The 56,863-nt window shown below is 62.1% G+C and carries 52 protein-coding genes, 1 tRNA gene, 1 pseudogene and 1 riboswitch (2 of these 55 running past the window's edge); of the genes and pseudogenes, 24 read left to right on the top strand and 30 right to left on the bottom strand.

Annotated features, from left to right (window positions below):
- The 7 genes and pseudogenes from R3C98_RS14305 to R3C98_RS14275 form a co-directional block, all read right to left on the bottom strand.
- Positions 1-837 carry the 5' portion of an acetyl-CoA C-acetyltransferase gene (locus tag R3C98_RS14305; protein ID WP_371314742.1) on the bottom strand. 369 nt of this gene lie to the left of the window's left edge, so the window shows 837 of its 1,206 coding nt (coding positions 1-837); its start codon is at positions 835-837; its stop codon lies off the left edge, out of view.
- A 30-nt stretch (positions 838-867) separates the two neighbouring features.
- The gene (locus tag R3C98_RS14300; protein WP_371314741.1) at positions 868-1,515 is read right to left on the bottom strand and encodes a pyridoxamine 5'-phosphate oxidase family protein; all 648 of its coding nucleotides are present in this window, start codon (positions 1,513-1,515) and stop codon (positions 868-870) included.
- Between the two features lies 1 nt (position 1,516).
- Positions 1,517-1,951, bottom strand: a complete 435-nt coding sequence (locus R3C98_RS14295; protein WP_371314740.1) for a PaaI family thioesterase — start codon at positions 1,949-1,951, stop codon at positions 1,517-1,519.
- Complete coding sequence (locus R3C98_RS14290; RefSeq protein WP_371314739.1) at positions 1,944-2,378, bottom strand: PaaI family thioesterase; 435 nt, start codon at positions 2,376-2,378, stop codon at positions 1,944-1,946. The genes R3C98_RS14295 and R3C98_RS14290 overlap by 8 nt, the downstream gene beginning before the upstream one ends.
- 3 nt (positions 2,379-2,381) lie before the next feature.
- A pseudogene (locus tag R3C98_RS14285) lies at positions 2,382-3,546 on the bottom strand (acyl-CoA dehydrogenase family protein).
- A 216-nt stretch (positions 3,547-3,762) separates the two neighbouring features.
- The gene (locus R3C98_RS14280) at positions 3,763-5,544 is read right to left on the bottom strand and encodes an acyl-CoA dehydrogenase C-terminal domain-containing protein (protein ID WP_371314738.1); all 1,782 of its coding nucleotides are present in this window, start codon (positions 5,542-5,544) and stop codon (positions 3,763-3,765) included.
- 99 nt (positions 5,545-5,643) lie between these two features.
- Positions 5,644-6,123: a MerR family DNA-binding transcriptional regulator gene (locus R3C98_RS14275; RefSeq protein WP_051596365.1), complete on the bottom strand. Its 480-nt coding sequence runs from the start codon at positions 6,121-6,123 to the stop codon at positions 5,644-5,646.
- A gap of 237 nt (positions 6,124-6,360) precedes the next feature.
- Here R3C98_RS14275 and R3C98_RS14270 point away from each other — a divergent pair, with 237 nt between their 5' ends.
- Positions 6,361-9,963, top strand: a complete 3,603-nt coding sequence (locus R3C98_RS14270) for a peptidoglycan-binding protein (RefSeq protein ID WP_371314737.1) — start codon at positions 6,361-6,363, stop codon at positions 9,961-9,963.
- 13 nt (positions 9,964-9,976) lie between these two features.
- Here the strand turns inward: R3C98_RS14270 and R3C98_RS14265 are convergent, their stop codons facing one another.
- The 3 genes from R3C98_RS14265 to R3C98_RS14255 all read right to left on the bottom strand — a co-directional run bounded on the left by R3C98_RS14265 (position 9,977) and on the right by R3C98_RS14255 (position 13,081).
- On the bottom strand, positions 9,977-11,248 hold the full coding sequence (locus R3C98_RS14265) for an amidohydrolase family protein (RefSeq protein ID WP_371314736.1): 1,272 nt from the start codon (positions 11,246-11,248) through the stop codon (positions 9,977-9,979).
- The gene (locus tag R3C98_RS14260; RefSeq protein WP_371314735.1) at positions 11,245-12,666 is read right to left on the bottom strand and encodes an amidohydrolase; all 1,422 of its coding nucleotides are present in this window, start codon (positions 12,664-12,666) and stop codon (positions 11,245-11,247) included. The genes R3C98_RS14265 and R3C98_RS14260 overlap by 4 nt, the downstream gene beginning before the upstream one ends.
- An 82-nt stretch (positions 12,667-12,748) precedes the next feature.
- Positions 12,749-13,081: a hypothetical protein gene (locus R3C98_RS14255; RefSeq protein WP_371314734.1), complete on the bottom strand. Its 333-nt coding sequence runs from the start codon at positions 13,079-13,081 to the stop codon at positions 12,749-12,751.
- 160 nt (positions 13,082-13,241) lie between these two features.
- On the opposite strand from R3C98_RS14255, the gene R3C98_RS14250 reads away from it, so the two are divergent.
- Positions 13,242-14,612 (top strand): acyltransferase family protein, encoded by a 1,371-nt coding sequence (locus tag R3C98_RS14250; protein ID WP_371314733.1) that lies wholly within the window; start codon positions 13,242-13,244, stop codon positions 14,610-14,612.
- A 9-nt stretch (positions 14,613-14,621) separates the two neighbouring features.
- Here R3C98_RS14250 and gcvPB read toward each other — a convergent pair whose 3' ends face one another.
- From gcvPB to R3C98_RS14210, 8 genes are all read right to left on the bottom strand, one after another.
- Complete coding sequence (gene gcvPB, locus R3C98_RS14245; RefSeq protein WP_371314732.1) at positions 14,622-16,196, bottom strand: aminomethyl-transferring glycine dehydrogenase subunit GcvPB; 1,575 nt, start codon at positions 16,194-16,196, stop codon at positions 14,622-14,624.
- On the bottom strand, positions 16,196-17,539 hold the full coding sequence (gene gcvPA, locus R3C98_RS14240) for an aminomethyl-transferring glycine dehydrogenase subunit GcvPA (protein WP_371314731.1): 1,344 nt from the start codon (positions 17,537-17,539) through the stop codon (positions 16,196-16,198). The genes gcvPB and gcvPA overlap by 1 nt, the downstream gene beginning before the upstream one ends.
- Before the next feature lie 27 nt (positions 17,540-17,566).
- Entirely contained in the window at positions 17,567-17,956 is a 390-nt protein-coding gene (gcvH, locus tag R3C98_RS14235; RefSeq protein ID WP_371314730.1) for a glycine cleavage system protein GcvH, read from the bottom strand.
- A 12-nt stretch (positions 17,957-17,968) separates the two neighbouring features.
- Positions 17,969-19,126, bottom strand: coding sequence for a glycine cleavage system aminomethyltransferase GcvT (gene gcvT, locus R3C98_RS14230; protein ID WP_371314729.1), 1,158 nt, complete (start codon positions 19,124-19,126; stop codon positions 17,969-17,971).
- Positions 19,127-19,273: 147 nt separating this feature from the next.
- Positions 19,274-19,365, bottom strand: a riboswitch (glycine riboswitch).
- A gap of 105 nt (positions 19,366-19,470) precedes the next feature.
- Positions 19,471-20,418 carry a hypothetical protein gene (locus tag R3C98_RS14225; protein WP_371314728.1) on the bottom strand — a complete coding sequence of 316 codons (948 nt, stop codon included), beginning with the start codon at positions 20,416-20,418 and terminating at the stop codon, positions 19,471-19,473.
- A 74-nt stretch (positions 20,419-20,492) separates the two neighbouring features.
- Complete coding sequence (locus R3C98_RS14220; protein ID WP_371314727.1) at positions 20,493-21,506, bottom strand: hypothetical protein; 1,014 nt, start codon at positions 21,504-21,506, stop codon at positions 20,493-20,495.
- An 84-nt stretch (positions 21,507-21,590) separates the two neighbouring features.
- Complete coding sequence (locus tag R3C98_RS14215) at positions 21,591-22,745, bottom strand: YcjF family protein (RefSeq protein WP_371314726.1); 1,155 nt, start codon at positions 22,743-22,745, stop codon at positions 21,591-21,593.
- A 148-nt stretch (positions 22,746-22,893) separates the two neighbouring features.
- On the bottom strand, positions 22,894-23,271 hold the full coding sequence (locus tag R3C98_RS14210) for a hypothetical protein (protein ID WP_371314725.1): 378 nt from the start codon (positions 23,269-23,271) through the stop codon (positions 22,894-22,896).
- A gap of 420 nt (positions 23,272-23,691) precedes the next feature.
- On the opposite strand from R3C98_RS14210, the gene R3C98_RS14205 reads away from it, so the two are divergent.
- Positions 23,692-24,159, top strand: coding sequence for a hypothetical protein (locus tag R3C98_RS14205; RefSeq protein WP_371314724.1), 468 nt, complete (start codon positions 23,692-23,694; stop codon positions 24,157-24,159).
- Between the two features lie 182 nt (positions 24,160-24,341).
- Positions 24,342-25,112 carry a class I SAM-dependent methyltransferase gene (locus tag R3C98_RS14200; protein ID WP_371314723.1) on the top strand — a complete coding sequence of 257 codons (771 nt, stop codon included), beginning with the start codon at positions 24,342-24,344 and terminating at the stop codon, positions 25,110-25,112.
- Between the two features lie 2 nt (positions 25,113-25,114).
- Here R3C98_RS14200 and argS read toward each other — a convergent pair whose 3' ends face one another.
- Together argS and R3C98_RS14190 are read right to left on the bottom strand one after the other, a co-directional pair.
- Positions 25,115-26,887, bottom strand: a complete 1,773-nt coding sequence (gene argS, locus R3C98_RS14195) for an arginine--tRNA ligase (RefSeq protein WP_371314722.1) — start codon at positions 26,885-26,887, stop codon at positions 25,115-25,117.
- Between the two features lie 3 nt (positions 26,888-26,890).
- Positions 26,891-27,457 carry a hypothetical protein gene (locus R3C98_RS14190; RefSeq protein ID WP_371314721.1) on the bottom strand — a complete coding sequence of 189 codons (567 nt, stop codon included), beginning with the start codon at positions 27,455-27,457 and terminating at the stop codon, positions 26,891-26,893.
- Positions 27,458-27,619: 162 nt separating this feature from the next.
- Between R3C98_RS14190 and ispH the strand changes: the two genes are divergently transcribed.
- From ispH to R3C98_RS14175, 3 genes are all read left to right on the top strand, one after another.
- Positions 27,620-28,567 (top strand): 4-hydroxy-3-methylbut-2-enyl diphosphate reductase, encoded by a 948-nt coding sequence (gene ispH / locus R3C98_RS14185; RefSeq protein ID WP_371314720.1) that lies wholly within the window; start codon positions 27,620-27,622, stop codon positions 28,565-28,567.
- Positions 28,568-28,579: 12 nt separating this feature from the next.
- Complete coding sequence (locus R3C98_RS14180; RefSeq protein ID WP_371314719.1) at positions 28,580-29,275, top strand: alpha/beta fold hydrolase; 696 nt, start codon at positions 28,580-28,582, stop codon at positions 29,273-29,275.
- 152 nt (positions 29,276-29,427) lie between these two features.
- Positions 29,428-30,543, top strand: coding sequence for a ferritin-like domain-containing protein (locus tag R3C98_RS14175; RefSeq protein ID WP_371314718.1), 1,116 nt, complete (start codon positions 29,428-29,430; stop codon positions 30,541-30,543).
- Positions 30,544-30,599: 56 nt separating this feature from the next.
- On the opposite strand, the gene R3C98_RS14170 is transcribed toward R3C98_RS14175, so the two are convergent.
- Entirely contained in the window at positions 30,600-31,271 is a 672-nt protein-coding gene (locus R3C98_RS14170; protein ID WP_371314717.1) for a cytochrome b/b6 domain-containing protein, read from the bottom strand.
- 6 nt (positions 31,272-31,277) lie between these two features.
- Positions 31,278-31,805, bottom strand: coding sequence for a cytochrome c (locus R3C98_RS14165; RefSeq protein ID WP_371314716.1), 528 nt, complete (start codon positions 31,803-31,805; stop codon positions 31,278-31,280).
- Positions 31,806-31,980: 175 nt separating this feature from the next.
- Between R3C98_RS14165 and R3C98_RS14160 the strand changes: the two genes are divergently transcribed.
- The 3 genes from R3C98_RS14160 (at position 31,981) to R3C98_RS14150 (ending at position 33,856) form a co-directional block, all read left to right on the top strand.
- Complete coding sequence (locus R3C98_RS14160) at positions 31,981-32,991, top strand: rhodanese-related sulfurtransferase (protein ID WP_371314715.1); 1,011 nt, start codon at positions 31,981-31,983, stop codon at positions 32,989-32,991.
- A 57-nt stretch (positions 32,992-33,048) separates the two neighbouring features.
- The gene (locus R3C98_RS14155) at positions 33,049-33,711 is read left to right on the top strand and encodes a glutathione S-transferase (protein ID WP_371314714.1); all 663 of its coding nucleotides are present in this window, start codon (positions 33,049-33,051) and stop codon (positions 33,709-33,711) included.
- A gap of 68 nt (positions 33,712-33,779) precedes the next feature.
- A tRNA-Pro gene (locus tag R3C98_RS14150) sits at positions 33,780-33,856 on the top strand.
- A gap of 188 nt (positions 33,857-34,044) precedes the next feature.
- Here R3C98_RS14150 and alaS read toward each other — a convergent pair.
- Together alaS and recA are read right to left on the bottom strand one after the other, a co-directional pair.
- The gene (gene alaS / locus R3C98_RS14145) at positions 34,045-36,684 is read right to left on the bottom strand and encodes an alanine--tRNA ligase (protein ID WP_371314713.1); all 2,640 of its coding nucleotides are present in this window, start codon (positions 36,682-36,684) and stop codon (positions 34,045-34,047) included.
- Positions 36,685-36,891: 207 nt separating this feature from the next.
- Entirely contained in the window at positions 36,892-37,986 is a 1,095-nt protein-coding gene (recA, locus tag R3C98_RS14140; protein WP_371314712.1) for a recombinase RecA, read from the bottom strand.
- Between the two features lie 156 nt (positions 37,987-38,142).
- Between recA and R3C98_RS14135 the strand changes: the two genes are divergently transcribed.
- A complete protein-coding gene (locus R3C98_RS14135) occupies positions 38,143-38,355 on the top strand; it encodes a DUF2093 domain-containing protein (protein WP_371314711.1) in 213 nt (70 codons plus the stop codon).
- A 7-nt stretch (positions 38,356-38,362) separates the two neighbouring features.
- Positions 38,363-39,265 (top strand): M23 family metallopeptidase, encoded by a 903-nt coding sequence (locus R3C98_RS14130; RefSeq protein ID WP_371314710.1) that lies wholly within the window; start codon positions 38,363-38,365, stop codon positions 39,263-39,265.
- A gap of 10 nt (positions 39,266-39,275) precedes the next feature.
- Here R3C98_RS14130 and R3C98_RS14125 read toward each other — a convergent pair whose 3' ends face one another.
- A complete protein-coding gene (locus R3C98_RS14125; protein WP_371314709.1) occupies positions 39,276-40,634 on the bottom strand; it encodes an amidase family protein in 1,359 nt (452 codons plus the stop codon).
- Positions 40,635-40,766: 132 nt separating this feature from the next.
- On the opposite strand from R3C98_RS14125, the gene R3C98_RS14120 reads away from it, so the two are divergent.
- Together R3C98_RS14120 and R3C98_RS14115 are read left to right on the top strand one after the other, a co-directional pair.
- Positions 40,767-41,192, top strand: a complete 426-nt coding sequence (locus tag R3C98_RS14120) for a hypothetical protein (RefSeq protein WP_371314708.1) — start codon at positions 40,767-40,769, stop codon at positions 41,190-41,192.
- Positions 41,192-41,572, top strand: a complete 381-nt coding sequence (locus R3C98_RS14115) for a hypothetical protein (RefSeq protein WP_371314707.1) — start codon at positions 41,192-41,194, stop codon at positions 41,570-41,572. The genes R3C98_RS14120 and R3C98_RS14115 overlap by 1 nt, the downstream gene beginning before the upstream one ends.
- On the opposite strand, the gene R3C98_RS14110 is transcribed toward R3C98_RS14115, so the two are convergent.
- Genes R3C98_RS14110 through R3C98_RS14100 form a run of 3 tightly spaced genes read right to left on the bottom strand, consistent with a single transcriptional unit; the run spans position 41,553 to position 43,913 of the window.
- The gene (locus tag R3C98_RS14110; RefSeq protein WP_371314706.1) at positions 41,553-42,167 is read right to left on the bottom strand and encodes a hypothetical protein; all 615 of its coding nucleotides are present in this window, start codon (positions 42,165-42,167) and stop codon (positions 41,553-41,555) included. The genes R3C98_RS14115 and R3C98_RS14110 overlap by 20 nt on opposite strands.
- The gene (locus tag R3C98_RS14105) at positions 42,164-43,135 is read right to left on the bottom strand and encodes a quinone oxidoreductase (protein ID WP_371314705.1); all 972 of its coding nucleotides are present in this window, start codon (positions 43,133-43,135) and stop codon (positions 42,164-42,166) included. Before R3C98_RS14105 ends, R3C98_RS14110 begins: the two co-directional genes overlap by 4 nt.
- 1 nt (position 43,136) lies before the next feature.
- A complete protein-coding gene (locus R3C98_RS14100; RefSeq protein ID WP_371314704.1) occupies positions 43,137-43,913 on the bottom strand; it encodes a TerC family protein in 777 nt (258 codons plus the stop codon).
- An 85-nt stretch (positions 43,914-43,998) separates the two neighbouring features.
- Here R3C98_RS14100 and rnhB point away from each other — a divergent pair, with 85 nt between their 5' ends.
- The 5 genes from rnhB (at position 43,999) to ttcA (ending at position 47,802) form a co-directional block, all read left to right on the top strand.
- Positions 43,999-44,583, top strand: a complete 585-nt coding sequence (gene rnhB / locus R3C98_RS14095; RefSeq protein ID WP_371314883.1) for a ribonuclease HII — start codon at positions 43,999-44,001, stop codon at positions 44,581-44,583.
- A 112-nt stretch (positions 44,584-44,695) separates the two neighbouring features.
- Positions 44,696-45,943, top strand: a complete 1,248-nt coding sequence (locus R3C98_RS14090; RefSeq protein WP_371314703.1) for an FAD-dependent oxidoreductase — start codon at positions 44,696-44,698, stop codon at positions 45,941-45,943.
- Entirely contained in the window at positions 45,940-46,302 is a 363-nt protein-coding gene (locus R3C98_RS14085; RefSeq protein WP_371314702.1) for a nuclear transport factor 2 family protein, read from the top strand. Before R3C98_RS14090 ends, R3C98_RS14085 begins: the two co-directional genes overlap by 4 nt.
- Before the next feature lie 52 nt (positions 46,303-46,354).
- Positions 46,355-46,777, top strand: a complete 423-nt coding sequence (locus tag R3C98_RS14080) for a GIY-YIG nuclease family protein (protein ID WP_371314701.1) — start codon at positions 46,355-46,357, stop codon at positions 46,775-46,777.
- Between the two features lie 131 nt (positions 46,778-46,908).
- Positions 46,909-47,802, top strand: coding sequence for a tRNA 2-thiocytidine(32) synthetase TtcA (gene ttcA, locus R3C98_RS14075; RefSeq protein ID WP_371314700.1), 894 nt, complete (start codon positions 46,909-46,911; stop codon positions 47,800-47,802).
- Between the two features lie 493 nt (positions 47,803-48,295).
- On the opposite strand, the gene R3C98_RS14070 is transcribed toward ttcA, so the two are convergent.
- Entirely contained in the window at positions 48,296-49,231 is a 936-nt protein-coding gene (locus R3C98_RS14070) for a LysR substrate-binding domain-containing protein (RefSeq protein ID WP_371314699.1), read from the bottom strand.
- Between the two features lie 319 nt (positions 49,232-49,550).
- On the opposite strand from R3C98_RS14070, the gene R3C98_RS14065 reads away from it, so the two are divergent.
- The 4 genes from R3C98_RS14065 to R3C98_RS14050 all read left to right on the top strand — a co-directional run bounded on the left by R3C98_RS14065 (position 49,551) and on the right by R3C98_RS14050 (position 54,726).
- Positions 49,551-49,760, top strand: coding sequence for a hypothetical protein (locus R3C98_RS14065; protein WP_371314698.1), 210 nt, complete (start codon positions 49,551-49,553; stop codon positions 49,758-49,760).
- Between the two features lie 201 nt (positions 49,761-49,961).
- Positions 49,962-51,185, top strand: a complete 1,224-nt coding sequence (nhaA, locus tag R3C98_RS14060) for a Na+/H+ antiporter NhaA (RefSeq protein WP_371314697.1) — start codon at positions 49,962-49,964, stop codon at positions 51,183-51,185.
- 280 nt (positions 51,186-51,465) lie between these two features.
- On the top strand, positions 51,466-52,323 hold the full coding sequence (locus tag R3C98_RS14055; RefSeq protein ID WP_371314696.1) for a hypothetical protein: 858 nt from the start codon (positions 51,466-51,468) through the stop codon (positions 52,321-52,323).
- Positions 52,324-52,536: 213 nt separating this feature from the next.
- Positions 52,537-54,726, top strand: a complete 2,190-nt coding sequence (locus R3C98_RS14050) for a sugar-binding protein (RefSeq protein ID WP_371314695.1) — start codon at positions 52,537-52,539, stop codon at positions 54,724-54,726.
- A 66-nt stretch (positions 54,727-54,792) separates the two neighbouring features.
- On the opposite strand, the gene R3C98_RS14045 is transcribed toward R3C98_RS14050, so the two are convergent.
- Complete coding sequence (locus R3C98_RS14045; RefSeq protein ID WP_371314694.1) at positions 54,793-56,094, bottom strand: acyl-CoA dehydrogenase family protein; 1,302 nt, start codon at positions 56,092-56,094, stop codon at positions 54,793-54,795.
- A 148-nt stretch (positions 56,095-56,242) separates the two neighbouring features.
- Here R3C98_RS14045 and R3C98_RS14040 point away from each other — a divergent pair, with 148 nt between their 5' ends.
- Positions 56,243-56,863, top strand: the 5' portion of a protein-coding gene (locus R3C98_RS14040; protein ID WP_371314693.1) for a TSUP family transporter. It continues 126 nt past the right edge of the window; 621 of the gene's 747 nt are visible here — the first part of the coding sequence; it begins with the start codon at positions 56,243-56,245; its stop codon lies off the right edge, out of view.

Raw genomic sequence — 56,863 nt, 5'->3', positions numbered from 1 at the left:
CTTGAGACCCAGGGCTTCGCCCATTTCCTTCGATCCGAACAGAACGGCCGAAGCACCATCCACGATGCCCGACGAGTTGCCGGCGTGATGTACGTGGTTGATGCTTTCCAGTTCTGGATAACGCTGCTTGATGACCTCATCAAAGCCCATCGCACCCATGCCGGCGAAGGACGGGTTCAGCCCAGCGAGCGACTGCATGTCAGCATCCGGACGCATGTGCTCGTCATGGTCGAGGCGGATGCCGCCCATCTGGTCTTTCACCGGGACGATGGATTTGGCAAAGCGGCCTTCAGCCCAGGCGCGTGCTGCGCGCTTCTGGCTTTCGATGGCGAAAGCGTCGACGTCATCGCGAGAGAAGCCGTACTTTGTGGCGATCGTGTCGGCACCGATACCCTGCGGGGTGAAATAAGTTTTGAGGGCAACCTGCGGGTCCGTAGACCAGGCACCGCCGGACGCGCCCATCGGCACGCGGCTCATGGATTCAACGCCGCCACCGATGGCCATGTCGGCCTCGCCAGTCATGACTTTCGAAGCGGCCATGTTGCAGGCTTCCAGGCCTGATGCGCAGAAGCGATCAACCTGAACCCCAGCAGTCGTTTCAGCATAATCTGCGTTCAGCACGGCAACGCGGGCGATATCAGCGCCCTGTTCACCCACCGGCGACACACAGCCGAGCACGACATCATCGACCTTGGACGTATCCAGCTCATTCCGCTCACGGATGGCCTGCAACACTTGCGTGGCGAGGCTAAGCGACGTGATTTCGTGCAACGAACCACTTTTCTTGCCTTTGCCACGCGGCGTACGGACCGCGTCGTAAATATAGGCTTCAGTCATTTGAAGTAACTCCTTTCCTGGGAGTGGTTGTTATTCCGAGATTGTGTCAGGCGATTGCTTGCCTTCCAGCTGAGCGATCCGGGCCTTTAGCAGCTGGTTCTCTTCCACCAACTGGTTGAGCCTTGGGGCGATCAACTGAGCAACTTGTTCCTCTGTATACCGCGGCACGATATATTTGGGGCAATTCCAGTCACGAGCGACGATCTTGATCGTCATCAAGCGCTCCACCGGACCTTGCCCTTCCTGAGCCAGAGCATTCTGCAGTTCAGGATCGGACGCGGCATCGACCATCAGTGCTTCTCCCAGCATCTTCAGGCGAGCGCGGCGGGTGTAGTCCATAAAAAACAGGGAAACGCGGTTTGACCCATCCAGGTTGCCGCGCGTGATGAACTGCCGATTGCCGAGATAGTCCGCAAAGCCAATCGTATCCGGCCCAAGGATTTTAATGAAGCCTGCGGGACCGCCGCGATGCTGGATGTAGGGCCACCCATTGCTACTGGTGGAGGCGATATAGAAGCTGGTCATGCTCGACAGAAACGCAATCGTATCGTCGTCCAACGGGCCACGATGGCGGTCGCTGTAAATGCTTTCGTATTTCTCCCGCATACCAGCTTGTTCCTGATAGGCTTTCACAGCATCCGTGAACAGGAGCTCGGCATAGTTCTGCATCACAGCCATTTTACCCCTCCCTGGCCGGCTTCAGGACCGGGTTCAAGGTGAGACTCGCCGTGGAACGGGCAGCTTCCTTGCCGCGTGAATCGTAAAGTTCCGCTTCGGCGAAAAGCATAGCCCGGCCGACATTGCGCAAGCGCGCCACCACTTCGATGGCGCCTTTGCGAACCGGACGGAGGAAGTGGGTGTGCAGGTCTACCGTCGACGGCAATTTCGTCTTGCCAGCTTTCATGCCGGCCAACATGCCGATTGTGTCATCCATCATGGCGACAAGGTACCCGCCCTGAATGACACCAGCGGGATTGCAGAATTCCGGCCGGCCTTCGAAACGCACCCGTGTCGTCAGTTCCTTCATGTCGAGCGCGAGAAGCTCGAAGCCAAGCGAGGTCGAACTCGGACTTGGAGATGGAAAGACGTCACGGATGAGGTGGCTGTCAGGCATTGGCACCACCTGGCATCGGTCCAACCGAAGCACTGGATGTGGCACGCGCGCACAAGCGGCCCTCGCTATCGAACAACCTGGCTTCCGTGAAAGCAACACTTCTGCCCAACCGGGTCACGGTCGCTTCCGTCGTAATCGGTCCGAGTTTCACCGGCCGCAGAAAATGCGTGTGAAGGTCAATCGTTGTTGTGTACGCTTGCCCATTGGACGCAACGATTACGGCTGGCCCGACGGTGTCATCCAGCATGGCGACAAGCATACCGCCTTGCACCAGGCCAGCCGGATTCAGAAAATCGGGTTTCGGTTCAAAGCCCACTTTGATCCAGCCCTTGTCAGCATCAAACTCCAGCAATTTCCAGCCAAGCAGCGCCGCGATGGGCGGTGCGTTGGCCGGATTGCCAAAGAATGAGACTGGATCAAATGCCATGGCTCAGAGCGTTCTCGCGATCAGCATTTTCATGACTTCGTTGGCGCCGCCATAGATGCGTTGGACACGGGAGTCCGCATACATCTGGGCGATAGGATATTCATCCATGTAACCGAAGCCGCCGTGCAGCTGCAGGCACTCGTCGATGATTTTGCACTGCAGGTCACTGATCCAGTACTTGGACATGGAAGCGGTAGCCGCATCGAGCTCTTCCTTCAGAAGAAGCTCCGTACAGTGATCGGCGAACACTTTTGCAACGGTGCCTTCGGTCTTGGCTTCGGCCAGCTTGAACTGCGTGTTCTGGAAGTCGAAGATCGTGCCGCCGAAGGCTTTGCGGTTCTTGACATACTCAACCGTCTCATGGATCGCGCGCTCGATCATGCCGACGCCTTGAAGGCCGATAATGTGACGCTCCTGCGGGAGTTTCTGCATCAGCTGGATGAAGCCTTTGCCTTCCACTTCGCCCAGGAGGTTGGAAGCCGGCACGCGCGTCATCAAAGAACAGTTCGGACGTATCCGCCGCGTGCTGGCCGACCTTCTCCAGGTTCCGGCCGCGGCGGAAGCCTTCCACCTTGTCCGTTTCGACGCCGATGATGGAAATGCCTTTCGCACCCTGGCTTGGGTCGGTCTTGACGCAAAGCAGGATCAGGTTCGCTGTCTGGCCATTGGAAATGAACGTCTTCGAACCGTTGATGACATACTCATCGCCATCACGCTTGGCGGTCGTCTTCATCCCCTGAAGGTCAGACCCGGCGCCCGGTTCCGTCATCGCGATCGCGGTAACGATGTCGCCAGAGCAGATGCCCGGCAGCCACCGGCGCTTTTGCTCTTCCGTGCCATAGGCCGTGATGTAAGGAGCGATGATGGCGTTGTGCAGCGTGATGCCGAAGCCGTCGATGCCCTTCCACTGCTGCTGTTCGATGATGATCGCTTCGTGACGGAAATCGCCGCCTGCGCCGCCGTATTCTTCCGGAACCGATGCCCCAAGCAGGCCCATTTCGCCTGCCTTCTTCCAGATTTCCTTTGGCACAATGCCGGCCTTGCGCCACTCCGGCACGTGCGGAGCACATTCCTTTTCGAAGAACTGGCCGACCGCATCGGAGAAAATGTCGAGCTCCTCATCCTGCCGCCAGGCGGCCTTGGGTACGTTGAGCGGGCTCTGTTGCATGTTCGGTCTCCGGCTTTGATTTTGTATATAGTGAGCAAGCGGGAAGTTGCCGCTTACGTTCACGTAAACATGTAGCCGCCCACCCTTGTTTTTCCCAGACCTTCCCCGGCGTCAGATATGCGCGAATTCAGGGAAAATTTTGCCGCAGGTAGCCGCAGGGAGTGTAGCACACTCCCGCGACAACCCCGAGACAGTCAAAATCTGGAAAAATTCGCCTCAGAAGGCGTCTGCTTCGAGACTCATCAGCGGCGCGGCACCGGTCTTCACTTTTGCGAGATGAGCAGCGCCATCCGGCAAGAGCCGCTCCACGAAGTAGCGGCCGGTGGCCAGCTTCTGCTCATAGAAGGGCTCCTTGCCCTTGCTGTCCTGCGCAACCTTCGCCATCCGGGCCCACATGTAAGCAAGCGCGGTCAGACCAAACAGGTGCAGGTAGTCGTGGCTGGAGGCGCCAGCATTGTTGAAGTCCGACATGCCGTTCTGCATCAGCCACATCGTACCTTCCTGCAGCTCGGCCTTGATCTTCTGAAGGCCCTCGATGAACAGCACCATCTCTTCATTGCCTTCGTTCGCCGAAATGAATTCATCAATTTCAGAGAAGAAGGAGAACACAGCACGCCCGCCATTGGCGGCCAGCTTGCGGCCAACCAGGTCCAGCGCCTGAACGCCGTTCGTCCCTTCATAGATCGTGGTAATCCGGCAATCGCGGACGATCTGCTCCATGCCCCATTCACGGGTAAAACCGGAACCGCCATGCAGCTGCAGGGCCCAGTTTGCGCACTCATAACCCTTGTGCGTCAGATAGGCTTTCACCACCGGGGTCAGCAGCGCCATATAGTCGGCTGATTTTTCGCGGACGCTGTCTTCCGTTGACTTGTGCTCAAGGTCAGCCTGGAAGGCTGTCCAGTAAGTGAAGCAGCGCGCGCCTTCGATGAACGCTTTCTGGTCCAGCAGCATACGCCGCACATCTGGATGCACGATAATCGGATCAGCTGGCTGGTCGGGCGATTTAGCGCCAGTCAGCGAACGGCCCTGAACACGATCGCGCGCAAAGTCAGCAGCATTCTGATAGGCAAGCTCTGCTTGCGACAGGCCCTGCAGACCGACACCGAGACGCGCTTCGTTCATCATGACAAACATGGTGCGCATACCCTTGTGTTCCTCACCCACTAGGAAGCCGGTCGCACCATCATAGTTCATCACGCAGGTAGCGTTGCCGTGGATGCCCATCTTCTCTTCGAGGCCACCACAGGAGCAGGCATTGCGCTCACCAATCGAGCCATCCTCGCCCACCATGTATTTTGGCACGAGGAACAACGAGATGCCCTTGATGCCTTCCGGGCCACCTTCGATGCGAGCCAGCACAAGGTGGATGATGTTGTCGGTCAGGTCCTGCTCGCCGCCGGAAATCCAGATCTTCTGGCCCGTAATCTTGTAGCTGCCGTCCGGCTGGGGCACGGCTTTTGTCTTGATCATGCCGAGATCCGTACCGCATTGCGGTTCGGTCAGGTTCATCGTGCCGGCCCATTCAGCCGACGCCATTTTCGGACCATATTTGGCTTTGAGTTCATCCGAGCCGCCTGCCATCAGCGCCTGAAATGCGCCATGGGTCAGCCCCGGATACATGCCGAACGCCATGTTCGATGACGAGACCATCTCGGTCCATGCGATGTTCACGACGTGCGGCAGGCCCTGCCCGCCCATTTCCGGATCCACCGAGAGCAGCGGCCAGCCACCTTCGACCAGCTGCTTGTAGGCATCCGGAAACCCGTCCGGCGTCTTTACGCTCGCGTCATCGCTGCGAACACAGCCCTGACGATCACCAACGGCGTTCAGCGGATAAAGCACTTCCTTCGCAAACTTGCCGCCCTCCTCGAGGATTGCGTTGACCAGATCCGGTGTCACTTCCTCGAAGCCGGGCAGGTTCGAATAATTCTGGATCTGAAGCACTTCCTGAAGAATGAAGCGCATATCGCGAACGGGAGCGTCGTAACGAGGCATCTAAGCATGTCCTTTAATGCGTGAAGGGCGACCACCACTTTCGTAGCGCGCCCTTCTGGAAAGGTCTTTCTAAAATGGCGGAAACCCGCGCCTTACAGATCAGACTTCGTCAAGTTGACGACGCGCCACGGCTTCATATGCAGCGGCCTGACGCTTGCCTTCTTCGGTCGGACCGACCTGGTCGACCAGGCCCTCCAGCCAAACGATGCCTTTGCGAAGTTCGCCGAGCGCGGTGTCGATATCTTCACGCTGGATCTCCAGCTCTTTCACCTGCTTGCGGAACTTCTCCAGCATCATGCGCGTCTGCGCCCGCTTGCCATCATTCAGCGCGTAGAGATCAAGGATCTCGCGGATGTCGGCCAGCGGCAAACCGAGACGCTTGAGGCGGACAATGATCGTCAGCCGGGCGCGGTCACGGTTTGAGTAAACCCGCATCATGCCGTCGCGCGCCGGGTGCAGCATGTCTTTGTCTTCATAGAAACGCAGGGCCCGTGGTGTCACTCCGAACTCCCGGGCGAGTTCAGAGATGGTGTAGGTGCGGGAATCTGCAGCGGAAATCGAGGGGTGCTTGTGTGACATAGGGGCAACTTAGATCAAACCTTACGCGAACGTCAACGTAAGCTGAGAATAAATTTTGCGCCATATGGGTCTTCGAGACCAGTTAGCCGGAAATTACCCCACAGTTACCAGTTAAAGCGGAAATCTTTACCTTTAACCTCCCCTTAAGACGGCACCTGCCATCAAACATTGGGAAAATGAATGAATCTGCTCGTTTCGTTAACCGATGCGGGCGGATCGGCTGTCAGGAGTATGGGGATGAGTCAGTCAGGCACAGAGGCGGCGAAAGGCATCGACCAGCGCGCCCGGGAAGCCGCGCGAGAGGCCGCCCGTTCGGAAGGCCTGACCCTTGGCGAATACCTCGACCGGCTTATGAAAACCCCTGCAGAGGGCCGTCAACCGAACGAAGTCGCTACCCCGGCCGGAATGCGCCGCCCCCGTTCCAGCCCCACGGACGAAGCGCTCGAGCGTCTCACCCGACGGATTGAAGCGACCGAGGCGCGCTCCGCCATGGCCATCAGCGGAATGGATGATGCAATCCATGACCTGGTGGGCCGTCTTGACGATACACAGCAAACCACCGCCGCAATTGCTGGCCATGTGGAAGGCGTGATCGACCAGCTACGGGAAACCCATGAAGCCCTGAAACAAAAAGTCCGCCGGCTGGAAGAAGAAGATACCCAGAAAGAAAACCTTGAAGCCCTGAAAGCGCTCGAAAGCGCACTCGGCAAGCTTGCCAGCCACGTGTACGAAGAGAACGAACTCGCTGGACAGGAAACCCAGGCCATCAAGGGTCGGGTTGAATCCGGTTTCATGGACATCATCGAACGCGTCGAGGCCATGGAGACCCGGGTCGAGACCAGCCGGACCGAGGCCGCCGATCAAATCAAGCAAGGCATTGAACAGGCCGCCCTGCGCGCCGCTGGCGTTGCCCGCCAGGTTTCCGAACGCGTCGAGGGCCTGGAAACCGAAGTGCAGGAACGCCTTGCTGCGCTTAACGACCGGGAAGAACGGCTTGAAGCGACCGAGACACGCATGGAGGCCATCGAGACGGATGTCTCTGGTGCACTCGATTCTCTGGACATGCGCTTCGACCAGATCCAGAACCGCCTGACGCTCGCGGAAACCACCACAGAGTCCGCGCTTAAGAATCTCGAAGCAACCGTTTCCAGCCTCGACGAGCGGATCGGCGATGTGGCGAGCAAGATCGATCCCGAGCTTGCCGGTCAACTGCGCTCGGAATTCGAGGCGCGTTTTGAAGACATGATGACATCCGTCCGCGAGACGGTGGATGCCGCACGCCAGGAACTTGCCGAAGAAATCGCACGCACCGCGACGGGTGCCCGTGAAGACGCCATCGCTGAAATGAAAGAAACGCTTGGCAACGTGCAGGAGCGACTGGACGCCAGCGAGGAACACCAGGCCAACGCGATTGAGAAAGTTTCCGAGCAAGTTGGCGCGCTCAACGAAACATTCGACGCGCGCCTGCGCGAAGTCGAGGATCGGAGCGATGCGGCTGCCAGTGAAGCTGTGCGCGAAGAGATTGAACATCTGGGTAAAACTGTCAGTGATCGGATCGAGGAGCTGGCTGAAGACCTCACCCAACGCCTAAACGACAGCGAAGCCCGCAGCGCCGAAGCGATCGAGCAAATCGGCGATCAGGTGGCCGCGGCCAACAACCGGCTGCAACTGCGCCAGAACGAGGCCATCAAAACGCTGGCCGAACAAGTGGACGAAAACCGCAAGAAGGCAGATGCGCGCCTCTCCGACGCACTCGCCGGCGTCACCGAACGGCTGGAGCAGATGCAGTCGCAGGCCAATGAGTCCCTGTCGCCGGTGCAGAAAGCTATCGCAATGCTGGCCGCACGCCTCGAAAATCTGGAAGAAGATACCCCGCCTCCTGGCGCGCCGGTTGACCTGGATAGCGTTCCCGTCAGCCTGTCCGGTATTGACGATAATCCGTTACCTGATGATCAATTTGAAGAATTTGACAACACAATTGACTTCGAAGGCTTTGACGATTTCGACACATTTGAAGCTTTTGCCGATCTCGCCCCGGATGAAACCGATGTGGAAGTTGAACCCGCCGTCGCGCAACCGGAAGCCGAGCTGACGCCCCTCATCGAGGATGAACCGGTTTCGGAAACGGACCAGCCAGAGTTCGAAACCGCTGAGGATGACAGCGGCGTCGCTTTCGAATCCCAGGAAGACTACACAGAAGACCTGACTTTCGAAGCAGATGATGCGGAAGTTTTCGAAGCGGGCATCGAATCCTGGGCACCCGAAGCGGAAGACGAAGTTCCGGCAGACACAACCGAGTGCTTCGAAGATGATTTCGATGCCATCCGCGCCGCGGTCGAAGGCCTGAGCTTCGCGACGATGGAAGCCGAAACGCAAGAAGCGGATGAAGAAAGTGAAAGTGCCGTTGAGGAGCTGCTTGCAGAAGACAGCGAGGAGGATTTCATCGATCCCCTCGAAGCGCTGGACGGCCTGGAGGACCTCGACGAAGCGCACACCGAAGCACGGGACTCCGATATCTTCGATGATGAAGAGTTCGAGGAACTCGACCTGCCCACAGCACCTGCCGCAGACGCAGAGGCCGCTTCCGAGCCGGAGCAGGATATCTCGGAAGAAGCGGACAAAGCGCTGGATGAAGACACCGCAGATTATCTGACCCGTGCCCGCAAGGCCGCCATGGCGGCAAGCTTCGGCAGGGGCGCCACCCAGACGACAACCGTATCGGGGCGCCCGGTCGTCCGGATGACATCCGGCGGCGGATCCAGCCGCCTGCCCCTCATCGCCGCCGCCTCCGCGGTCGCCGTCGCAGGCGTTGCTGCAGGGGGCTACCTCTACATTCGCGGCAAGCAGGAAGCACCGGTCCAGACCACGCCTGCCAGCACATATGTTGATCCGGGTTCGGAGGACGTGGCAGCAGCCTCACTTCCAACTGACGAAGAGACCGCCGCAACGGACGCCTCGTCCGAAGCAGCAATCGAAGAGGACCTCTTCGGTGAACCGGCTGCGCCGCCTGCCCCGACACAATACGCTCCGGTTCCGCCGGTCGTCACCGTTCAGGCCGCGGCTGCATCGGGCAACTATATCGCCCAGTACCAGTTGGCACAGGAAAAGCTGACCTCCGGCGATTATGCCGAGGGAGCGGCACTGATGCGCAAGGCGGCGCAGAAGGGCTTGCCTATTGCGCAATATGCCCTCGCGAAACTGCATGAGCGTGGTACCGGCGTGCCGAAAGACCTCTCCCTCGCCCGGGAATGGACGGAAAAGGCGGCCACGGGCGGCAATGTGAAAGCCATGCACGACCTCGCCGTTTTCATGGCCGAAGGTGAAGGCGGTGAGCAGACCTATGCCGGCGCGGTCGAGTGGTTCCGTAAAGGCGCTGAGTACGGTGTGGTCGACAGCCAGTACAATCTCGGCGTCCTTTACGAGCAAGGCCTCGGCATCAGCCCGAACCTTACAGAATCCTTGTTCTGGTTTGACGTTGCCAACCGCAATGGCGACGGCGGCGCGCCAGCCAAGATCGCTGAGTTGATAGAGCGTGTATCAGCAGAAGCTGCAGCACAGGCCCGCAGTCGCGCCGCCACCTGGCAGCCGGCTGCCGCCAACGCCATTGCCAACGGCCGGTTCGGTGCTCAGCCATGGAACATGGGCAACCCGCTGCAGGTGCAGGCGATCCAGAAGGCACTGAATGCCCTTGGCTATGCGGCGGGAACCTCGGACGGGATCATGGGCGACGGCACAGCCACTGCGATCCGCGAATACCAAAGGGCCAACAACCTACCCGTGACAGGTACGGTGACAGCGGACCTGATCGACGCGCTGAACGCTGGTGCAAGCGCTGGCTGATACCGCCCGCTGCTTACGGCTTCACATATGCGTAAGGACGGTCCGTCTGCTCAAGAGACAGATACCGGTCGCGCAGCTCGGTCTGGCGCGAGGTCATGTCCTGCGGTTCACCATCGATGAAGACAGCATCGGCATTGGTGGTCACCTCCAGAGGGTCACCATCCCATGCCACGACGTCCGCATGTGCACCCGGCGCAAGAATACCGTAACCGGACAGCCCATATATGGATGCCGGCGTGACCGTCAGCGCCTTCATCGCGTCATTCCAGTCCATGCCGTTTGCAACTGCATTCCCTGCGATCTGGGTCATAAGGCGCGCCATGTGTGTTGAGTCGTCAAGATTGACGATCGCCACCTGAACGCCTGCCTCATCCAGACGCGCAGCATTCTCCTGCGTCGCAGCAAGCTGCGCGAAGCTGACCGGGAGGTTCGCGAACCCATAGACTATGACCGGGATCTTCAGCTTCGCGAGGCGGTCGGCTACGCGCCAGCCTTCGTCGGCTCCCAGGATGGCGAACTTCAGATTCCGGTTCGACTCGGCAAGATCCATCACCGCATTCAGATCCGTCGCGCTACGCGCATCGATCAGGATCAACTGACGCCCCCGCGCAGCCGGCGCCAGCGCTTCGGCATCCCGGCGGGAAAGCACATCACCCTCACCGCCCGCGATGTAGCGGGTCGGATAGGCGCGGGCATCGTCCAGCGCCGCCCGCAGCTGGGCCCACGCAGCCGGGCGAGACCCGCCAGCCAGCCCTGCCCCGCCTTCACCGAGCGTGATGAAAGTGAACGCGTCAGGTTTGATATCCGTTTCCTGCGAACCAGTTGTGTCGGCGATGAAGCCCTGACCAGCGAACAAATTCGTTGATGGCTGCGGCGCGACCGCAACCCGCGTCACGCCGCCAAGCCGGCTGACATCTACTGCGGTATCATCAGGATTAAAGCCATCGGAAGCATCCAGCGAGGCCGAGAAACCTGATAGGGCCGCCACGGCGTCATTGGTCGAGTCCTCAGCATCGACTTCGATGATTCCCGTTCGGGAGAACGCCGAAATCAGGCCAGGCGTTACCCACTCGGCACTGATCACTTCGGCGCCTTCAGGTTTCGTCGTCGCCGAAGGGCCGACTGCCATGATCGTGCCGTTACGGATAACCACGACGCCATTGTCGATCGTCCCCGCATCGGTACCCGTCCACACCTTCTTGCCTTCCAGCACATATGTCTGTGCCGAAGCCCCGAAAGCAGCCACAGCCGCAATTGCAGCACTTGCCATCAGCTTGCGGATCATTTCATGTCTCCTTCACCAGGCTGGCCGAGCTCGAAGTCACGCACAGGGCGGACAGAATTATCGGAACGATCATACATCAGGGCACCATCGATGAAGACCTGATCGGCCTTGGTGTAGACGCTGAACGGGTTGCCGGACCAGATCACCACATCAGCCATCTTGCCGGGCTTCAGCGAACCCGTGCGGGAATCGATTCCAAGCGATTTGGCCGGATTCAGTGACAACCACTCCCAGGCCTCTTCTATGGGCACGTCTATGCCGACACGTTTGCCATCGGCCCATGCCTTGGCGGCTTCCTGGTTCAGTCGTTGGATGCCGATGTCACTGTCAGAGTGGACGATGGCGCAGGCACCGGCATTGTGAACCATTGGAATGTTCTCCGGGATGCCGTCATAGGCTTCCATCTTGAAGCCCCACCAGTCGGCCCACATGGACGAGCATGCGCCATAGTCGGCCAGCTTGTCGGCAATCTTGTAGCTCTCCACGGCATGGTGGAAGGCGGTGACCTTGTAGCCAAACTCCTTCGACATATCCATGATCTGCGCCATCTCATCGGCGCGGTAGCAGTGCATGTGGACGAGGATTTCGCCCGCCAGAACGCCTGCCAACGTATCGAGTTCCAGATCGCGCGACGGCATCTCACCGCCTTCAGCGGAATACTTGTCCCACTTTCGCTTGTACTCGGCTGCCTTGATCCAGGCCGCGCGGTAGCCTGCCATGTTCCCCATTCGGGAATAGGGAGCACCGCCGGGGAACCCGCCATTGCCATAGCCATAGACGCGTTTCGGATTTTCACCGCAGGCCATTTTCAGCGTGTAGGGTGCGCCCGGAAACTTCATTCCCTGAACGGTGCGTGAGGCCACGTTCTTCAACGTGATGCCCCGGCCACCGAACAGGTTCGCACTGCCGGGCAAGACCTGAAGCGACGTCACCCCACCTGCCAGCGCCCGGTCGAATCCCGGATCCTGTGGCCAGATACCATGCTCAACCCAGACTTCCGCCGTAACCGGGCCGGAAACCTCGTTGCCGTCCTGGTGGGCGGAAACGGACGGGGAAGGATAGGCCCCCAGATGGCTGTGATTGTCGATGATACCGGGCGTGACCCAACGACCTTCAGCGTCGATCACGGTCGCACCTTCCGGAACCTCGAGGTCTGCGCCAATCGCTGCGACCTTGCCGTCCTGCAAAAGCAGACTGCCGTCTTCGATCCGTGCGCCTTCTCCATCCAGGATCGTTGCATTCGTGATCAGGACGGGAGCGTTGGGATAGGCTGAATAAGTAGACGGATATGGATCCGGATCGAATGGTTCGTTCGGTGTGAACGGCTTGATCGCAGGTCCATCGCCCTCGCCGCTGCCGCCGCATGCCGCAAGAAATATGGCCCCTGCGGCGAGCGCCACCCAGTTCCGTCTTTTCATGATCGTTCGCCCCGGTTTTTCCCGTTTCGTGCCTGCCCCATAGAACGCGGTTCAGGAAATACTGCAAGGCATGCAGAGAGAATCAGTCAGCGCGGGCCTGCAGGCTGTCCCGCTTGTCCCTGCCGAACACAAGCCGCATCAGCCAATTGGGCGCAAACCGCTCCACGCGGGGATGGCGTGTCATGATGCTTTCCATCCAACGGCGACCCCAGACAGAATTACGCCCAAGCAGGATGACGCCGATGATCGCAATGGGCAGTCCGATAGGAAGGAATGGCGTCGCCATGCCGACCGGGATCGCCACCGCAATATGCATCAGGCCCACAACAGCCAGCATCTGCCGCAAGAAGCCCCCTACATGCTTGCGAGCCGAATCGATCGGTTTTCGAAAAGAGCCGGCAGGTGTGTCAGTCATGGGAGGTTCGGTCGAAGTCATGCAAAGGATATGGGTTCAGAGCAATTTCATTGCCAAGTAAAATCACTGCCATGTGTCCAAAGTCTGGCAACCACGTTGCCCGGTTGCTACACCCTGCATAAATATTGACCGCCGGGGGGCGTCGGACAGCGAGGCCGATATGAAACTGCAGTCCATTCAGGCGCTTCGCGGCGTCGCGGCACTGCTGGTGGTCTTGATGCACCTCCGGGTGCTGGAAGCGAAATCGATCGCGGACAATGGGCTCTCCGAACCGGGAATCATCGGCGGGCTGTTCACCAACGGATACGCAGGCGTCGATCTCTTCTTCGTCATCTCCGGCTTCATCATGGTCTATGTGACAAGGAACACGGCGCCAGGCGCGCGCGCTGCGATTGAGTTTCTATTTGCCCGCATCACCCGGATCTACCCTGTCTGGTGGGCGTTCGCAGGCGCGGTCACGCTTTACATGATCGCGGCATACGGCCTGCCGGCTGACAATGCGGACTGGGCAAACGCAACCGGCGGACAACCAGCCGCGTCCTATTTGTTGAAGTCCTTCCTTTTGATCCCTCAATCCGAATTCCCAATCCTCAATGTGGGTTGGACGCTGATCCACGAGGTCTATTTCTATCTGGTCTTCACGCTGCTGTTGCTGGCCCCGCGGGGCTGGCTCCCGGCGCTTCTGGCAGGCTGGGCGGTCATTGTGACGGCAGGCGCTTTGCTCGGTCTCTCCTCCCACAATGCGACCAATCTCGTGACCCTGATCTTTCATCCGATGACGCTTGAATTCCTGCTCGGTGCAGCCGCTGGACTTGCCGTTACAAACGGGCTGGTCTGGCGCAGCGGGCTCCTGACCCTGCTGGCCACATTGTGGCTTCTGATTGCGCTCGGTTATCAGGGCGAGGAAACGGTTTTCCTGCTCGAATGGGGACGCGTTTTCTGGTTTGGCCTGCCGGCGGCGCTGCTGGTCTATGCAGCCGCCGGGCTGGATTTCGAGAACCGCCACATCTGGCTCTTCCCGGCCCTGGCCGGCGCCCTGGTCATGATCGCTCTTTACCTGCTTACCGGCGCTGACGGCACCAGCAGTGAGGAAGCGCGACGTGCCGCGACCCTCCTCACGGTCACGGTCGGCGGCGTCGCCATGCTCATCATCATCTGGTTCGGCTGGCTGCTGGGGCAAGGCGCGCCGGAACGGCTGAACCGGACACGGTCCTTCTTCCGGCATCTTCTGAACGGCGCGGTGAAACTCGGCGACTGGTCGTTCGCCCTGTACCTCAGCCACCTGATCGTACTCAGCGCACTACGCCTGGTCTTCGGTATGCTGGGTCGCTCGGACGCGCTGGCGCCTCTGTTCCGGCTCGGTCATCCTGGCTTGATGGACAATTTGGTCTTTGCCGTAACGGGCCTGGTCCTTACTCTGCTCACCTCCTGGCTCAGCTACCGGATGTATGAGCAGCCCCTGACCATTCTGTTCGGTCGCTTGCGCAAGACGATGTTCCACCGGGACCAGCCTCAGCCCGCCCCGGCTTGAACATATCCGCTATTCAGCCGCGACCGGCGGGGCCACTTCCGGTTCGGCCCATTTCAGCACAGGCTTGCGGGCAGCCTTGGTTTCATCGAGGCGGCGCATCGGAGCGAGATAAGGCGCGCCCTTCAGCGTCTCGTCACCCTGCGCAGCCCGGCGGGCGATGGATTCCAGCGCGTCGCAGAACCGGTCGACTTCCGCCTTCGATTCCGACTCTGTCGGCTCGATCAGCATGGCACCATGCACGACGAGCGGGAAATACATCGTCATCGGATGGTATCCCTCGTCGATCAGTGCCTTGGCGATGTCGATCGTCTCGATGCCTTCCGCGGTGAAGGCATCCGAGAACAGCGCCTCGTGCATGCAGTAGCCTTCAAACGGCGCCGACATCACCTTCTTCAGGCGGGCCTGGACGTAGTTGGCGTTCAGCACGGCATCTTCCGAAGCCTGCTTCAGGCCGTCGGCGCCATGGCTGAGGATGTAGGTCAGCGCGCGCACGAACATGCCCATCTGGCCGTGGAAGGCGGCCATACGGCCGAAACTCTCCGACGCATCTCCTTCAATGTCCTCGACGAGACGGAACATGCCATCGGCATCCTTCACCACGAACGGCACCGGCGCGTAGGGCGCGAGCGCCTCGGACAGGACCGTCGGGCCTGAACCCGGGCCGCCGCCGCCATGCGGGGTGGAGAACGTCTTGTGCAAATTGATGTGCATCGCATCGATGCCAAGGTCACCCGGGCGGACCCGGCCGACAATCGCATTGAAGTTCGCACCATCGCAGTAGAAATAGCCGCCTGCCGCGTGGATCAGGTCGGCGATCTCCTTGATATCGGTCTCGAACAGGCCGCACGTGTTCGGATTGGTCAGCATGATGCCGGCAATGTCGTCAGACTTTTCCAACTTCGCTTTCAGGTCAGCCATGTCGACGCGGCCGCGCTTGTTGGCCTTGATCTCGTCAACGATGAAGCCGCACTGAACCGCCGTGGCCGGGTTCGTTCCGTGGGCGGACTCCGGCACAAGCACGCGCTTGCGGGTGTCGCCCTCGCCGCGCGCGATCAGCGCCTGGCGGATCGCCATCATGCCGCAGAACTCGCCATGCGCGCCGGCCTTCGGGCTCATCGCCACAGACGGCATGTTGGTCAGCGTCTTCAGCCAGGTGGCCAGTTCGTCGATCAGTTCCAGCGCACCCTGAACAGTCGCTTGTGGCTGCAGCGGATGGATATCGCCAAAGCCCGGCAGGCGCGCCATCTTCTCATTGAGGCGCGGATTGTGCTTCATCGTGCAGCTGCCCAGCGGGAACAGGCCAAGGTCGATGGCGTAGTTCTTCTGGCTGAGGCGCATGTAATGGCGCACCGCCTGCGGCTCCGACAGGCCCGGCAGGCCGGTCGGCACCTTGCGCGCAACGCCGCCGAGACGGTTCTTCGTGCCTTTCGGTGCGGGGAGATCAACTCCGGTCGTTTCCGGCGTCCCGATCTCGAACAGCAGGTCTTCGTGTTGCAACAGGCCGCGGGAGCCCGACACGGTTTCAATGGACGACATGGAGACAGACTCCGGCGTGGTGGGACGGCCCTGAGTGTTCATGGTCATCAGATGATCTCCTTCAGGGCGGCGGCGTAGGCGGCGATGTCTTCCGGTGTGGTGCACTCGGTCGCGGCGCAGAGGATGACGTCACCCATATGGTCGCCCGGGAACAGGCGGCTGGCACGGACGCCGCCGACGATTCCCGCCTCGTCCAACATCGCAAGCACGGCCTCGGCATTCATCGGCGTTCGGAATGCAAACTCGTTGAAGAAGCGCGGCGTCAGGATCTCGACGCCCGGCACGGCGGCCAGTGCGTCGGCAAGGTCGCAGGCGGCTTCATGGTTCAGCACCGCCATCTGCTCCAGGCCTTTCCCGCCCAGCAGCGTCATGTGCGCCGTGAAGGCCAGCGCGCAGAGGCCCGAGTTCGTGCAGATGTTCGAGGTCGCCTTGTCGCGGCGGATGTGCTGCTCCCGCGTGGAAAGTGTCAGCACGAAACCGCGCTTGCCTTCGGCGTCGGTTGTCTCACCGCAGAGGCGTCCCGGCATCTGGCGCACGAGTTTCTGCGTGCAGGCGAAGAGGCCGACATAGGGCCCGCCGAAGTTCAGGCCGTTGCCGATTGACTGGCCTTCGCCGACCGCAATGTCCGCGCCCATTTCACCGGGCGGCGTGACGAGGCCGAGCGAGACGGCTTCGGTAAACACCGAGACGAGCAGCGCACCCTTGCCGTGCGCCGCTTCAGCGACCGGCGAGAGATCCGTCACCGTGCCGAACGTGTTTGGCGACTGGCCGATGACGCAAGCGGTCTGGTCATCCACCGCGTCTGCCAGAGCCAACTCGCCATCGATGGCGTGCTCGAGCTGGACCACTTCGATGCCTTGCGCTTCGCACAGCATTTTGGTCGCCGCAGCATAGTGCGGGTGCAGGCCGCCGGAGAGGATCACCTTCTTCCGGCGCGTTGCCCGCGTTGCCATCACGGCGGCTTCGGCGCAGGCAGTGGAGCCGTCATACATGGAGGCGTTGGCCACATCCATGGCGGTGAGCGCCGCAACCTGGGTCTGGAACTCGAACAGGGTCTGCAGTGTGCCCTGCGCGATTTCCGGCTGGTAAGGCGTATAGGTGGTCAGGAATTCGGAACGCTGGATGATCATGTCCACGCTGGCCGGGACGTGGTGCTTGTAGGCACCCGCACCGACAAAGAACGGACCGGACGAGGCCGCACGGTTCTTAGCCGCCAGTTTCGACATGTGCCGCTCAACGGCCAGCTCCCCCTGATGGTCCGGCAGGCCTTCGACCGTGCCATGCAGGCGGGCAGACTCTGGAACGTCTGCATAAAAATCATCGACCGATTTCGCGCCGATGGTTTTCAGCATCTCCGCGCGGTCGTCTGCAGTCAGGGGAAGATATCGCATCCCGTACTCCGTTCGTGTGGGGAAAGCCTAGAGGCCCTCGCAATAAGCCTTGTAGGCGGCCTCATCCATCAGGCCGGCAATCTCGCCGCCATCCTTGATTTCGAGGACGCAGAACCAGCCCTTTTCCGTCGGGGACTCGTTCACCGTTTCCGGCTTGTCGGTAAGCGCGCCGTTGACCTCGACCACCTTGCCGTGGATCGGAGCGTAGACGTCGGAAGCGGCCTTCACGGACTCGACGACGGCCATGTCATCGCCCGGGGCGAACTCGGCGCCGACTTCCGGAAGCTCGACAAACACGATGTCGCCGAGCGCGTTCTCGGCATAGTGCGTGATGCCGACCGTTGCGAGATCGTTGTGAACCGTCACCCATTCATGGTCTTCGGTGTAGAAGGTCGTCGGCTGCGTGTAGCGGGTCATGGGGTCTGGCTCCTATCGCTTATAGTTATGCGGAACAAAGGGAAGATCGGCGACAACCGCCGGGCGCGCCTTGCCGCGCACCATCAACTGGATTTCGGTACCCGGCGCGGCATGCGCGGCGGCGATGTAGCCCATGGCGACCGGATGGCCGACGCTGGGACCGAAACCGCCGGACGTGACCACGCCGACTTTCTCGTCACCGATAAAGATTTCCGTGCCTTCACGGGCCGGGGCGCGCTCCAGCGGCTTGATGCCGACACGCTTGCGGGCCGGGCCTTCGCTCCGCTCCCGGAGGATGCGGCTTGCGCCTGGGAAGTCGCCCGCCTCGCGGCGGCGCTTCTGGATCACCCAGCCAAGGTCTGCCTCAATGGGCGACGTCGCTGGATCAAGATCATGCCCGTAGAGGCAAAGCCCGGCTTCAAGGCGAAGCGAGTCCCGCGCACCGAGGCCGATGGGCTTCACCCGCTCATCGGTCAGAATTTCCTTGACCAGCGGGATACCCGCTTCCGGTTTCACCAGCACTTCGAACCCGTCCTCGCCGGTATAGCCGCAGCGGGAGACGATGCATCGCGTGCCGTTCAGTTCGAAGGGCATGTGGTGCATGAAGCTCAGCGCTTCGCAGCCGGGGAAGAAATCCTTCATCACATCTGCCGCTTCCGGGCCCTGAAGGGCGAACAGGATGCGATCATCGGCGCGGGTCAGCACGGCGCGGCCGGCGAGCTTCTTCTCGAAGATCGCCCAGTCCTGCTCCTTCATCGCGCCATTGACGACGATGTAGAGGCTGCCCTGCGCGTCGTCTCCGATCGGGCGGGTGATGATCAGGTCGTCGAGGATGCCGCCTTCTTCGTTCAGCAACACAGTGAGGCGCGCCTGGCCTTGCTTCAGGCTGGTGATGTCGCTGGGGACCAGTTCCTCGATCATCGCGGCAATCTTTGCGTGGGCTTCGTCGCCGCCGCCGATGCCGTCTTCGAGGGTCAGGAAGCACGGGCCCATGTGAGAGACATCGAACAGGCCGGCATGGGCGCGAGTCCAATTGTGCTCTTCCATGACACCAGCCGGAAACTGAACCGGCATTTCATAGCCGGCGAACGGCACAAGCTTGGCCTCGCATTCAACATGCAAGTCGTAAAGCGGTGTCCGCCTCAGGGTTTCGGTCGTTGCGTCGGTCATGGCGCCCTCATCACAGGAGACAGCAGCAGCCAAGGCCGCAATTCTGTCGCCCCCGCTGTCTCGGCGCCTGAGAGATTCCGCCCGTGAACTCCGGGCTTGCTCCTTCGGCGAGGTGGCGCCTGACGGCCCGCCTCTTTCCAGCGTGTTGGTCCTCTCCCGGCCCTTTTGCCTGAGCGTTTCCGGGGCGGTTGCGCCTTCGGCGGCGGGACTTGATACCCGCTCTCTCCCGGGGGGGACTTGTACTGTCCTCCTGCTAGCGTGGATTCCGTACGCCAGCAAGCGCGCACGGCGCCCCGATCTGCGCAATCCACAAGCCTGCCTCAGAATGAGGCGCTATCCGGGCTCTATTCGGAACGCCGCAGTGCGAACAGGACAGGCTGGTGGTCGGTATATTGGAAACCGAGGTCGAATCCCCTGACCGATTCGAGCACCACATTCGGCGACAGCAGCAGGCCATCAATATTGGTCGTGTAGTTCCGCCCGGCCTGATAGGGCTGCTCATTCGTGCGCACGCTCGGCACGGCCGGGTCGATCGCCAGCTGCCAGCCCTCTTTCAGCTCTTCGCGCGGAAAATCGTGGATCCAGAACTGGGCCGAGTCGTCGGCTGTGTAGGCAAAGTCCGTTGGCGCGAGGCGCATGTTCCAGTCGCCGCCGACGGCCACCGCCTTGCCCTGCTGGTAATAGCTGTCGGCAAGATCCAGCACTTCACGCAATTGGACCATCCGCGTGTTCGCGCCCTCGTCGAAGGCGGAGAGGTGGACATTGATCAACACCCAGGACTGGCCCGAGGCTTCCAGCTCTGTCACCTGCACATGATAGCGCCGCTTGATGAAGCCCATGATCGTACCGGGCTCTTCCGCGATGCGAATGATTTCCGTCGGCCCGTGTGCGACGCGCATGAAAGTGCCGAGGCCGTGCTTCAATGAAAACGATCCGGGAAAAAACCGCGTGCGGATATCGGACGAGAAGAACATCGAATAATCGGAAAGCGCGGCCTTCACGCCGCCAAGAACATCGACGCCCATGGTGAGAAAGCCCGGCCCGGCGAGTTCCTGCATCAGCAGGACATCCGGCTGCGTTTCCTTCAGCACCCCCTGGATGCCTTCGAGGTTCTTCTTCACAACCGCCCTGCCCGGCGGGCGCAGCATCTCACCGCCATCGGCCTTGAAATCGGACTCTTCGCCAAGACCGGCATAACCGATGTTCCAGACCATCACATAAAGCGGTTCATTGGCTGGCGGCGACTGGTCTGCCGGCGTTGAAACCTTCGTAGGAATGGCTTTGTCGGACAAGGTCACACACCCCGCGAGTAAGAGATACACCAGCGCTAACGCAATCAGACCAACAGGGATATAGAACCTGCGCATCATATCCCCTCCGCCCTGGCGACTTCGCCTGGGCTTTCTTCGGCTTCCGGCTTGTTGAACTGTTGCGCAATCCACTGCGCGAGGCCGAGCCCGGCGGCGACACCGCCCCACTGGCTAGAGATCCGGCTGACGAAGCTGAGCAGGGATTTCTGGTCCAGCATTTCCACCATGATTTCCGAATAGCGCATCACATAGAAGGGCCGCATGGCTTCGGCCTGGCCGCGCAGTCCATCCAGCGCGCCGACATAGTGATTGATGACCGCCGCATAATTCCCGACATAGGTCCAGGCACCGACCGCCACGACGGCCAGCAGACCGATCAGAGTGGAGATCATGGTCAGCAGCACGGCATTGTTGATGAACAGGCTGCGCAGTGGCGTCAGGCGGATGGCGAGATTGATCGCGAAAATGCCCGCCATGAACATGAAGACCGGCGTCATCGTTTCCTCGGCTTCCGACAGCAGTGACTGCATGTCGAGATAGGAGAATTCGATGCTGCGAATGAGGTCGGCGTCGTTCCCGACAGTCCCTGCCGGCAAGCCTGAAATCGCCTTGTTCGCAAGTCCGGAAAGCGTCTGCGTGTCCGAAATCGCCTGCGTCACCAGAAGCGCCACGACCACGGCGCCGATGGCGAAGACGGTGAGGCTGTAGATGCCGTAGACGAGATAGGTGAAAATCAGGCGCACCCGTTCGTCCGGCTCAGCGGCCAGCGCCGTTCGGATGCCGTGGACATAAACGACAAGGCCGACGAAGACCGCCGCGCCAAGCGTGAACACCGGATAGTCCGCCATCAGGCCGCCGAGGCTGACATCCTTGCCCGCGCTGTCGATCAGCCAGACCAGGCCTGCCGCAAAGGTGACAATCGCGATCTCGCCATAAGCGCCGCTAACGCGCCGGACTGTCTTGCCGACCCGGAAGCGCAGCGAATGCCGCTTCACCCAGATCGGACCGGCGATGATGTAGGCCAGCACCACGGTCACGACGGCGGCCAGCCATGCACTCAGAAGGATCAAACCGTAACTCCCCGCTGGTTCACATCATTCACCCTGTAGTGTTTGCACAAGGCAGCGCACGAAGGCAATCGAGCCGTCTTCCTGTCAGCTTCCCGGCCCCGTGCCGGCTGGCTTGCTGCCGCCGAACCAGCTCTGCACCAGGCCCCAGGCGCTGCGAGACCCGGCAAGCGCCCGTTCCGTCGCCCGCGTCGCGGTGGAAGTCAGCCCGCCGACGCCTTTCAGAAGGTCGCCGATGACCGAGCCCGATTCCTCTTTCACATCCTTCAGCGCTTCGGCTGAGATCGCCTTCGCCTGCCCGGACGACCAGCCCTTGAAGCTGCGGCAGCGGCGCTTGGCGAGATAGCCGAGCTTCAGCGTCATCATCGCGTTCACCCCGCCATCCATGACCGGCCCGGCGACGAGGCCGCCCATCCGGCCCAGAAGGCTGCCGATGACGTCGCCGGTGAGATCTGTCACGTCTTCCAGCGCGCGGGCGACCACGACAATGGCGGCGACATCGCGCAGGATGCGCAAACTGCCCCAGAGGTGGGGCCGGCCGAAATAGGTGCGCGCCACTTTCGCAACCAGATTCGCGTTCCGCCACAGCACGATGAAGGCATCCACCGTGCCGTTCATGGAGACTGCCGTGGCAATGCCGACCGCGACCGCTTCGGCATGGATCAGCTGGTCCACCTTCTTGTCGAGCGGCTTCAGGACCGCTTCGATATGGTCGCGCTCGAAATGTTCGAGGTCGGCAGAGATCATCAGCGCCTCTTCCGGCCCGGCGCGGCGGGCACGCTCCAGCAGGGCCTGACCGCGCAGGATACTGTCCTCCAGTTCGCCGCGCTCTTCCTGCACCAGCGGATTTTCTGACAGCATCAAAAGGTATTTCAGGTCATAGCGCAGGCGCGCGGCGAGGGCTTTGGGATCTGGTGCTTTCGGGTCAATCGCGATGGCGGGCGGCTTCGCGGCGACCGGCATGGAGAGGAAGCCCATGATGGGCCGGCCCACCAGAACCACCAGCATCAGCGCCAGGATGACGATATAGGCATAGCCCAGCACCGGATGGACATCGTCAAACAGGCGGTAAAACAGGAAGCCCTGCCCGATCACGACGAGGAAGGCGATTACCAGGAAGGCGGTCGCCGACCATTTCAGGAATTTCCAGCCCTGCGCCCATTGGGACGCAAGTTCCCATTCGGTGCCGTCCTTTGCGGGCTGGTCCGGGCCCCGTACTGCCTTGGCCTTTTTCCTGGCCATGTCGCGCATGCTCCTTCGGTGAACTGAACTCACCCTATAGGTGGGACAGCCACGGAGCAGGCGCAACACCCGGCCCCTGCACCAGCAGATGCGACGCCCGTGAAGGCGCTTGGTGGAGAGAGCTGATTTTCAGGGGTTTCAGAGCGCGTCAGGTTTCCGGCAGCGGCAGGTTCAAAGTGCCGGGCATCGTAAAGCGGGAGGCCGCAGGCATGGCGCTGGCGCCAAGGTATTCGCCAAATTGTGCAGAATAAGCAGGCGCAGCTGCCCGCCCATCGCAGGCGGCGGCGAGGCGGTCACTGGAATGCTCGCGCGGCTTCAACCACGCACGTTCGGATTTCTGTCCCGGCATCCAGTCGATGCTGACGAGATAGACGCGCAGGTTTGGCGTCACGCTCCAGTGATATTTGACTCCGCGCCCATAGGCGGCCCGGATCTCAGCGCGCAGCATCAGCACCTGGACCCAGATCACGGGCCAGAGAAAGGCGAGCTGCGGCGGGAAACCTTCGGGAAGACGGAAGAGTGACATGTTCCGGACTATACGTCAGGCCACGGAGGTGTCGGATAAGATTGTTGCCGGGTAAGTGGTTGCAGCAGGATTGGGCGGTTAAGTTGGTGGACAATCCTCCACTCGCGTCACGCCCGATGGCTGAAAGCCATCTGGGCGCCCATTTCTGAAAGATACGGCAGGCACGTCATGACATGATGCTCCCGAGGCGCGGATCAGAGATGGGTCCCCAGACCGCTGCGCGGTCGGGGATGACGCGTGTGGGGAACGACTGGTGCGGCACAAAATCCGTCTACGCCATGATCATGCTTGACCAATCATGACTATGGCGGACTATCGCGGACTTGCCCGGATCACCCACCGCCCACGCAAGTGTGAGCCCAAGTGATTTTCCCGGATGGCCGGACCATGCCAGAGCGGGCGCCAACCTCCGGAGCCTCCATGAAACGCCTGCGCGCCCCTGCCCGTCATGCCTGCTGGACCGCCGCCTTCCTGGCCGGCGGCCCATGGCTCTGGCTCGCCAGCTTTCTGATCGAACGCCACCCGGCAGGCAATTTCGCATTCCTGCTGGAGCGCGCGAAGCTGCATGCCAATCTCTGGCTGCTGGCGGGCGGCGTGATCTGGTATGCGGCCTGGTCGTTCGGTACGCTGCTGCTGCCCCGGCAGGCGGCGAACCACCGGGCCGGCGACACGCTGCACCGCGCCTTCGACGCGGCCATCGTGCTGCTGATCCCCGCCGTAGCGGCGCTCTACTGGATCAATGGTGATCCGGACCCACGCAACTTCCGCCGCATGATGCCGGACGATACCGTGTTCCTGCCAGCGCTCCTGTTTGCAGGGCTGCAGGCCGTCGCCTTCATTCAGGTCTGCTGCCTTGAGCGGGTGCCGACTTCCAGAACCCTTCCATGAAGCGCTTGCCCGCCCGGCCGCCTCATGGTTATTCTGACATCACTATGAAGGGCTAGTATCGCCTCCGGGGCCGCGACCAATCGACGGCAGGCGAACCGCACAACACGTGCGGGCAAATCCGGTATGATCCAAAGAAACTCCATCTGCGCGACAAGGTTCGCGACTGACCCTTCAGGACACATATGTCTACTTCAAATTCACCGACCAATCGCTATGGCAGCCTTGCCAGCGAGATCTATGACATCGACAAGCCGCTGGGAAAACTTCCCGATACGGCCTTTTATCTGGAACGCCTGTCCGGCGTTCGCGGCGAAATTCTGGAACCGGGCTGCGGATCCGGCCGGGCCATGGTGCCCCTGTTGGATGCCGGACACAGCGTGACGGGCTTTGACCTGAGCGACGAGATGCTGGCCCAATGCCGGGCGCGTTGCCGGGCGCATGGCCATGAACCGGACCTCAGCCGGCAGGATTTCAGCAGCTTCCGCTATGACCGCTCATTCGCGGCCGCGATCATTCCGGCGGGCACGTTCACGCTGATCCGGGAGGCGCAGGACGCGCTGGCGCTGTTGCGGCGCCTCCGCGAAAGCCTGGCGTCCGGCGGATTGCTGATGGTGGACCTGATGTCGCTGGCGTTGCTGGCCCGGAATGCAGACGACCGGCGCAGCTGGACCGCGCCGGATGGCGACCTGCTGACGCTGGAAAGCATCCGGACCCGTACTGACTGGATCCATCAGGTGACGGATTATTCCATCCGTTACGAACGCTGGCGTGACAACAGGCTGGTGGCGAGCCAGCTGGAACCCATGACGCAACGCTATTGGGGCGTTCTGGAATTCCGGCTGGCGCTGGAAACGTCAGGCTTTGACGTCAGGGCCGTCACACCGGACTACCGGTCAGGCGCGGCACTGACTGAGAGCGCCCGCGTGCTAACCTTCGAGGCGGCTGCGGCGTAGCGTTACATCCGTTCCGGCACGCGGATGCCGAGAAGGTCGAGGCCCGTCTCCAGCTGTTTGAGGACGGCTGAGGCTAGTCCGAGGCGGCTGGCGCGCGTGGCCTCGTCCGACTCTGCCGCGATCGGCACGGCCGCATAGAAACTGCTGAAGGCCTGCGCGAGATTGTAGAGATGCTCGCACAATACGTGGGGCATACGCTTCTCGCGGGCCTGCAGGCAGGCGGCGGCGAAATTGTCGAGCTGCAGGACCAGCGCGCGTTCGGCATCATGGCCGATAGTGATGGCGCCTGCTTTATTGCCTTCTTCGGTGGCGCGGCGCAGCAGCGATTTCACGCGCACGGCAGCGTACAGCAGGTATGGCCCGGTCTTGCCTTCGAAGCTCGTGAACTTGTCGAGGTCGAAGACATAGTTCGTGGTCCGCGTATTCATCAGGTCCGAGAAGCGGAGCGCGGCGAGCGCGACGTTCGCGGCGACCTGGCCGCGTTCCTCGGCGCCCATGTCCTCTGGCAGCTTGCCAGCCTCTGCGATCTTCTTCTGCGCTTCTTCAAGCGCCATGGCGTTCAGGTCTGCGAGGCGCAAGACGCCGCCTTCGCGGGTCTTGAACGGCTTGCCGTCCGGGCCATTGACCGTGCCGAAACCGATATGTTCCATCCGGCCTTCATCGATCAGGCCGACCATTTCAGCAGCGCGGAACACCTGTTCGAAATGCAGTGCCTGACGCTGGTCCACGACGTAGAGCATGCGCTGGGGCGTCGGATGGAGGTTTTCCATCCGGTCAAGGATGGTTGCCAGATCGGTGGTGTGATAGCCGGTGCCGCCGCGGCTGTTGACCAGCATGATCGGCGGCATCTCTTTCTTGTCGCTGTCGCGCGCGATGCGGACGATGGTGGCGCCAGCGTCTTCTTCGGAGAGGCCTGCCTTCCTGAACCGCTCGACCACTTCCGGGATCAGGCCGTCGACATCGCTTTCGCCCTTCCAGAGGTCGAAATGGACGTTCAGGAATTCATAGTCGATCTTCAGCGCGGCGACCGAGACGTCGATGAAAGGCTTCAGCAGTGCGCGGTAACCGGGGCGGCCGGCCTGCAGTTCGGCGACGGCTTTCTGGCTGCGCTCAAGACGCGCCGGGTCTTCCTTCGCCTTGGTGCTGGCGGCCGGATACATGCGGGCGAGATCGTCGATGGTGACCGGCGGTTCTTCCGGATACGGCCCTTCGAAGGATGCATCGAAATAGATAAGGTCCGGCTGCTCGTCCTGAAGTTCCGTGACGAGGTGGCCCATCTGCAGGCCCCAGTCGCCGAGGTGGACATCGCCGGTGACGTCGTCTCCGAGGAAAGTCAGCAGGCGGCGCAGCGTGTCGCCGATCACGGCAGAGCGGAGGTGGCCGACATGCATGGGCTTCGCCACGTTCGGGCCGCCGAAGTCGATCACGGTGACCTGCGGGTCCGGCGCGCCCTCGGCCCCGGCCATCTTCTCGTCCAGCACCGTCTCGGCCCGCGCGGCAAGGGCCGCATCGGACACGCGGATATTGATGAAGCCCGGCCCGGCGACTTCCGCCGACAGGACCATCTCATGCTCTTTCAGTGCGGCAGCGACCTCTGCGGCCACGTCGCGCGGGATCTTGCCGGCCTTCTTGGCCGCGCCCATCGCGCCATTGCACTGGAAGTCTGCCAGTTCCGGCTTGTCGGACCGGCGGACATCGCCCCACCGCGCCTCAAGGCCCATGGCCTCAAAGGCGGCGCTGGCGGCCGCCGACAGGTCTTGCGTCAGGCTGGCCATGGATCAGGATCCGGCATCCATGCGGAACCGCTTGCCCGCGCGGTTGAACTCCAGCTCCTCTTCCGAAAGGTCGAAGCCGACCAGGATTTCGAAGTTGGAAGCGGCAATCGTCTCGTCGGCGCGGGGAATGGTGATCCGGTCGAATTTCGTGGTCGCCCCGTCCAGCCTGGCGTTGCCCGCAAACTCGGCCCGGACGGTATAGTATTCCTTGGCCAGCACTTTGCCGTTCCGGCGCGTGACGGCCACCCAATAGGTGAAGTCATGCGTGTTCGAATCCGCTGCCGCACCCTTGCCGAACGCGAAATCCACTTCCAGATCGGCCTCGACCGGATTGTCCCCGGTGTAGCGGCAGAAGCTGCGCACATCGGTGATTTCGCCGGTGTAGCGGATATCGGTGTAGAGTTCGTCAGAGCCGTCGCGGAAATCCACGATGCGGGAAGCATCATAGACCGATCCCACCGGCGGACAGGCACCGGCGTTCTGGCGAGTGTCGAGCGACTCGGCCAAATCCTTGGTGCTGGAGCAGCCGGCCACCAGTGCCAGGGCGAGGATCGGTAGGATAATGCGCATGCGTTTCGCTGTCCTTCTTGGCCAGTTTCTCCTGGCAAATCTCTTGGCTGGGCGGCCCGGTGGCCCCATCTGAACTTGCCCGGCCTGTGTTAAAGGGCTACGCGCCCCCGTGCAACGCCGCTAAGGCAGGTAGGTCGCCAAGGCAACCGGAGACAAGATGAAATGACGGAAAGGCGCCCGCTTAGAATCCGCCTCGCCGCCCCGAGAGGCTTCTGCGCCGGGGTCGACCGCGCCATCCAGATTGTCGAGGAAGCACTGCGCAAATGGGGCCCACCGGTCTATGTGCGCCACGAGATCGTCCACAATGCCCATGTCGTCTCCCGTCTGGAGGAGATGGGCGCCATTTTCGTCGAGGAACTGGACGAATGCCCGGAAGACCGCCCGGTCATCTTTTCCGCCCATGGCGTGCCGAAATCAGTGCCGGCGGAGGCGCAATCCCGCAACATGATCTATGTCGATGCGACCTGCCCGCTGGTCTCCAAGGTACATGTCGAAGCCGAACGGCATGACCGCGAAGGCCGCGAAATCGTGCTGATCGGCCATGCCGGACACCCGGAAGTCATTGGAACAATGGGCCAGCTGCCGCCCGGCCGCATCCACCTGATCGAAACGGTCGAGGATGCCGAGTCGTTCCAGCCGAAAGACCCGTCCAACCTGGCCTTCGTCACCCAGACAACGCTCAGCGTGGACGACACGGCCGACATCGTGGCGACGCTTCAGGCGCGCTTCCCCGGCATCTCGACCCCGCACAAGGAAGACATCTGCTACGCCACCACCAACCGCCAGGAAGCGGTCAAGGTGATCGGCGAGGGCACGGGCCTCGTCCTCGTCATCGGTGCGGAGACCAGCTCCAACTCGAAACGTCTCGTCGAAGTCGCCCTGCGCGCCGGGGCCGAGCGGGCCGAACTGGTCGCCAGCGCCGATGACATCGACTGGGACTGGTTCGACGGTGTCACCATTCTCGGCCTCACGGCGGGCGCGAGCGCACCGGAAGACCTGGTTCAGGGCGTCATCGCCGCCTGCCGGTCCCGCTTTGACGTGACGGTCCAGAACATCGAGACCGCGCGCGAGACAGTGACCTTCAAACTGCCGCGCGTGCTGACGGCGTAAGGCGCAACCGGCATGGCCCTGCCGCAGCTGATCCTCATTCCCGGCCGCCTCAATGATGAGGGCCTGTGGCGCCATCAGGTCGATGCGCTGCGCGATGTCTGCCGCCCCATGGTGGCGGATGTGACACGCGGGCGCTCCTTCGCTGAGCTCGCGGCGTCCGTCCTCTCCATGGCGGAAGACAGTTTCGCACTGGCCGGTTTTTCCTTTGGCGGCGTGGTCGCCATGGAGATGGTGCGCCAGGCGCCGGAGCGGATCGCCCGCCTTGCCCTGCTCGACACGGTCATGATGCCCGACTCGGCCGAAACGCTCGCAGCGCGGCGGAAGACGGCCGATATGGCGGAGCGCTCCACCCGTTTCCACGGCTTCAGCGACCAGCTGGCAGGCGCCTATCTCTCTCCGCAAAACCGGGAGAATGCGGACCTGGTGGCCGAGATCCGCGCGATGACCGAGCGGCTCGGCGCCGATGTCTTCGCCCGTCAGACCCGCCTGCCGCGCCCAGACAACCGGGAGGCGCTGGCAGCGCTGGCCTGCCCGGTCCTCATCGCCTGCGGAGAGGAAGACGTGCTCACCCCACCGCAAAGCCACCGGGACATCGCCGCGCTGATACCGGGATCGGACCTCGTCATGATTCCGGATGCCGGCCACATGACTCCGCTGGAACAGCCGGAGGCCGTAACGCTGGCCCTGCGGAACTGGCTGACGAACTAGTTCCGGCCCTGCCCAACCTGTCCAAAATGTAACCTCAAAAAAATGACGCCTACGTCATTTTCCGTATTTTGCCTCTGTTTTTAGAGCGGTAGCCTTTCCCCAATCCGGCCAGCCCGCCCATTCATGGCCGGTAATAAACTGGGAGAAATGCCATGAAAGTCCATCTCGTCGACGCCCCGCCCACCGATGTCCGCCACTTCGAAGACCCCGGCGAACTGGCCGACAAGCTGACGCCCGAAGACGTCGATATTATCCGCGAAATCTTCAACACGCCGCTGACCGGTTCCTACAATTGGGACTATGAGAGCGCGAACGTGAAGATCCGCCGCCTCTATGAACTCGGCAAGCGTTTCAACTGGAACGCCGAGCTGGATGTCGACTGGGACGTGCCCTTCGACAAGAGCGAAGGCCCCTCGCAGGCCGGCCTCAACCCGCTGCACGACCATCCGGTCTACCTTGCCATGAACGACGAAGAGAAGAACGCCTATGCCTGGCGCTCGCAGGCCCAGGTGCTGTCGCAGTTCCTGCACGGTGAACAGGGTGCCATGATGGTGGCGTCCCAGCTCGTTTCCTGCGCGCCGACCTATGACGCGAAACTCTACGCTTCCTCGCAGACTTTCGACGAGGCCCGCCATGTGGAAGTGTTCAACAAATACCTGCGCACACGCTGCGGCGTTGAATACCCGATCAATCCGAGCCTGAAGCTCCTGTTGGACAAGATCCTGACCGATCCGCGCTGGGACCTGAAATTCATCGGCATGCAGGTTCTGGTCGAAGGGCTGGCACTGGCCGCATTCCAGACCATGGCGCAAACGACGCGCGATCCGCTGCTGCGTCAGATCGTGACGCTGGTGATGCGCGATGAAGGCCGCCACGTGGCGTTTGGCGTCAACTATCTGGAGGACTGGATCAAGTCTCTGCCGGAAGAGGAAATCGAGGAACGTGCCCAGTTCGCCTATGAGGCCTGCGCCATCATGCGCGAACGCCTGTTCTCCACCGTGGTGGAGGAAGAGTTCGGCTTCGACCGCGAAGAAGCCCGCCGTGCATCGATCGACTCGGCCGGGGGTCAGGCCTTCCGCAACTTCCTCTTCGAGCGGATGATTCCGAACCTGAAGCGGGTCGGTCTGCTGACGGAGAAAGTGAAACCGAAATTCGAGGCACTCGGCGTGCTGCATTATGAAAATGCCGCAACCGATGCAGAGATCGACTGGGCGGCGCTGGAGCGTCCGCTGGAAACCGGCCGGATCGAAACCATCGCTGCCGAATAGGATGGGGTTGCCTCGGAAGGCCGGGGGTGCGGGCTGCCGCGCCCCCGGTTTTCGATTCAGCCGGCGTTCGCAACGCCCCACATGGCGGCGAAGGCCGCAGCCACCGCGATGGCGAGACGCAGCCAGGAAAGCTTCGCGTCGCTTATGGCGCCTTCACCGAAATCCGACGCGGCACGGCGGCCGGTGACCATCGGGCGCACGAGATTGTCCTTGAAGAAGACAAGGTAAGTCACGATCGCCGCGAAGTGCAGGACGATCAGGGCCAGCAGGATATTGAAGCTGGTCTCGTGAATCTCCGCGGCCAGACGCCCGGTCTCAAATGAAACGAGCGTCGCAAGCGGGCCGGATTCGAGCCCATCCACATCCACTGCAAACAGGCCGGTGCCCACCTGCGCGAACAGCGCCGCCAGAATGGCGATCACGCTGAGCGTGCCCATGGGATTGTGCCCGAAGCTCGGCGTGTGGGTACCGCTGCGCAGGTTCCGGATGTAGCCAAGAATGGCGGCCGGGCCGATGCGCCAGCTGCCGAACCGGGCAGTCTGCGGACCGATCAGCCCCCAGACGATCCGGAAAGTCAGCAGGCCGAAAAGGATCATCCCCATCCGCCTGTGCCAGTCCATGATGCCATTCTCCGCCGTCCACCACATGGCAGCGACGAGAAGGACGGCGGACCAGTGGAACAGGCGCAGGGCCCCGTCCCAGACGAGGATGCGCGTGCTGCCGGCCATGACGGATCAGTCGTCCGCGCGGAATGTTTCGTGGCAGGACTTGCAGGTACCGCCGGTGGTGGCGAAGGCCGCGCCGATGGCAGCCGCATCACCGCTTTCCGCCGCTGCGGCGAGGCCCGCGGCAGCGATGTTGAAATTGCCGATCTTCTCGGAGAAGAGATCCGGCTGGTCCCAGATAGCGGCAAGCGCATCGGTCTTCACGCCCGAGTCCGGGCCGGTGCCGGCCGGAAACCAGTCCGCCATGCCTTCGGATTCGACCGGAACGCTGGCGGCCGCAGCCTGGATCGCGGCCATATCGGGCTCACCGGCCTTCAGCTGGTCACTGATCGTCTTGAACGCCTTGCCCAGCTTCTTCAGCTGGCCCTGGCGCAGCTCGATCTGCTCCTTCGGGGTCAGGCCGTTGTCCAGCACGACTTCCTCGACAACCGGCGCAACTTCGGATTCTGGCGCGCTCGAGTCGCTGCCACCGCAGGCGGCAAGCAGGGAAACGCCGGCAATCGCGGCAATGGCAAGGGTGGTTTGACGAATCTTCATTGAAGTCTCCATGGGCTTTACCCCGCGGACGGTAAGCGAAGCCCCCGCGCGGGGCAATCGAAACCGGACCCGCCTGCGGCAAAGCGAACCGCCTGCCCACAAACGGCGCAGGGACAAATTTGCCGCGTGCACCCCAATGTTCAAATCCGGCGCGCAATCTGGCATAAGCGGCGCCATGACCACACGTATTGCTGCCTTCTACCTGTTCTTCCCGTTCCCGACCTTCGAGGCCGCGCGCGAGCCATTGCGCGCCACGCTGGAGGCTGCCGGTGTCAAAGGCACCGTGCTGCTGGCCGCCGAGGGCGTGAACGGCACCATCGCCGCCAGCCCCGAGGGCATCGACACGGCGCTCGCCGCGCTGCGCGCCCTGCCGGGGGCCGAAGCGCTGGAAGCCAAATTCTCCGAAGCGGACGAAAACCCGTTCCTGCGCCTGAAAGTGCGCCTGAAGCAGGAAATCGTCACCATGGGCGTGCCGGGCACCGATCCGAATTCGCTGGTCGGCACCTATGTCACGCCGGAAGACTGGAACGCGCTGATCAGCGACCCGGACACGGTGCTGATCGATACGCGCAATGACTATGAATACGCCATCGGCACGTTCGAAGGCGCCATCGACCCGGAGACAAAAACCTTCCGCGAATTCCCGGACTGGTTCCGCGCGTTCCGGGCAGACCTCGAAGCGCAGGGCCGCAAGCCGAAGATCGCCATGTTCTGCACCGGCGGCATCCGCTGCGAAAAGGCGACCAGCTTCGTGAAGGCCGAGGGCATCGACGATGTCTTCCACCTGCAAGGCGGCATCCTGAAATACCTGGAAGACGTTCCGGAAGAAGAGAGCCTGTGGCGCGGCGAATGTTTCGTGTTCGACGAGCGAGTCTCGGTGAGGCACGATCTGACGCCCGGCGACTATGACATGTGCCATGCCTGCAAGCGCCCGATCACCGAGGAAGACAAGAAGGGCAATGCCTATGTGCCCGGCGTCTCCTGCCCGCACTGCATCGACGAGATGAGTGCCGACCAGAAGCGCCGCTTCGCCGAGCGCCAGAAGCAGATCAACCTCGCCCGCAAACGCGGCGAGGCGCATATGGGCCCCGACGCTGCGGCCGTCGGCGCCCGCCGGCGCGAAGAAGCGCAGGCGGAAAGAGAGGCCCTCAAAGCGCAAGAGGCTGCCGGAGCGGGGGATGCTTGAGGCGTGCGGGCCGGATAGCATCAGCGCGTCCGATCCGGACGGTTCCACCGCGGAATAATGCCCGAAGCTGCTGCCCCGATCCTCTACACGTTCCGCCGCTGCCCCTACGCCATGCGCGCCCGGCTCGCCCTGTCGTCTGCGCGGCTGGCCGTGCGCGTGCGCGAAGTCGTGCTGCGCGACAAGCCGCCGGAGATGCTGGACGCAAGTCCCAAGGGCACGGTGCCGGTGCTGGTGCTGGAAAGCGGCGAGGTGATCGACGAAAGCCTCGACGTGATGCGCTGGGCGCTGGCGCAGGCCGATCCTGAAGGCTGGCTCAGCGCCGATGCGGCAGAGACCGACGCGCTGATCGCGCAGAATGACGGGCCGTTCAAACGGGCACTCGACCGGTACAAGTATCCGAACCGGTATGAGGATGAAGGCGCTGACCCGCTGGAGAACCGCGAAGCCGGGCTGGCCATCCTGCAAGACCTGTCTGAGCGCATCGCGGCCCATGGCGGGCAGCTCTTCGGCCCGGCGCCGACGCTGGCCGACATGGCGATCTTCCCCTTCGTGCGCCAGTTCGCTCACACCGGTCTCGACTGGTGGGAGAGCGCGGCGCCCGGCCCCGTCAAAACCTGGCTGGCCGGGCACAAGGACAGCGCCCGCTTCCGCGCCATCATGGCGAAATATCCCCAATGGGCGCCGGGGGCGGCCGAGCCTGCGCTTCCTGTCGCAGGATAAGCTGCGCCCGCCCGCTTTTGCCCCCTTGCAAAATCCGCCGCGGGGCGTAAACAGCCCCTTCTTCGGCGCGGAGTGTAGCTCAGCCTGGTAGAGCACTGTCTTCGGGAGGCAGGGGCCGGAGGTTCGAATCCTCTCACTCCGACCATTCATTGCCATTGCGCCTGAGGCGCAAAAATCGATCAAGGATCGGTTTTCGGCAATGAATGATTGAGCGCCAGCGAAAGCCCAATTTCAAAGAGAACTGCTTGCTGCACACGAAGTGCCGCTCCAATTCCCGCAAACAAAAAAGCCCCGCCTCTTGCGAAGCGGGGCCTTGTTTGGATGCGCCGGAGCCTAGCCCTTCAGGATCGCGCGGACAGCGTTCAGGGCCTCTTCGGCTTTCGAGCCATCCGGGCCGCCCGCCATGGCCATGTCGGGACGGCCACCGCCGCCCTTGCCGCCCACAACCTCAGACGCGGCCTTGACGAGATCGACGGCAGAGAACTTGTCCGTCAGATCCTTCGTCACGCCCACGGCGACGCCGGCCTTGCCATCGGCGACGCCGACAAAGGCCACGATGCCGGAGCCGATCTGCGTCTTCGCCTCATCGACGAGGGCGCGCAGGTCTTTCCCGCCAACACCTTCGGCGACACGCGCGAGCAGCTTGACGCCATTGATCTCTTCCGGGCCGGCGGCTGCACCGCCGCCACCGCCCATGGCGAGCTTGCGCTTCGCTTCGGCGAGTTCGCGTTCAAGGTTCCGCTTTTCCTCACCGAGCGTCGCGACGCGCTTGGGCAGGTCCTTCAGCGGCACTTTCAAACTGTCGGCAATATCGGCACCGATCTGCGCGCGGCCTTTCAGGTAAGACAGCGCCTCAGCACCCGTGGCGGCCTCGATCCGGCGTACGCCCGCGGAGACGCCGCTTTCCGACGCAATCACGAACACGGCGATGTCACCGGCACGCTCCACATGGGTGCCGCCGCAAAGCTCAACCGAATAGCGGCGGCCTTCGCCCGTACCCATGGACAGCACACGGACTTCATCGCCATATTTCTCGCCGAAGAGGGCCAGCGCGCCCGCCTCGATGGCTTTCTCAGGCGAGGTGACCTGAACCCCCGTCGGCTGGTTCGCACGAATCTGGGCATTGACCTCGTCTTCGACCGCCTCGATTTCGGCGGCGCTGAGCGGGCCGCCATGCGAGAAGTCGAAGCGCAGGCGGTCGGCCTCCACGAGGGAGCCTTTCTGCGTGACATGCTCACCCAATACCTTGCGCAGGGCCGCGTGCATCAGGTGTGTCGCCGAATGGTTTGCCATCACGGCCTTGCGGCGGACTGCATCGACATGCAGCTGGGCCGCCGCGCCGGTCTTCACTTCGCCGGAGACCAATTCGCCGACATGGACGTGCACGTCACCGGCGCGCTTCTGCACATCGCGCACGATGAAGCGGGCGCCATCCTCGAAGACGATTTCGCCATGGTCACCTGCCTGCCCGCCGGATTCGGCATAAAACGGCGTTGTGTCGAAGACGAGCTCGGCCGGGCCGGGCGACAGCGTGTCGGCCAGTGCGCCGCCCGCGGCAATGGCGACCAGCTTGCCGGTGCCGTCCGTGTTGCCATAGCCGGTGAACTTTGTGGCGCCGGCCTTGTCGCGGACACGGAACCAGATTTCATCCGTTGCCTGATCGCCGGAGGCAAAGCCAGCAGCGCGGCTGCCTTCGCGTTGCACTTCCATGGCCGCGTCAAAGCCGTCGACGTCGACGGTCATGCCGCGGGCCCGCAGGATGTCCTGCGTCAGGTCTAGCGGGAAACCATACGTATCGTACAGTTTGAAGGCGGTCTCGCCTGGCAAGGCATCGCCCTGTTTCAGCGTTTCGGATTCCTTTTCCAGCAGCGACAGGCCGTTGCCCAGCGTGCGCTGGAAGCGGGCTTCTTCCTGCTCCAGCGCGGCTTCGATGGCGGCCTTGGCACGGCCGAGTTCCGGATAGGCCTCGCCCATTTCGGAGATCAGCGCCGGGGTCAGCTTGTGCATCACCGGTTCGCGCGCGCCCAGCAGGTGGCCGTGGCGCATGGCGCGGCGCATGATGCGGCGCAGGACATAGCCGCGCCCTTCGTTCGACGGCAGGACACCGTCGGCAATCAGGAAGGCCGAAGTGCGCAGATGGTCTGCGATCACGCGGAAGGAGGCGAGCTTGTCGCCTGCCGCCTTGGCGCCATAGACATCTTCTTCGGCTTCGATCAGGCCACGGAACAGATCGATGTCATAATTGTTATGGACATGCTGCAAGACGGCGGAAATCCGCTCCAGGCCCATTCCGGTGTCGATCGACGGTTTCGGCAGGTTCTCGCGCTGGCCGGGGGCGATCTGGTTGAACTGCATGAAGACGAGGTTCCAGATCTCGATGAACCGGTCGCCGTCCTCGTCCGGGCTGCCGGGCGGGCCGCCGGGAATGTCTTCGCCGTGATCGTAGAAGATTTCGGAGCACGGGCCGCACGGGCCGGTGTCGCCCATCGACCAGAAATTGTCGGACGTGGCGATGCGGATAATTTTCGAATCGTCGAAACCGGCGACCTTTTTCCAGATGGCGGCGGCTTCATCGTCCTCTGAATAAACCGTGACCAGCAGGCGTTTCGGATCGAGGCCGAATTCCTTCGTCACCATCTCCCAGGCGAAAGCGATAGCGTCGTCCTTGAAATAGTCGCCGAAGGAGAAGTTCCCCAGCATTTCAAAGAAGGTGTGGTGGCGGGCCGTATAGCCGACATTGTCGAGGTCGTTGTGCTTGCCGCCGGCGCGTACGCATTTCTGCGAGGTCACGGCGCGCGGGGCGAATGGCGTCTCGGCACCGGTGAAAATGTTCTTGAACGGCACCATGCCGGCATTGACGAACAGAAGGGTCGGATCGTTCTGCGGCACCAGCGGCGCGGATGCCTGGCGGGTGTGCCCGTGCTTCTCGAAATAGGCGAGAAAAGCTTCGCGGATCTGGTTTACGCTGGTCATATGATCTCAGGGTCCTCGGCGTACAAAATTGTCCCTAAACGCCGAATCCGGCGCCGGGGCTTTACGCGCGATATAAAGGCCCCTTTGCCGCACGCCAAGATTGGCGCACCACAAAGGGGCCAGTTTGCCGGACGAGAGAGTGGAAACCGGCCCTGAGAGGACGTTTTCTGCAGGGAAAACGCGAGAGAGCGGGCCGGTCAGCCCCGATCAGCCCTCGGCAGCATCCGGTGTATCGTCTTCTTCGGAGTTCTCCATGCCGGCCGAGAGCAGCTCATCGGCGAGCAGGCCGGCATTGCGGCGGACAGCATCCTCGATTTCGTCCGCAATGGCCGGGTTTTCCTTCAGGAACTGGCGGGTTTTTTCACGGCCCTGGCCGATCCGCTCTCCATTGTAGGAATACCAGGATCCGGATTTCTCGATCACGTCGGCCTTCACGCCGAGATCGATCAGTTCTCCGGTCTTGGAGATACCTTCGCCATAGAGGATGTCGAACTCGACCTGCCGGAAGGGCGGGGCCACCTTGTTCTTCACCACTTTGACGCGGGTCTGGTTGCCGATCACTTCGTCCCGGTCCTTGATCGCGCCGATGCGGCGGATGTCGAGGCGGACGGAGGAGTAGAATTTCAGCGCATTGCCGCCGGTCGTTGTCTCCGGGCTGCCGAACATGACGCCGATCTTCATGCGGATCTGGTTGATGAAGATCACCATGCATTTCGACTTGGAGATCGAACCGGTCAGCTTGCGCAGGGCCTGGCTCATCAGGCGGGCCTGCAGGCCGGGCAGCGAGTCGCCCATTTCGCCTTCCAGTTCGGCGCGCGGCGTCAGGGCGGCCACGGAGTCGATGACCAGAAGGTCCACCGCGCCGGAACGCACCAGCGTGTCGGCAATTTCAAGCGCCTGCTCACCCGTGTCCGGCTGGGAAATCAGGAGATCGTCCAGATCCACGCCCAGCTTGGACGCATAGATCGGGTCGAGCGCATGCTCGGCGTCGATAAAGGCGCAAACCCCGCCATTCTTCTGCGCTTCGGCCACGCAGTGCAACGACAGGGTCGTCTTGCCCGAGCTTTCCGGGCCGTAAATCTCGATGATGCGGCCTTTGGGCAGGCCGCCAATGCCAAGGGCGATGTCCAGCCCGAGCGAACCCGTCGAAACGGCCTCGATATCCATGGCCTTCTTGTCGCCGAGACGCATGACCGAACCCTTGCCAAAGGACCGTTCAATATTGCTGAGCGCCGTTTCGAGAGCCTTCTGCTTGTCCACGCCGGTTTCCTTGTCCACGAGTTGCAGCGCTGGTTTCGCCATGAGTCGTCTCCTTTGGTCCACTATGGGGGTGTTTTTGGCAAGGCCCCCGGTTGCCATTCATGATTGTCATGTACCATGTTTGTTCCGCGGAACAAAGCGGAAACTTCCTGCGGCCTGCTCTTTTCTTTCTGCGCCCGTTCAGGCATGATTACACGCATGCTTACTCGATCCTCCAAACCCGCCGGCGAAGCGCGCCTCCGCTATCTCGATGCCGACATCGACGTGATCTCGCCCGGCGATTATGTCGTCTGCGCTGTCACCAGCCGAAAGATTCCGATCCAGGCGCTGCGTTACTGGTGTGTCGACCGGCAGGAAGCCTATTGGGACGCAGACGCGGCCTCATCTCGCATGGTTCCGGCAAAGGACTGATGCACGCATGATGCGTGACCTCCTCCTGACGGTGGTGATGTGCACGGGCGTCTGCCTTGCTGCGCCGATGGCAGGGGCAGAAACGGCAGTCGCGGTGCCGCCTCCAGTCAATGAGGGCTGCGACGGCGCACTAACCCAGGGCGGGCTCGTCATCTGCCATGGAGCACCGGGCACAGTGTTTACCGTCGCAGGCCGGAAGCTGACCGCCGGAAATTCAGGCTCTGCCCAATTCGGCATCGCGACGAACGCCCCTTCGGTGATCGGCTGGTCATCGGACACGGGCGCGTTTGGCGACCTCGCCATTGAAAAGCGCCATGACGATTTCCGCACGATCAAGGGCTTCGATTGCGACAAGGTCGATGCGCGCAGCGAGGAACAGAAGGCGCATGCTGCCCGCTCATGGGTCAAGAAGCAGGACGCCTTCGCGGCCTTCAATGAAGGCCCCGGCGCGCTGACAGGCTTCATCAAGCCGGCAGATGCACCCGCCTCATCGCCCTTTGGCCCGACGCGGAAATATATCGGTGTCAGCAAGGTGACAGGCGAGCCGTGCGAGTCCGTTTCCGTGCATCGGGGCTACGACATGGCCGCGCCCGTGGGCACGCCGATCGTCGCCCCGGCTGACGGCACAGTGATCCTCGCCGATCCGGACCTCTATTATGAAGGCGGCTCAGTATTCCTCGACCATGGGCACGGCCTCGTCTCGGTGTTCATGCACCTGTCGGAAGTGGACGTAGAAGCTGGCGACGTGGTGGAACGGGGCGACCTGCTGGCCAAATCCGGCAATACAGGCCGCACCACAGGTCCGCACCTGCACTGGGCGGTGAAGTGGCGCAATCCGGAAGCAAGCGACCGCGGCGGCGACTTCTATATCGACCCGTCCCTGCTGCTGGACCTTCCGGTCACAGACTAGGCGCACAGGGTCAGGCTGAGAGCCCCTCTTCCTGCACCATTTCCGCGAACGCCAGTGTGGTGCGGTCTTCGTATAGATTTCCGACCACCTGCATGCCGGTCGGCAAGCCGTCCGATGTTCGCGCCAGCGGAACGGCCGTCGAAGGCAGGCCGGGATATGTCGCAAGCCCAGCCCACATGAGCTGGGACGCATAGGGCACGGCCTGCCCGTTCACGGTCAGCGAGCGCTTTCCCCAGTCGGGCTCATCCATGTGCGGGAATGCAGCCGTGCTGAAGGCCGGTGAGAGAACCACATCCACATCGCGGAAGATGTTCGCCCATTGGCGCTGAAGGTTCAGCTGGGCGTCCAGCAGGCTCAGATAGGTGTGCGCATCGATAGGACGGGCTTGCGGCGTGCCTCGCGTGACCGCCGTATTCAGGAGCTGCATGTACTCTTTATGCACACTGGCAAAATCCGGCAGGCCCGGCATTCTGCGGTGCACCTGCACGCCGACCTTCTCCAACTCTCCGGCCAGCGCCTCAATCGGCCCCGCAACCGCGTCATCGACGGGCGGCAGGTCCTCGGAGCCGAGAACGAGAACGCTGAAGTCCTTCAGCGTGTGGTGACGGGCGGCGGGCAGGTCCAGCTTCCAGCCTTCATTCAGCGGCCCGGCCACGACTTCCAGCGCGGCGGACAGGTCTGCCGCACTGCGCGCCATCGGACCGACAACGGCGAGCGGACTGTCCACACCATCCGTACCCGGTGGGTTATACCCCTTAAGCGGCACGATCCCGTAGGTCGGCTTGTGCCCCCAGACTCCGCAAAAATTCGACGGAAACCGGATCGATCCGCCGATGTCCGAGCCGAGTTCCAGCGGCACCATACCGGAGGCAAGCGCCGCGGCAGACCCGCCTGATGATCCACCGGGCGTCCGACTGGGATCGTAGGGATTCACCGTGCGGCCATAAACCGGGTTCACGCTCTGCCAGTCTGTCAGGCCAACGGGCACGTTCGTCTTGCCGAGAATCACGGCGCCCGCGGCCTTCAGCCGGGCGATGGGAGGCGCATCCTCCTGCGGCTGGAAGTTTGCGAACATTTCGAAGCCCCAGGTCGTGGGCAGGCCTGCGACATCATTTGCTTCCTTCACCGTCATCGGCACGCCAAGGAACGGGCGGGCATCGTCCGCCGTGCGGCTTTCGTCGATCGCCTTCGCGGCAAGCAGGGCGCGGTCATAGTCTTTCACGACCACCGCGTTCAGCGGGGCGTTCTTTGCCTCGATCCGCTCGATGGCCGCCTGGCAGGCCTCCACCGCGCTGATCTGACCGCTTCGAACCAGCGCAGCCGTGTCCAGAGCAGTGGCAGTTTCCAGATTCGTGGTTGTGGTGGTCATTCCGTGTCCTCCAGGCCCTTGACTGTGCACCCTGCACGCAGAAGGCTCTTTTTGAGATTGGTTCTCACAAACCTTAACATGGCGACTGGGGGAAGCCATGCAGAAAGCGAATGGGCGAAAGGGGGCGGCGCCTTGAACATGATAGCCAGCGCTGTGTGCGCATGGATCGAAAGTGAGATCTCGGTGGCGCCTGTGGGCGACGTGCCGCTGCTGATGCTGTCCGGCCCGCAGGGGTCCGGCAAGTCGACAGCGCTGGCCGAAGCCATCGGGGCGATGCCCTTGCCGGTCGCGGGGATGAGCATCGATGACTTCTACCTCACCCATGCCGAGCGCATGGAGCTTGCCCGCCGTATCAGCCCCCTGTTCATGACGCGCGGACCACCGGGCACGCATGACCTGATCCTGCTGCAGACAACCGTCGCGGCTTTGCGCGCCTCGTCAGACGGCACCGAGACGCCCCTGCCTGTATTCGACAAGCTGAAGGATGATCGCGCCCCGTATCCGGCTGGCGCAGCTTCCGGGGCAGGCCCGCCGCCATCGTCATCGAAGGCTGGCTGATGGGCGCGCTGCCCGATGCCAGCGCCCCCATGGATGCTCCGCTGAACCCGGTAGAAGCCGAAGACCGCCCCGGCGACTGGCGGCGCCATCAGGAAGCGGCGCTCGCCGGACCTTATGCCGATCTGTGGGATACGGCGGACGGCTTCTGCCACATCGTGCCGCCGGACTTCGACTGTGTCCTGGGCTGGCGCCTTCAACAGGAAGCGGGGCTTTGGGCCGCGCGCGGCGAAGCAATGCCGGACGAACGGCGCGACTGGGTCCGCCACTTCATCGAACACTATGAGCGCCTCACCCGCCGCATGCTGTCTGGCGGGCGGCGCGCAGGCGTGGAAATCTACATCGACGACGACCGGAATGTCGTCAGAAGTTCTGTCTACTGAGTACCTGCCTCATCAACAGGGCCGCAACCGGGAAGACCACAGCATAGCCCAGAATGCCGATATTGCGGACCTGCATGTCACCCGTCGCAACACCGAGCAGCCCGAGCAGGGAGAGCACGCCGGAGGCCAGCAGCAACCGCCCCGTCCACTGCGACAGGCCTTCTGCGCGGAAAACCTGCGAGGCGCTCAGTGCCGACAGGGCGAAGAAGACGTCCCATGCAAGAATGTCCGCCGCATAAGCCACTGACGGCCAGCGAAAGGCAAACACGCTGTCCCAGTTTACCGGCAGGTCGCGGCTTATAGTGAGGATCAGAAAATGGACGAGCGAGGTGACCGCTGTGCACATAGCCATGAACACGAGCGCACAGAGGCTGAACAGTTTCCGTGCCTGCGGTGTTGCTACATGGAGCGCCGCCATCAGGATCACCAGCAGCGGCGCAATGAACAGTATGAGGAGTTCCATCGCCGTGAAATACGGGTCCGGAATGGGCGCATCCGGTGAGGGAAGCGCGGCGAGCCCTGCGGCCAGCACAATGGCATAGGCCAGCTGCAGGGCAACGATCAGACCGGCCGCCAGACGACCGGCCCGGTTCATGGCATCAGCACCGTTGCGCCGGTGGTCTTGCCGCTTTCGAGAGCTTCGTGGGCCTTGCCGGCTTCCTTCATGTAAAAGCGCTGACCGATATCGGCGCCGAAGGTTCCGGTCTTCATGGCGGCGAACAGGTGTCGCGCGCCACGGGCGAGATCTTCCGGTGTGTCGATGAAGCTGAACAGCGAGGGCCGGGTCAGGATCAGCGATCCGCCAGCGGCGAGGCGTCCCGGCGGCATCGGGTCAGCCGCGCCGGACGCGTTGCCATAGGAGATCATCCAGCCGCGTTTTTTCAGGCTGGAGAGTGATGCCTCGAAGCTGATCTTGCCGACGCTGTCGAGCGCGACATCAACGCCTTTGCCGTCAGTCAGGGCTTTTACGCGGGCAGAGGCCGCACCATAGCCTACGACCACATCGGACGCGCCGAGTTCCATGGCTTTTTCAGCCTTTTCCTCGGTCGAAGTCACGGCAATCACACGGGCGCCGAGGCTGGCAGCCCATGGTGTCAGAACGCTGCCAACACCGCCCACGGGCGCCCAGATCAATACCGTGTCACGGTCGGTTATCGGGCGGATCTCGAACAGGAGCATCCAGGCGGTCAGCCCCTTCAGGAGGACGGCCGCGCCTTCTTCCTCCGAGATGCCCTCCGGCAGGACGACCATGCGAGCCGCCGGGCCGGTGAAGTGCGTCGCATAGGTGCCGCCGCCAAGATAGGCGACCCGGTCGCCCGGCTTCACATTGGTGACGCCCTCGCCAACCGCCTCAACCGTGCCGGCCCCTTCGGAGCCCTGCACGAAAGGCAGTTTCACCGGGTAGAGCCCGGTGCGGTAATAAGTGTCGATGAAATTGAGACCGGAGGCGGCCTGCTTCACCAGCGCTTCGCCGGGGCCGGGTGTGCGCGGTTCGAAATGCTCCACCTTCAGCACGTCGGTGCCGCCGGTTTCGTTCATGATGATCCGGTAAGGCTCGTGCATGTCAGTGTCCTCCAGCTTTTGGCGCCTGCTTGCGCGCCTGAATGTTCAGCAGCTCCACAACCAGCGAGAAGGCAATGGCGAAGTAGAGATAGCCCCTCGGAATATGGAAGCCGAGCCCGTCGGCCACAAGCGCCACGCCGACAAGAAGGATAAACGACAGCGCCAGCATCTTGGTGGTCGGATGGTCTGCAATGAAGTTCGCCAGCGGGGTCGCGGCGACGGCCATGACAAAGGTCGACAGGATCACCGCGCCGATCATCACCGGCAGCAGGTCCGTCATACCGACCGCCGTGATCACGCTGTCGAGCGAGAAGACGATATTGATGACGAAGAGCTGGATGACCACGCTACCGAAGCCGCTCTGCGCCGTGGTCTCTTCATGGCCGGTGCCTTCAACAGCGGAATGGATTTCCTGCGTGCCCTTCCATAGAAGGAACAGTCCGCCGCCGAACAGGATCAGGTCTTTCAACGTCACTTCTTCGACGTGGTGCATCACGTCCGCACTGCCGTTCGCCACAAACTCGGCCAGCGCATGCGGCAGGTGGAACAGCGGCGACTTGTCGAGCTGCAGGATCCAGAAGATCAGGCCCAGCATGGCGATGCGCAGCACCATGGCACCCCAGACGCCGATACGCGTGGCGGTCTTTTTCTGATCGCCCTTCAGCTTGCCGGTCGCGATGGACACGAACAGCAGATTGTCGATGCCCAGCACGATTTCCAGAAAGGTCAGCGTCGCAAGGCTGCCCCAGAAGGCGGGTGAAGCCAGTAATTCGGTCATGGAGTTTCCCCTGCGTAGCCGCGTTCGCACCGTTGAACCGTGCTGCGCGGTGGAGCGCAAGCCCGACTCGCGGTCTGCTTGGGGCATGGACCTGTTCGGAAACCTCACTTGCGGCGTGGATGAAGCCGGGCGCGGCCCGTGGGCCGGCCCCGTGACGGCAGCCGCCGTGATCCTCGACCCGGCGAAGCCCATCGAAGGCCTGACCGATTCCAAGAAACTGTCCGAAGCAAAGCGGGACGCGCTGGCGCCGCTTATTCGCGAGCGGTCGCTCGCCTGGTGTGTCGCCCATGCGAGCGTCGAGGAGATCGACCGGATGAACATCCGTGAGGCGACCTTCCTGGCCATGCGGCGCGCAGTCGAAGGCCTGCAGCACGCACCGACCCTCGCCCTGATCGACGGCAACGCCCTGCCCGGCGGCCTCGCCTGTGAAGCCCACGCCATCGTGAAGGGCGACCTGAAAGAACCTGCAATCTCTGCCGCCTCCATCCTCGCCAAGACGGTCCGCGACGCGCTGATGCTGGAGCTGGACGCGGCCCATCCCGGCTATGGCCTTGCCAGGCACAAGGGATACGGCACGGCGGCCCATGCCGAAGCGCTGACCCGGCTCGGCCCGGCGCCCTGCCACCGGATGAGCTTCGCGCCGGTCCGCAAGGCCAGCCTTTCCGCTTGATTTTCTGGCTGACGCGCCGTCAGGCCTCCCCCGCGTCAGGGTTTGTCAGCCCTTCACCTTCAAGGCATCTTCCAGTCTGAAGGCCCATCAGAGGCCGGATGGAGGAAAACCGATGATCTACGATCTTGTCATTGTGGGCGGCGGTATCGGCGGCAGCGCGCTGGCCACCGTCATGGCACGGGCCGGGCGCAGCGTGCTGGTGCTGGAGAAGTCCGAGGAATTCGAAGACCGCGTGCGCGGCGAATGGATCGCGCCCTGGGGCGTGGTGGAGACGAAACGCGTTGGCCTCTACGACACACTGATCGCGGCAGGCGGACATCACCTGTCCGAACACATCACCTATGACGAGAGCCTGCCGCCGGAACTCTGCGAAGCAACGCCTCTGCCGCTGAACATGCTGATCCCGGATATTCCGGGACCGCTCTGCATCGGCCATCCGCATCACTGCCAGACACTGTACGACGCCGCATCTGCTGCGGGCGCAACCTGCCTGCGGCCTGTGAATGTGGAGTCCGTGACGCTCGGCGCCTCGCCGTCGGTGACCTTTACACATGAGGATGAGCAGCAGACCGTCCAGGCCCGCCTCATTGTCGGCGCCGAAGGCCGCCAGTCCATGGTTCGCGCGACCGCCGGCATCCAGCTGCACCAGGACCGGCCGCACCACTGGTTCACCGGCCTGCTGGTCGAGAATGTCGAAGGCTGGGACCCGAAGCGGCAGGCCATCGGCACCGAGGGCGGCTTCGGCTTCCTCGCCTTCCCGCAGGGCGACGGCCGCGTGCGGGTCTATGGCGGCTATGCGCTGGAGGAAAAAGGCCGCTTTGCCGGGGACGACGGCCCGGCGCGCTTCCTCGAAGCGTTCCGGATGGAATGCGCCCCACACAACAGCGCGCTTGCCGATGGCACCCCGGCCGGGCCGCTCTATTCCTATTTCAACAATGACAGCTGGACGGACGAGCCCTTCGCGCCGGGCTGTGTGCTGATCGGCGATGCCGCAGGCTGGAACGACCCCATCAATGGTCTCGGCCTGTCGATCACCTATCGCGATGTACGGATTGTATCGGAAATCCTGAAGGAAACCCCGGACAGCGCTAAACCGGAATTCAGCGCCTACGCTGAAGAACGGGCGGAACGCATGCGGCGGCTGCGCTTTGCGGGCCAGCTGCAGTCCATCCTCGATATGGAGTTCGGGGAAACGGCCAAGGCCCGGCGCCTGTCCTATCACACGCGCAAGGCATCCGATCCGAGCCTCGGCATTCATGGCTTCGCCATCATGGCCGGGCCGGAGACCGTGCCGCCCGAATTTTTCACCGAAGACCATCGCGCCCGTGTTCTGGGCCAGCCCGAGGAGACCGCCGCATGAGTTTCAGCATCGATCGCTTCAATGCCGATTGGCTGGATGCGTGGAGCCGCAAGGATGTGAATCGCCTCGTCGCCTTCTACACGCCGGATACGGTCTACAAGGATCCGCAAACCGCCGCTGGCCTGCACGGCCACGAGGCCCTGCGCACCTATCTGACCGGCCTGTTCGGCGCGACGCCGCCCATGGTCTACAAACCGGACGAGACCTGGCCGATCCCCGGCGGCTATTGCGGACGTTGGTATTGTCATGTCGGTGAAGGCGGCAAGGACGGCCTGATGCGGGGCTTTGACCTCGTGATCATCGAAGACGGCCTGATCAAGCTGAACGAAGTCTACGTCCACCAGATGCCAGAGGGTTAACCGCCCATTAACCGTCTCAGCCGAGCTTCGCGGAATCGATGTGGAGGGACACATGATCCTGTTGTTTGGCTGGCATACCTGGTGGGGCGAATCCGGTCGGCCGTACCGGTTCAATATTACGCTGACGCGCAAGGGCCTGCCGGATGAGGGCGGGATCTATGTCTTCGTGCGCCGCCGCTTCGTGTTCTTCCTGGAGCCGCTTTACATCGGCAAGGCCACCAATTTCCGCTCGCGCCTGATCGGGCATGAGCGCTGGTGGGAAGCCTGGTGGAAACGCGGGGCGACCGAACGCCATGTAATGGTTGTCAAAAAACCAGCAGACCGGGCCCGGATCGAGGAAGACCTGATCCGCAATTACCAGCCGCGGATGAACGACATCCTGATCCCGCGCGGGGCCGACGATGCGCCGAACAACAAGCGCCTGCGCCGCTGGTGGAAGTTCAAGCGCATGTTCCGCCTGCCCTTTTTGACCTGATTACACCGGACCATACCGGACTATCTCATGATCTGAGGCGGCTCCGGCCGCCTTTTTCATGACCGCAAACGACCATGACGGACCTGCCGCAGGGTCTTTTCGCAAAGCCCCGCCCATGGGATAGGGCACGCATGGCAGATGATGTGACCTCTTTCACCGGCGCGCCCCCGCTGTTCGCGGAGACGCCGGATTCGGTGAGCTTCAAGAAGCTGCGCAAGCGGCTGGTGCGTGGCGCCCTCCAGGCGATCGACACCTATGGCATGGTCGACCGGCGCGCGGTGGAAAGCGGCGCGGCCCCACGTCCGAAATGGCTGGTCTGCCTCTCCGGCGGCAAGGACAGCTATGGCCTGCTGGCCGTGCTGATGGATTTGCAATACCAGGGCGCCCTGCCCGTGGACCTGATCGCCTGCAACCTCGACCAGGGCCAGCCGGGCTTCCCGAAACACATCCTGCCGGAATGGCTGGAGAAGATCGGCGCGCCCTACCGCATCGTGACCGAGGACACCTATTCCATCGTCACCGACAAGGTTCCAGAAGGCCGGACCTTCTGCTCCATGTGCTCGCGCCTGCGCCGGGGCATCCTCTACCGCATTGCGCGGGAGGAAGGCTGCGACGCCATCGTGCTGGGCCACCACCGCGACGATGCGCTGGAGACGTTCATGATGAACCTCATCCATGGCGGGCGCCTCGCCGCGATGCCGCCGAAGCTGCTGAACGATGAGGGCGATGTCATGGTGCTCCGTCCCCTGATCACGGCTGCGGAAGACGATCTGGAAAAGTTCTCCGTCGCCATGAACTTCCCGATCATCCCGTGCAATCTGTGCGGCAGCCAGGACGGCCTGCAACGCGTGGCGATGAAACAGATGCTGACGGAGTGGGAACGCAAGAAGCCGGGTGTCCGCCAGGTGATGGCCCATGCCCTTGCCACCGTCCGCCCCAGCCACCTGCACGATCCGAAAGTATTCGACTTCCTCGGCCTCGCCCCTGGCGGCGAAGGCGAAGACGACCCCAACGTGCCGTTCTGACCTCATTCAGCACGCGGGTTGCCTAACGGCATCTCCGCTTCATCCGCGGCAGTGTCGATCTGAATACCTGAATGTCCGCTCTTTCAGGCTAGCGCACGCGACCTTGGTAAAATGAGAATTGCTCCATCACATGCCAGAAGCTGGCCATGAGGTGCGGGCGTTCCCGAAGGGGGCCCGTATAATGGACGGTGCACAGACACCCGTCCTCGTCCTCGGGAGACCTGCGACAAGAGATGTCAAACGGCCCCCAGTCCACACGTGACAGGATGATTTCGCGAAGCCTGTCAGGGTTTCCCGGCCACCGGCATTCAAACAGCGCGTTTCGCAGGCCATCTTCGGGTGTGCGCGATGGCGCACTGCGCGAGGAAACTGGCCGTGCCGGCAAAACGTCAATAACACCGTACACCAATTTTCCGGCTCCTTCCATTCTGTCTGTAACCGGAAGCTGTACGCAAAGACACGATAAGTAAAATCGAATGAAACTGAATGGCGATTAGGTTTTTCCTTTCACCATTTTCCCCGTCTGCGCCAACAGGTCAGCCGCCACGTCCCTGAACACCAATCCCAGTTTCTGGATATTGTGCTCAATTGGAGACCCTGACCGCCAGACCAGGCTGATCTGGCGCCGTGCCAGCGGATGATCAATCGGGCGAACGATCTGGTGAGGATCCTTGCTTGCCTCCATCACCGCATAAAGACTGGGGACGATGGCGATGCCTGCGCCCATGCCGGCCATCTGGCGGATCGCATCGAGCGAAGTGCCTTCATATTCCGTCGACACATGGGCGCCTGCAGCTTCCGCCAGTTTCTGCACCACCGTGCTGAGGCGGTGACCGTATCCCAGACTGAGCACTTCCCGGCCCTTGAGCGCTGATAGCTTCAACGGCCCATCTCCTCCGCCGATCGGGTCGTCCGACGCCGTACAGACATAGAGCTGCTCATCGAAGAGCTGCATCGACTCCGAATTCAGATGATCCTCGGCCGTCGAAATGATCATGTCGAGCCGGCCGTCATTGAGCTTTTCGTCAAGATCAATCGTCCGCTCCTCCCGGACACCCAATCTGAGGTCCGGGTAGAGCTGGTGCAGCTCCCGAACGGCGCTTGGCAACAGATAAGGTCCGATCGTCGGCAATGTGCCGAGTCTGTAGCGCCCCGCCAGGTCACCTGCGACCTGGCGTGCGACGGTTTTCAGGTCTTCCACCTGGGTCAGGACGATCCGTGCGCGGCGCACGACTTCCGCTCCCGCCGGTGTGAGAACGGCCCCCGTCCGGGCCCGTTCGATCAGTGTCACGCCGAGCTGCGCTTCGGCATCCGAAATCTGCTCGGAAAGGCTGGGCTGGCTGACGCCCAGCTGAAGCGCAGCATCCCGGAACCGGCCCGATTCCGCGACCGCGACGATGTATTGGAGCTGGCGAAGGGTTGGTCTCATAGTTCGGAAAAACCTATCACTTGGAAAGATACATTCGATTTGAGCTATCGCGCATATGGCCTCATATCGGGGTCATCGCAAGAGCCAAAAGGAGACAAACCAAATGTATCGACTGACCGACGACCTCTGGACAGGGAGCCAGATTGGCCCGGCAAGTCCGGGCCGTGGCGGCCGGTTCATGGATGCCACTGACAACAGTCCGAAAGCGGACGGGGTCAGCAAGAGTATTGCGGAAACGCCCTCCCAGTACCGCCGCCGTCGGCGCCGTTTACGGCGGGCTGTCTGAGTTCCAATCAGCACATAGGAAAAGGTAAAGACAATGTCTGTCCTCAAAGACCTGATTACGAACTTCCTCGAGGAAATGGCCGACTTTGCGGACCCTCGCGAACGCAATGCCCGCCCCCGCCGAGGCAAACTGGTTCCGGCACGCATTCGCACCCGCGAGGATGTCGAAGCCGTCGCCCGGTGGGAAGGCGAAGGAGGCCGCCTGCAGCGTGGCAAGGAACGCTTCGGCTTCTTTGACCACTAGCCCTCCCACACACCTGAACACGTCCAGGACCTGCCCCTGACAGGACCAACTCTCCTGGACGTCACGATCCCCCGGCAGCGCTCTCCTGTCTGGACCCTACTCTCCGACACCCTCAGCCACCAGGCAGGGGGAATGGCCGGGGGATCGTCTATTTTTGCCTTTCACCCGACCCAGCTGCCCTGCGTACAAGGATAATTGTTCATGACGAAAGTTGTCGCCCGCATCCAGGATTTCCTCAGGCTTGAAAGCGCTGCCGGTCTCATTCTGATGCTGGCAGCTGCACTGGCAATTGCAGCGAACAATACGGTGTTCAGCCATTGGTATGGCGGATTTCTTTCGACGCCCGTCGCCCTGCAGGTTGGTGCGCTGGAAATCGCAAAGCCCCTTCTGCTCTGGATCAATGACGGCCTGATGGCCGTTTTCTTCCTGTTGGTGGGTCTTGAGATCAAGCGGGAAATCCTGGAAGGCGAGCTGTCCTCATTCGACAAGGCCGTTCTGCCCGCGTTGGCCGCCATCGGCGGTATGGCCGGTCCGGCATTGCTTTATGTCATGCTCAACATGTCGTCACCGGAGACCCTGCGCGGCTGGGCGATCCCCGCAGCGACCGACATTGCCTTTGCGCTCGGCATTCTCGCCTTGCTTGGCACACGCGCGCCGGTCGCACTGAAGATCTTCCTGCTTGCGATCGCGATCATCGACGACCTCGGCGCGATCCTGATCATCGCCGTGTTCTATACAGAGCAGCTCTCCGTTCAGGCACTCAGCCTGGCAGCCATCGGATTTGCCGGCCTGCTTCTCATGAACCGGATGGGCGTGAAGCGGATTGCACCTTATATTCTGGTTGGAATGTTCATCTGGGTCTGTGTACTGAAGTCCGGCGTCCATGCGACCCTTGCTGGCGTCCTGACGGCACTCGCCATTCCGCTGTCCCCGCGCAGGGAAACCGAGCAGTCGCCGCTTCACAAGCTGGAGCACGGCCTCCATCCTTGGGTCGCCTACATGATCCTGCCCGTCTTCGCCTTCGCCAATGCCGGTGTGGACCTTCGCGGGATCGACCTGGATGCGCTGACCGGAGCAGTCCCGCTCGGAATTGCGCTCGGCCTGTTCCTTGGCAAGCAACTCGGTGTGTTCGGCCTGACCTATGTGGCGGTGAAGTCGGGCATTGCACGGCTGCCGTCCGGCGTCAGCTGGGTGCAGGTCTATGGCGTCGCCTGTCTGACCGGCGTGGGCTTCACGATGAGCCTGTTCATCGGCAGCCTCGCCTTCAGCACGGCCGCCGAACTCGACCAGGTGCGCCTGGGGGTCCTGATGGGATCGGTTGCGTCCGGCCTCCTGGGCTTCACCGTGCTGCGCTTCGCAAGCCGATTGGGCGAAGTGCAAATGCGGCGGAACATTCCGGCCACCGGGATGCAATTGCAGAAGTGATTGCTTGCCCCCGGCGGCGAAGGCGAAGACGACCCGAACCTGGCGTTCTGACAAGTGCGGAAGGCCTTTCAGGCGCGTGTGACGCTCTCCGCATAATAGGTGGGCGGCGCAAAACAGATCCGGAAGCCTCCGCAGGCGGACCAAGACACTTCCGCCAGCACCTAAATACCGCTCCATGGCTTGGATGGCGCCCGGAGGCTCCCTAGATAGTCACCTCACCTGTTCCGAATGACGCTGGAATGGGTCCGAATTTTCAAATGCATAGAGAGGCCATCCGATAATGCAGATCCCAAAGTTTCTGGCTTGTGTGCTCACTTTCCCGGTCTTGATCGGCGGGAGCCATGCGCAAGGGAACGCCCATGACATCGGGATGGATATTATCGGTCAGACGCCTCCGGGCCTCACGCCTGAACTATTTGCGCCGGGAATCGTCTCAACGGACAATCTGGAAATTGAGGGCGTCTTTGCCCCCGGCATGGCAGAATTCTATTTTGTCAGGCAGGTTCTGGGCGACGTCCCCAAGACCTTGTCCTATCAATACAAGAACGGTGAGTGGCAGGAATCGATTGTGGGCCCGCGTGCGGGTGAAGTGTTCATCTCTGTAGATGGGCAGACGATGTATCTCGGGAACGAATACCGGGAACGCACCGAAACGGGCTGGTCCGAACCGAAAAGCCTCGGGGCGCCCTACGACACGATTCCGGTTATGCGCCTGACCGCGTCAGCAGATGGCACTTTTGTCTTCGATGAACGACATGAAGTCGGCACGATCAGGTATTCCCGGTTGGTGGATGGCGAACGCCAGGCGCCACAGGCATTCAGTGAAGAAATCAATTCCGGAACCTATACCGCCCACCCCTTTATCGCCCCCGATGAAAGCTACCTGATCTGGGACAGCGAACGGGAAGATGGCTATGGCGATTCAGATCTGTACATCAGTTTTCGTCAGGATGATGGTTCCTGGGGCCCCGCCATCAACATGGGCGAGGACATAAATACCGAATTCGAGGATGCGTATGGAACCGTCACGCCTGACGGGAAATACTTCTTCTTTCATACGATCGACCTCAGCGAACCAAAGGCCAACATTTTCTGGGTGGACGCCCAGATCATCGAGAACCTCAGACAAGCGCAGTAAGCCTGAAATTGTCGCCTGCGTCAGGTTTCGTCTGGATGCGGCCTGGCCCCAATGAAGCGTTCTGATCAGGCCTGCCTGAAATTCAGGCAGTGCCGCAAATCACAGCTTGCGACAAAAGAAGGACTGGCCATCCGGCGCGACCGTTTCTATTCGACGGACAGCAATAAACGGTACGCCAACAGGCGGCCGGCGAACCTTCGGGAGGAAGCACACGTGCATCGATGGATGTTGGGCGCCTGTATTGCCTTGTCCGGCGCCGGGTTGGCCATGGCCGAAGACGACCCGCCGGTCCGCAACTTTGCCACCTACCAGCCGACGGTTCGTCCCGTGCGGATCGACAAGAGCGAAGCGCCGGTCATCGACGGCAAGCTTGACGAGGCGATGTGGTCGAAGGCGACCGAGGTCTCCGAGTTCTACCAGGTGGAACCGAAAGTCGGCCCGCCCAGCGTCGAAACGCGCGTCTATTTCGCCTATGACGAAAACAATCTCTATGTCGGCGTCCACGCATATGACGATATGCCCGAAGCGATCCTTGCCTCGGTGCTGGAACGCGATGGCGAAATCTGGCGGGACGACATGTTCCGCTTCTATATCGACCCGTTCAACACCGGCACGTCCGGCTTCGGGTTCGACGTCAACGCCCTCGGCGCACGCACGGAACGCCTGATCCGCTATGGCCAGATGCCGGTGGATGCATGGAACATCATCTGGGACGCCGACAGCGTGATGACCGACGATGGCTGGACGGCGGAAATCTCCCTGCCCTTCCGGTCGCTCAGCTTCGACCCGGCCTCCGACGGCTGGGGCCTGATGATGACGCGGGAACACGCCCACGAGAACGAGGAAATCCGCTGGGCCGGCATCGACCAGTCGGTCAACAAGTTCGGATTTGCGCGGCCGGGCTATATCGAGGGCATCGACAATATCAACAAGGGCAAGGGCTTCGACGTCCAGCTGCAGGCGGGTATCGCCGGGAACCGGCGCTGGGCCCAGCCGCGCGACGATGACATTACGATCGAGCCGAGCGCGAACATTTCCTACAAGTTCACGCCGTCGCTGACCGGCCTTCTCACGCTGAACACGGACTTCTCCGACACGCCGCTGGACGACCGGCAGATCAATACGGGCCGCTTCTCGCTGTTCTTCCCGGAAACGCGGGATTTCTTCCTGCAGGACGCCGCCCTGTTCGAGTTCGCGGGCCAGACCTTTGCCGGCGCGCCGAATGGCCAGCCTTTCTTCTCCCGCCGCATCGGCATCGTGAACGGGCAGTCGGTAAAGGTCGACGCAGGCCTGAAACTGAGCGGCGAGATCAACGGCGTGGAGATCGGTGTCTTGTCGGCCCAGACCGGCAGCACCGGCTCCATCGGGTCGCAGAACCTGTCGGTGGCGCGTGCCACGGTCGACGTGCTGGACCAGTCACGCGTTGGTTTCATCGCCACCAATGGCGACCCGACGGGCCTGTCCGACAACACGCTGGCCGGGGCCGACTTCAGCTATCGCGTGCCGTCTTTCTTCGGCGGCGGGCGGATGCAGGCGGACCTGTTCTACCAGCGCACTTTCTCCTCGACGCGGGAGGACGATGATTCCTTCGGCGCGAAGTTCGACTATCCGAATGACAAATGGGCCTGGAGCCTGGAAGCCCGCCAGATCGGAGAGGATTTCGCCCCGGCACTCGGCTTCGTGAACCGGCCCGGGACACGCACTTTCAGCGCCGGCTGGCACCGCCGTTTCCGCCAGTCGAGCGGGAAATTCCGCTGGTGGCAGTTCGGCACCAGCCACGAATACATCACCGACCTCGACGGCAATGCCGAGACGACCGTCAACGCCCTCGTCCTGAACGCCAACACGATCTGGACCGACGACCTGACCTTAACCGCCAGCCAGAACGAAGAGCATATCAATACGCCCTTCTTCCTGCCGGGCGGGCTGATGGTCCCGGTCGGTGTCTATGACAATAATGGTGTGAAGTTCCGCGTTCAGTCTTCCTATGTCCGTTCCTGGGGCACCACCTCGGAAATCGAGTTCAAGGATTTCTATGGCGGTGACTCGAAGCGCTATAATTTCAATGTGAATTTCCGCCCCAATCCGCATGTGGATCTGAAGGCTGGCTACCGGCGGGAGGACATTTCCGTGCCCGCAGGCGATGTCAGTGTGCAGATCGGATCCCTGGAAACCGTGTTCAACGTGTCGACAGACCTCTCGGTCACGACGCAGACCCAGTATGACAATATCAGCAACAGCCTGTCCTTCTTCGGACGGGTGAACTGGGAATTGCGTCCGCAGACCGAAGTGTTCTTCTCGCTGGGCCACGGCGCCTATATCGAGGGCGACGATTTCCGCCGCAACTTCCGTTCTGTCCAGACGAGCGCCATCCTGCGCTTTGGCAATACGTTCCGGTTCTAGGCAGTGCCCAAAAGAAAAGCGCGGCCCCTTGCGGAGCCGCGCTGATCGTTTGACCTGAAGCCTGGCTTATTTCCGCCAGACAGCAGCCATCGCCGGATCTTCCTCTTCGCCCGTATACTTGCGGGTCTCGGCGCGGCCGACCACCATGTGGTGCACCTCGTCCGGACCATCAGCCAGGCGCAGCGTGCGCTGGTTGGCGTACATGCGGGACAGCGGCGTCCACTGCGACACGCCGGTGGCACCATGGATCTGGATGGCATCATCGATGATGTTGCACACACGCTCCGGCACCATGGCCTTGACCATGGAGATCCAGACGCGGGCTTCCTTGTTGCCCAGAACGTCCATCGCCTTGGCGGCCTTGAGCACCATCATGCGCATGGCTTCGATCTCGATCCGCGCGCGGGAGACCTTTTCGAGGTTACCGCCCAGCTTGATCAGGTCGCGGCCGAAGGCCTGACGCGTCATGCCGCGAACGACCATCAGGTCGAGGGCTTTCTCTGCGGCGCCGATGGAGCGCATGCAGTGGTGGATACGGCCCGGGCCGAGGCGCAGCTGCGAGATCTCGAAGCCGCGGCCTTCGCCGAGCAGCATGTTGTCCTTCGGAACACGGACGTTCTCGAAGCGGATGTGCATGTGGCCATGCGGCGCGTCGGGATCGCCGAACACATGCATCGGGCCGACGATGGTCACACCCGGATGCGGCAGCGGCACGAGGATCTGAGACTGGCGGCGGTTCACATCCGGCCCGTCATTGGTTTTCACCATACAGATCATGATGCGGCAGCGCGGATCGCCCGCACCGGAAATGTAGTACTTCTCGCCGTTGAGAACCCACTCATCGCCTTCCAGAACGGCGCTCATGGAGACGTTCTTGGCGTCCGAGGACGGCAGGGCCGGCTCGGTCATGGCAAAGGCGGAGCGGATCTTGCCTTCCAGAAGCGGCTTCAGCCACTCTTCCTTCTGGGCCGGCGTGCCGACGCGCTCGAGCACTTCCATGTTCCCGGTATCCGGCGCCGAGCAGTTCATCGTTTCAGAGGCCAGTGGAACCTTGCCAAGCTCGGACGCGATGTAGGCGTAGTCGAGGTTCTTCAGGCCTTCGCCCGTGTCGGCGTCCGGAAGGAAGAAGTTCCAGAGACCTTCCTTCTTGGCGGCGTCCTTGGCCTTTTCGAGGGCTTCGAGCTGGCCCGGCGCGTAAGACCAGATGTCGGTCTTGTTCTCGCCGAGGCGTTCGAATTCCTCATACATCGGCTCGACCGTTTCCTGGATGAACCGCTTCACATGTTCGTAGAGAGGACGCGCCTCCTCCGACATGCGCAGGTCATTCAGTTCGGCCATTGCGTCCATGGATTGCTGGGTATCAGCCATGGCTATCCTCCTTCACTTTGTTTGGTTGAGGCATTGGTAGTCCGTGCGGCCGGGGGGCCGCAAATTCTTTCTTTGCAATCTTTTCTGACGGCGCGGCGCAGAAGGCCGCCGCTTTGCGCCGAATCGCAAACAGGTCTAGAGCGCGCGCATGAGTCCATTCGCAGCCGCCATCATTCTCGTCACCGTGCTGGTTACCAGCTTCATTTCGGGCATTTTCGGCATGGCGGGCGGCATCATCTTCATGGGCGTCCTGGCCACGCTTGTGCCGGTTGCAACCGCCATGATCGTGCATGGCGCCGTGCAGATGGTCTCCAATGGCTACCGCGCCTTCCTGTGGCGGGATCATATCGACTGGCAAATCTTCCGCCGCTACGCGATGGGTTCTGTCCTGGCGGTCGGCCTGCTGTTTGCGCTCAGCTGGCGACCCGACAAACAGATGGTCTATGTGCTGCTGGGCTGCGTCGCCATGCTGGTCTGGCTGCCCAAGAAACTGCTCGATCTCGACATCCAGAAACGCTTCCAGGCCGAAGGTGCGGGCTTTGTCGTGCAGTCGCTGAACACGATTGCCGGCGTGTCGGGCCCCCTGCTGGACCAGTTCTTCGTTCACACGGACATGACTCGCCACGCGATTGTCGCGACCAAGGCGGTGACGCAGGTACTGGCGCATTTCGTGAAAATCATATTCTGGAGCACGCCGGTTCTCATGGCGGCTGGCCTTCAGGCCCTGCCGCCCTGGTGGCTGATCGCAGCAGCCGCCCCGCTCTCCATG

Origin of the sequence: Hyphomonas sp. (genome assembly GCF_041398465.1) — a bacterium.
Lineage (GTDB): Bacteria > Pseudomonadota > Alphaproteobacteria > Caulobacterales > Hyphomonadaceae > Hyphomonas.
This window is presented reverse-complemented; position numbering and strand designations above follow the sequence as displayed.

Coding starts and splice junctions, on each gene's coding strand:
- R3C98_RS14180 (WP_371314719.1), top strand. CDS start 28,580: ATGGCCCTGCCGCAGCTGATCCTCATTCCCGGCCGCCTCAATGATGAG.
- R3C98_RS14280 (WP_371314738.1), bottom strand. CDS start 5,544: ATGCCTCGTTACGACGCTCCCGTTCGCGATATGCGCTTCATTCTTCAG.
- R3C98_RS14200 (WP_371314723.1), top strand. CDS start 24,342: ATGTCTACTTCAAATTCACCGACCAATCGCTATGGCAGCCTTGCCAGC.
- R3C98_RS14130 (WP_371314710.1), top strand. CDS start 38,363: ATGATGCGTGACCTCCTCCTGACGGTGGTGATGTGCACGGGCGTCTGC.
- gcvPA (WP_371314731.1), bottom strand. CDS start 17,539: ATGCGATATCTTCCCCTGACTGCAGACGACCGCGCGGAGATGCTGAAA.
- ispH (WP_371314720.1), top strand. CDS start 27,620: ATGACGGAAAGGCGCCCGCTTAGAATCCGCCTCGCCGCCCCGAGAGGC.
- argS (WP_371314722.1), bottom strand. CDS start 26,887: ATGGCCAGCCTGACGCAAGACCTGTCGGCGGCCGCCAGCGCCGCCTTT.
- gcvH (WP_371314730.1), bottom strand. CDS start 17,956: ATGACCCGCTACACGCAGCCGACGACCTTCTACACCGAAGACCATGAA.
- gcvT (WP_371314729.1), bottom strand. CDS start 19,126: ATGACCGACGCAACGACCGAAACCCTGAGGCGGACACCGCTTTACGAC.
- nhaA (WP_371314697.1), top strand. CDS start 49,962: ATGACGAAAGTTGTCGCCCGCATCCAGGATTTCCTCAGGCTTGAAAGC.
- R3C98_RS14295 (WP_371314740.1), bottom strand. CDS start 1,951: ATGCCTGACAGCCACCTCATCCGTGACGTCTTTCCATCTCCAAGTCCG.
- R3C98_RS14270 (WP_371314737.1), top strand. CDS start 6,361: ATGAGTCAGTCAGGCACAGAGGCGGCGAAAGGCATCGACCAGCGCGCC.
- R3C98_RS14070 (WP_371314699.1), bottom strand. CDS start 49,231: ATGAGACCAACCCTTCGCCAGCTCCAATACATCGTCGCGGTCGCGGAA.
- R3C98_RS14275 (WP_051596365.1), bottom strand. CDS start 6,123: ATGTCACACAAGCACCCCTCGATTTCCGCTGCAGATTCCCGCACCTAC.
- R3C98_RS14175 (WP_371314718.1), top strand. CDS start 29,428: ATGAAAGTCCATCTCGTCGACGCCCCGCCCACCGATGTCCGCCACTTC.
- R3C98_RS14165 (WP_371314716.1), bottom strand. CDS start 31,805: ATGAAGATTCGTCAAACCACCCTTGCCATTGCCGCGATTGCCGGCGTT.
- R3C98_RS14255 (WP_371314734.1), bottom strand. CDS start 13,081: ATGACTGACACACCTGCCGGCTCTTTTCGAAAACCGATCGATTCGGCT.
- R3C98_RS14125 (WP_371314709.1), bottom strand. CDS start 40,634: ATGACCACCACAACCACGAATCTGGAAACTGCCACTGCTCTGGACACG.
- ttcA (WP_371314700.1), top strand. CDS start 46,909: ATGGCAGATGATGTGACCTCTTTCACCGGCGCGCCCCCGCTGTTCGCG.
- R3C98_RS14045 (WP_371314694.1), bottom strand. CDS start 56,094: ATGGCTGATACCCAGCAATCCATGGACGCAATGGCCGAACTGAATGAC.
- R3C98_RS14110 (WP_371314706.1), bottom strand. CDS start 42,167: ATGAACCGGGCCGGTCGTCTGGCGGCCGGTCTGATCGTTGCCCTGCAG.
- R3C98_RS14055 (WP_371314696.1), top strand. CDS start 51,466: ATGCAGATCCCAAAGTTTCTGGCTTGTGTGCTCACTTTCCCGGTCTTG.
- R3C98_RS14290 (WP_371314739.1), bottom strand. CDS start 2,378: ATGGCATTTGATCCAGTCTCATTCTTTGGCAATCCGGCCAACGCACCG.
- R3C98_RS14090 (WP_371314703.1), top strand. CDS start 44,696: ATGATCTACGATCTTGTCATTGTGGGCGGCGGTATCGGCGGCAGCGCG.
- R3C98_RS14155 (WP_371314714.1), top strand. CDS start 33,049: ATGCCCGAAGCTGCTGCCCCGATCCTCTACACGTTCCGCCGCTGCCCC.
- R3C98_RS14250 (WP_371314733.1), top strand. CDS start 13,242: ATGAAACTGCAGTCCATTCAGGCGCTTCGCGGCGTCGCGGCACTGCTG.
- R3C98_RS14105 (WP_371314705.1), bottom strand. CDS start 43,135: ATGCACGAGCCTTACCGGATCATCATGAACGAAACCGGCGGCACCGAC.
- R3C98_RS14215 (WP_371314726.1), bottom strand. CDS start 22,745: ATGGCCAGGAAAAAGGCCAAGGCAGTACGGGGCCCGGACCAGCCCGCA.
- rnhB (WP_371314883.1), top strand. CDS start 43,999: ATGGACCTGTTCGGAAACCTCACTTGCGGCGTGGATGAAGCCGGGCGC.
- alaS (WP_371314713.1), bottom strand. CDS start 36,684: ATGACCAGCGTAAACCAGATCCGCGAAGCTTTTCTCGCCTATTTCGAG.
- R3C98_RS14085 (WP_371314702.1), top strand. CDS start 45,940: ATGAGTTTCAGCATCGATCGCTTCAATGCCGATTGGCTGGATGCGTGG.
- R3C98_RS14135 (WP_371314711.1), top strand. CDS start 38,143: ATGCTTACTCGATCCTCCAAACCCGCCGGCGAAGCGCGCCTCCGCTAT.
- R3C98_RS14265 (WP_371314736.1), bottom strand. CDS start 11,248: ATGATCCGCAAGCTGATGGCAAGTGCTGCAATTGCGGCTGTGGCTGCT.
- R3C98_RS14065 (WP_371314698.1), top strand. CDS start 49,551: ATGTCTGTCCTCAAAGACCTGATTACGAACTTCCTCGAGGAAATGGCC.
- R3C98_RS14210 (WP_371314725.1), bottom strand. CDS start 23,271: ATGTCACTCTTCCGTCTTCCCGAAGGTTTCCCGCCGCAGCTCGCCTTT.
- R3C98_RS14100 (WP_371314704.1), bottom strand. CDS start 43,913: ATGACCGAATTACTGGCTTCACCCGCCTTCTGGGGCAGCCTTGCGACG.
- R3C98_RS14080 (WP_371314701.1), top strand. CDS start 46,355: ATGATCCTGTTGTTTGGCTGGCATACCTGGTGGGGCGAATCCGGTCGG.
- R3C98_RS14205 (WP_371314724.1), top strand. CDS start 23,692: ATGAAACGCCTGCGCGCCCCTGCCCGTCATGCCTGCTGGACCGCCGCC.
- R3C98_RS14190 (WP_371314721.1), bottom strand. CDS start 27,457: ATGCGCATTATCCTACCGATCCTCGCCCTGGCACTGGTGGCCGGCTGC.
- gcvPB (WP_371314732.1), bottom strand. CDS start 16,196: ATGACCATGAACACTCAGGGCCGTCCCACCACGCCGGAGTCTGTCTCC.
- R3C98_RS14170 (WP_371314717.1), bottom strand. CDS start 31,271: ATGGCCGGCAGCACGCGCATCCTCGTCTGGGACGGGGCCCTGCGCCTG.
- R3C98_RS14115 (WP_371314707.1), top strand. CDS start 41,192: ATGGGCGCGCTGCCCGATGCCAGCGCCCCCATGGATGCTCCGCTGAAC.
- recA (WP_371314712.1), bottom strand. CDS start 37,986: ATGGCGAAACCAGCGCTGCAACTCGTGGACAAGGAAACCGGCGTGGAC.
- R3C98_RS14160 (WP_371314715.1), top strand. CDS start 31,981: ATGACCACACGTATTGCTGCCTTCTACCTGTTCTTCCCGTTCCCGACC.
- R3C98_RS14300 (WP_371314741.1), bottom strand. CDS start 1,515: ATGGCTGTGATGCAGAACTATGCCGAGCTCCTGTTCACGGATGCTGTG.
- R3C98_RS14260 (WP_371314735.1), bottom strand. CDS start 12,666: ATGAAAAGACGGAACTGGGTGGCGCTCGCCGCAGGGGCCATATTTCTT.